At 43.6% G+C, this 57,671-nt stretch carries 39 protein-coding genes and 3 pseudogenes (2 of these 42 running past the window's edge); 36 read left to right on the forward strand and 6 right to left on the reverse strand.

Annotated features, from left to right (window positions below; translation table 11 throughout):
- From JCM16418_RS01370 to JCM16418_RS01470, 25 genes and pseudogenes are all read left to right on the forward strand, one after another.
- Positions 1-3, forward strand: partial view of a GH36-type glycosyl hydrolase domain-containing protein gene (locus JCM16418_RS01370; protein WP_036645408.1) — the end only. It extends 3,342 nt beyond the left edge of the window; the window shows 3 of its 3,345 coding nt (coding positions 3,343-3,345); its start codon lies off the left edge, out of view; the stop codon is at positions 1-3.
- A 401-nt stretch (positions 4-404) separates the two neighbouring features.
- Positions 405-1,127, forward strand: a complete 723-nt coding sequence (locus tag JCM16418_RS01375) for a thioesterase II family protein (RefSeq protein WP_036645410.1) — start codon at positions 405-407, stop codon at positions 1,125-1,127.
- A gap of 73 nt (positions 1,128-1,200) precedes the next feature.
- A pseudogene (locus JCM16418_RS01380) lies at positions 1,201-2,987 on the forward strand (AMP-binding protein).
- A 38-nt stretch (positions 2,988-3,025) separates the two neighbouring features.
- On the forward strand, positions 3,026-3,763 hold the full coding sequence (locus JCM16418_RS23445) for a hypothetical protein (RefSeq protein ID WP_158442399.1): 738 nt from the start codon (positions 3,026-3,028) through the stop codon (positions 3,761-3,763).
- Positions 3,760-4,347, forward strand: a complete 588-nt coding sequence (locus tag JCM16418_RS26200) for a beta-ketoacyl synthase N-terminal-like domain-containing protein (protein WP_052019965.1) — start codon at positions 3,760-3,762, stop codon at positions 4,345-4,347. Before JCM16418_RS23445 ends, JCM16418_RS26200 begins: the two co-directional genes overlap by 4 nt.
- Positions 4,348-4,358: 11 nt before the next feature.
- Positions 4,359-4,924: pseudogene (locus JCM16418_RS26205) on the forward strand (beta-ketoacyl [acyl carrier protein] synthase domain-containing protein); the annotation flags it as partial.
- Between the two features lie 3 nt (positions 4,925-4,927).
- Positions 4,928-7,723: an SDR family NAD(P)-dependent oxidoreductase gene (locus JCM16418_RS25435; protein WP_052019967.1), complete on the forward strand. Its 2,796-nt coding sequence runs from the start codon at positions 4,928-4,930 to the stop codon at positions 7,721-7,723.
- A 63-nt stretch (positions 7,724-7,786) separates the two neighbouring features.
- A complete protein-coding gene (locus JCM16418_RS23465; RefSeq protein WP_052019968.1) occupies positions 7,787-13,066 on the forward strand; it encodes a condensation domain-containing protein in 5,280 nt (1,759 codons plus the stop codon).
- Positions 13,067-13,120: 54 nt separating this feature from the next.
- Positions 13,121-13,978 (forward strand): 3-hydroxyacyl-CoA dehydrogenase family protein, encoded by an 858-nt coding sequence (locus JCM16418_RS01395; RefSeq protein WP_036645412.1) that lies wholly within the window; start codon positions 13,121-13,123, stop codon positions 13,976-13,978.
- Positions 13,979-14,008: 30 nt separating this feature from the next.
- Positions 14,009-14,251, forward strand: coding sequence for an acyl carrier protein (locus tag JCM16418_RS01400; RefSeq protein ID WP_036645414.1), 243 nt, complete (start codon positions 14,009-14,011; stop codon positions 14,249-14,251).
- 16 nt (positions 14,252-14,267) lie between these two features.
- Positions 14,268-15,407, forward strand: coding sequence for an acyl-CoA dehydrogenase family protein (locus tag JCM16418_RS01405; RefSeq protein WP_036645415.1), 1,140 nt, complete (start codon positions 14,268-14,270; stop codon positions 15,405-15,407).
- 19 nt (positions 15,408-15,426) lie between these two features.
- Positions 15,427-16,494, forward strand: a complete 1,068-nt coding sequence (locus tag JCM16418_RS01410) for an HAD-IIIC family phosphatase (RefSeq protein ID WP_052019969.1) — start codon at positions 15,427-15,429, stop codon at positions 16,492-16,494.
- A gap of 24 nt (positions 16,495-16,518) precedes the next feature.
- Positions 16,519-17,778, forward strand: coding sequence for an ACP S-malonyltransferase (gene fabD, locus JCM16418_RS01415; RefSeq protein ID WP_052019970.1), 1,260 nt, complete (start codon positions 16,519-16,521; stop codon positions 17,776-17,778).
- A 13-nt stretch (positions 17,779-17,791) separates the two neighbouring features.
- Positions 17,792-20,983: a non-ribosomal peptide synthetase gene (locus tag JCM16418_RS01420; RefSeq protein ID WP_052019971.1), complete on the forward strand. Its 3,192-nt coding sequence runs from the start codon at positions 17,792-17,794 to the stop codon at positions 20,981-20,983.
- The gene (fabD, locus tag JCM16418_RS01425) at positions 20,976-22,259 is read left to right on the forward strand and encodes an ACP S-malonyltransferase (RefSeq protein WP_052019972.1); all 1,284 of its coding nucleotides are present in this window, start codon (positions 20,976-20,978) and stop codon (positions 22,257-22,259) included. The genes JCM16418_RS01420 and fabD (JCM16418_RS01425) overlap by 8 nt, the downstream gene beginning before the upstream one ends.
- 61 nt (positions 22,260-22,320) lie before the next feature.
- Entirely contained in the window at positions 22,321-27,186 is a 4,866-nt protein-coding gene (locus JCM16418_RS01430; RefSeq protein ID WP_052019973.1) for a type I polyketide synthase, read from the forward strand.
- Positions 27,187-27,189: 3 nt separating this feature from the next.
- Positions 27,190-32,025 (forward strand): SDR family NAD(P)-dependent oxidoreductase, encoded by a 4,836-nt coding sequence (locus tag JCM16418_RS01435; RefSeq protein WP_036645417.1) that lies wholly within the window; start codon positions 27,190-27,192, stop codon positions 32,023-32,025.
- Positions 32,022-32,915: an MBL fold metallo-hydrolase gene (locus JCM16418_RS23470; RefSeq protein ID WP_052019974.1), complete on the forward strand. Its 894-nt coding sequence runs from the start codon at positions 32,022-32,024 to the stop codon at positions 32,913-32,915. The genes JCM16418_RS01435 and JCM16418_RS23470 overlap by 4 nt, the downstream gene beginning before the upstream one ends.
- A complete protein-coding gene (locus JCM16418_RS01445; RefSeq protein WP_052019975.1) occupies positions 32,912-33,643 on the forward strand; it encodes a 4'-phosphopantetheinyl transferase family protein in 732 nt (243 codons plus the stop codon). The genes JCM16418_RS23470 and JCM16418_RS01445 overlap by 4 nt, the downstream gene beginning before the upstream one ends.
- A gap of 205 nt (positions 33,644-33,848) precedes the next feature.
- Positions 33,849-34,517 carry a hypothetical protein gene (locus JCM16418_RS01450; RefSeq protein ID WP_036645419.1) on the forward strand — a complete coding sequence of 223 codons (669 nt, stop codon included), beginning with the start codon at positions 33,849-33,851 and terminating at the stop codon, positions 34,515-34,517.
- A gap of 29 nt (positions 34,518-34,546) precedes the next feature.
- Complete coding sequence (locus JCM16418_RS01455) at positions 34,547-36,319, forward strand: MFS transporter (protein ID WP_242403675.1); 1,773 nt, start codon at positions 34,547-34,549, stop codon at positions 36,317-36,319.
- A gap of 282 nt (positions 36,320-36,601) precedes the next feature.
- Entirely contained in the window at positions 36,602-37,426 is an 825-nt protein-coding gene (locus JCM16418_RS01460) for a polyprenyl synthetase family protein (protein WP_052019976.1), read from the forward strand.
- A 230-nt stretch (positions 37,427-37,656) separates the two neighbouring features.
- Positions 37,657-37,821 carry a competence pheromone ComX gene (gene comX / locus JCM16418_RS24835; protein WP_156327200.1) on the forward strand — a complete coding sequence of 55 codons (165 nt, stop codon included), beginning with the start codon at positions 37,657-37,659 and terminating at the stop codon, positions 37,819-37,821.
- An 86-nt stretch (positions 37,822-37,907) separates the two neighbouring features.
- Positions 37,908-40,250, forward strand: a complete 2,343-nt coding sequence (locus JCM16418_RS01465) for a sensor histidine kinase (RefSeq protein ID WP_036645422.1) — start codon at positions 37,908-37,910, stop codon at positions 40,248-40,250.
- Entirely contained in the window at positions 40,228-40,887 is a 660-nt protein-coding gene (locus tag JCM16418_RS01470; RefSeq protein WP_036645424.1) for a response regulator transcription factor, read from the forward strand. Before JCM16418_RS01465 ends, JCM16418_RS01470 begins: the two co-directional genes overlap by 23 nt.
- Before the next feature lie 54 nt (positions 40,888-40,941).
- Here JCM16418_RS01470 and JCM16418_RS01475 read toward each other — a convergent pair whose 3' ends face one another.
- The 3 genes from JCM16418_RS01475 to JCM16418_RS01485 all read right to left on the reverse strand — a co-directional run bounded on the left by JCM16418_RS01475 (position 40,942) and on the right by JCM16418_RS01485 (position 44,146).
- Positions 40,942-41,814, reverse strand: a complete 873-nt coding sequence (locus JCM16418_RS01475; RefSeq protein ID WP_036645426.1) for a carbohydrate ABC transporter permease — start codon at positions 41,812-41,814, stop codon at positions 40,942-40,944.
- 33 nt (positions 41,815-41,847) lie between these two features.
- Positions 41,848-42,651 (reverse strand): carbohydrate ABC transporter permease, encoded by an 804-nt coding sequence (locus JCM16418_RS01480; protein ID WP_242403676.1) that lies wholly within the window; start codon positions 42,649-42,651, stop codon positions 41,848-41,850.
- A gap of 166 nt (positions 42,652-42,817) precedes the next feature.
- Positions 42,818-44,146 carry an ABC transporter substrate-binding protein gene (locus JCM16418_RS01485; protein ID WP_036645430.1) on the reverse strand — a complete coding sequence of 443 codons (1,329 nt, stop codon included), beginning with the start codon at positions 44,144-44,146 and terminating at the stop codon, positions 42,818-42,820.
- Positions 44,147-44,718: 572 nt separating this feature from the next.
- On the opposite strand from JCM16418_RS01485, the gene JCM16418_RS01490 reads away from it, so the two are divergent.
- The 7 genes from JCM16418_RS01490 (at position 44,719) to JCM16418_RS01510 (ending at position 49,160) form a co-directional block, all read left to right on the forward strand.
- Positions 44,719-45,291 carry an ABC transporter ATP-binding protein gene (locus JCM16418_RS01490; protein WP_052019977.1) on the forward strand — a complete coding sequence of 191 codons (573 nt, stop codon included), beginning with the start codon at positions 44,719-44,721 and terminating at the stop codon, positions 45,289-45,291.
- Positions 45,288-45,521 carry a hypothetical protein gene (locus tag JCM16418_RS23475; RefSeq protein WP_052019978.1) on the forward strand — a complete coding sequence of 78 codons (234 nt, stop codon included), beginning with the start codon at positions 45,288-45,290 and terminating at the stop codon, positions 45,519-45,521. Before JCM16418_RS01490 ends, JCM16418_RS23475 begins: the two co-directional genes overlap by 4 nt.
- Positions 45,522-45,538: 17 nt before the next feature.
- Entirely contained in the window at positions 45,539-46,312 is a 774-nt protein-coding gene (locus JCM16418_RS01495; RefSeq protein WP_036645432.1) for an ABC transporter substrate-binding protein, read from the forward strand.
- Positions 46,313-46,419: 107 nt separating this feature from the next.
- Entirely contained in the window at positions 46,420-46,563 is a 144-nt protein-coding gene (locus JCM16418_RS24840; protein WP_156327201.1) for a hypothetical protein, read from the forward strand.
- Positions 46,564-46,591: 28 nt separating this feature from the next.
- Positions 46,592-47,338 (forward strand): ABC transporter permease, encoded by a 747-nt coding sequence (locus tag JCM16418_RS01500; RefSeq protein ID WP_036645434.1) that lies wholly within the window; start codon positions 46,592-46,594, stop codon positions 47,336-47,338.
- A 25-nt stretch (positions 47,339-47,363) separates the two neighbouring features.
- A complete protein-coding gene (locus tag JCM16418_RS23480) occupies positions 47,364-47,825 on the forward strand; it encodes an OsmC family protein (RefSeq protein WP_052019979.1) in 462 nt (153 codons plus the stop codon).
- A gap of 135 nt (positions 47,826-47,960) precedes the next feature.
- Entirely contained in the window at positions 47,961-49,160 is a 1,200-nt protein-coding gene (locus tag JCM16418_RS01510; RefSeq protein ID WP_036645436.1) for an acyl-CoA dehydrogenase family protein, read from the forward strand.
- Positions 49,161-49,258: 98 nt separating this feature from the next.
- On the opposite strand, the gene JCM16418_RS01515 is transcribed toward JCM16418_RS01510, so the two are convergent.
- The gene (locus JCM16418_RS01515) at positions 49,259-50,401 is read right to left on the reverse strand and encodes a copper amine oxidase N-terminal domain-containing protein (RefSeq protein WP_036645438.1); all 1,143 of its coding nucleotides are present in this window, start codon (positions 50,399-50,401) and stop codon (positions 49,259-49,261) included.
- Between the two features lie 206 nt (positions 50,402-50,607).
- Here JCM16418_RS01515 and JCM16418_RS01520 point away from each other — a divergent pair, with 206 nt between their 5' ends.
- Positions 50,608-52,563, forward strand: coding sequence for a stalk domain-containing protein (locus JCM16418_RS01520; protein ID WP_148298731.1), 1,956 nt, complete (start codon positions 50,608-50,610; stop codon positions 52,561-52,563).
- 182 nt (positions 52,564-52,745) lie between these two features.
- On the opposite strand, the gene JCM16418_RS01525 is transcribed toward JCM16418_RS01520, so the two are convergent.
- On the reverse strand, positions 52,746-53,180 hold the full coding sequence (locus tag JCM16418_RS01525) for a MarR family winged helix-turn-helix transcriptional regulator (RefSeq protein ID WP_036645442.1): 435 nt from the start codon (positions 53,178-53,180) through the stop codon (positions 52,746-52,748).
- 143 nt (positions 53,181-53,323) lie between these two features.
- Here JCM16418_RS01525 and JCM16418_RS01530 point away from each other — a divergent pair.
- From JCM16418_RS01530 to JCM16418_RS01540, 3 genes and pseudogenes are all read left to right on the forward strand, one after another.
- Positions 53,324-54,780: pseudogene (locus JCM16418_RS01530) on the forward strand (MFS transporter).
- A gap of 275 nt (positions 54,781-55,055) precedes the next feature.
- On the forward strand, positions 55,056-55,406 hold the full coding sequence (locus JCM16418_RS01535) for a DUF805 domain-containing protein (protein ID WP_242403697.1): 351 nt from the start codon (positions 55,056-55,058) through the stop codon (positions 55,404-55,406).
- A gap of 194 nt (positions 55,407-55,600) precedes the next feature.
- On the forward strand, positions 55,601-57,454 hold the full coding sequence (locus JCM16418_RS01540) for a UbiD family decarboxylase (protein ID WP_036646075.1): 1,854 nt from the start codon (positions 55,601-55,603) through the stop codon (positions 57,452-57,454).
- A gap of 123 nt (positions 57,455-57,577) precedes the next feature.
- Here JCM16418_RS01540 and kduD read toward each other — a convergent pair whose 3' ends face one another.
- Positions 57,578-57,671 carry the end of a 2-dehydro-3-deoxy-D-gluconate 5-dehydrogenase KduD gene (gene kduD, locus JCM16418_RS01545; RefSeq protein WP_036645443.1) on the reverse strand. 659 nt of this gene lie beyond the right edge of the window, so 94 of the gene's 753 nt are visible here — the last part of the coding sequence; its start codon lies off the right edge, out of view — the gene reads right to left on this strand; the stop codon is at positions 57,578-57,580.

The following is a 57,671-nucleotide window of genomic DNA, read 5'->3' on the forward strand; positions in this document are numbered from 1 at the left end:
TAAGAATACCAATATGACAAAAAGCTCCTTTGTAACTTGAAGACCACTGAAAAACCTGTGATTTAAGAAATAATAATATGAGCTTAAATAGATAAAGGCGAATTCCACTCCATTCTGAGTGAGGATTCGCCTTTATTTTATATATTTTCTTCTGTAGGAGCGATAGCGACCGCCTTTGTCTCCGGATTTCATCCGCTAACAGCGGCCGGAAGTCCAAATGTTTCCCGTAGTGAAATCTGCTCCGAAGAAAGATACCACCCCCGCAACGAACGCAATATTACCGTAATGAAGTTGGCGGAAGCCGTAACCGAAAAGAGGGTTATCCGCAGTTAGTTGTTCGGTGTAAAAAAACAGGGGATACTTTATGATTTTAATAACGAGAAAGAACGAAAGGGGGAGCGCAAGTGAAACCGGTAAAGCTGATTTGTATTCCTTACGCTGGAGGAACGTCCTCTTCTTATATAAGGTGGGCGAAGTATTTACATCCTGGCATTGAAATGATCAATGTGGAGCTGGCGGGAAGAGGGAAACGGTTCGGTGAGCCGTTATATTCAGCTTTTGAAGAGGCTGTGAATGATGTCTTCCTTCAAATAAAAAGGCATATTGAACCGGATGTGGATTATGCGCTGTTTGGCCACAGTATGGGTAGCTGGATTTCATATGAACTATATTACAAGCTGCTAGAGGAAGGATATCCGTTGCCTTTTCATCTATTCTTCTCGGGAAGACGTGCACCGCACTTGGTCAAGAAACCCGATGGTTATTGGAAGCTGCCTGAATCAGAAATGGTAGAACTGCTGCTGCGATATGGTGGAGTGAGCCGCGAATTTATGGAGGATCCGCAGCTACTGGAGCTTATCATGCCGATGGTTCGAGCTGATTTCCGAATTACTGAAGAATATGTATATCAGGATAAAAATATAAAACTTGGATGTGGCGTATCGGTATTTACAGGCCGGAACGATGTCGATATTCCCATTTCTGACATGTACGGCTGGCGAGACCTGTCAGCACAGAGCTGTCAGGTGTACGAATTCGCGGGCAATCATTTCTTCATACATGAATACGCGCAGGAGGTCGTTACGGCGATCCATAAGATTTTGCTAAAAAATATGATGGTATGTTAGAAGGGAGGGCTCCTCAATCATGGAAAGTTTAGTTGAATTACTGCTGAACAATAGAACATTAAGTGGAAAAGGAATGAAGCTGGTTCGGAGCAGACAGGAAGAAAGGTTTGTATCTTATGAAGAGCTCTACGACCGTGCCTTGAAGGTGCTATATCGTCTTCAGTTCTCTGGACTAGCGCAGGGGGATGAGCTGATTCTGCAAATTGATGATGAGGAGCATTTCCTGTACATATTTTGGGCATGTATCGCAGGTGGCATTATTCCTGTTCCAGTGAGCACGGGAGGAAATGATGAGCATCGTCTTAAACTGTATAAAATACATGAAAACTTAGCTAATCCATATCTAGCCATTGAACAACGATGGATGACAAAGCTAGAGGAGAATGAAACGCCAGGGTATAGCCTTTCAGTTTTGGAAACTCGGAGTCTCTATGTTGAGGACTTAGTTGAAGGACTGGATTATCATCTTCCGTATGGAAAACTAGCATCACCAAATCGAGCAGATATGGCATTTATTCAGTTTTCCTCAGGCTCAACAGGCACCCCTAAAGGGTCATGCTGACTCATGATAATCTGTTATGTAATACGGAAGCGATCGCCAATAGGCTTGCCGTAACTCAGCAGGATATTTTCTATAGCTGGATGCCATTAACTCATGATATGGGAATGATTGCATTCCATCTCACCCCGTTTTTATCACAAATCAACCACTCGATTATGTCTACGAATGCACTCATTAAAAGCCCAGCACTATGGATGATCAAAGCTCAAGAGCATGGTGCCACGGTTCTTGGATCGCCTAATTTCGGTTACAAGCTGCTGTTGACCGCATATAAGCCCAAAGTAGCTGAAGGATGGGATCTATCTAAGATCCGGGTCATCCTAAATGGGGCAGAGCCCATCTCGATTGAATTATGTCACAGGTTCGTACAAGAAATGGGAGCCTATGGACTACCCAATACCGCTATATTAAATGCCTATGGCCTTGCGGAAGGTAGTGTGGGTGTCAGCATCAAGAATCCAGATGAGCCGCTTCATGGCATCTGTATTGACCGAAGAATAGTGGGCATAGGTGAACAAATTCAAGAAATAACGGACGAATCACAGCATGCTGTTGTGTTCGCTGAGGTTGGATATCCAATTGATTACGTATCCATTCGTATAAGTAACGAGAAGTCTGAGAAGCTGCCTGAGCGAGTGATAGGCCAGATCCAGATTAAAGGAAGAAGTGTTACGTCCGGTTATTACAGAAATGAAGCCGCGACGAAAAAGGCAGTTCTTCAGGATGGGTGGCTGGATACAGGGGACCTTGGATTTATGAGTGAAGGTAGACTATATGTTACGGGTAGAATGAAGGACATTATTTTTGTGAATGGGAAGAATTATTATCCTCATGATATTGAACGGATTAGTGAGGGCGTAGAGGGCGTTGAGCTTGGCAAGGTTGCTGTCGTCGGTTTGCATAATCGCGAGGAGCAAAGGGAGGACATTGTTGTTTTTGTGCAATATAAGCGGAAGGTCGAGCAATTTGCCGAGATCGTTGTTCAATTAAAGAAAGTCATTAATTTGAAAATTGGGATAGAGCCTGCATTGGTCCTTCCTATAAGAAGCATTCCGAAGACGACAAGCGGGAAGGTCCAACGTTATCAATTAGCTGAAATGCTAGTTAACGGTGAGTTCGATACCTTAATTGCTGAGGTTAATAGCCATGTGGCTAAGCAGACTTCAAGCATTCAGATCGCCGGACCTCGTAATGAAATCGAGCAAGCCTTACTTAAGCTATGGTGTGAATTATTGAATACTGAACGTATTGGAATCCATGACAATTTCTTTGAAATCGGCGGTTCTTCGAGCTGCTAATTCAAATGGTGGATGAGGTTGAACAGCTTTTCCCAGGCATGATTGAAATTACCGATCCGTTTGCCATGCCTACGATTGCTCAGATTGCAAGCTATATCGCTTCTACCCGTCAGGAGACAAGGCTACAGCCGATCACTCTTCCAAAGGCTTATGTGCTTCATCAATCAAGCCTTCAGGCAAAGTCCTCGAATGTTCGTCTAGAATACATCTTTAAGGCTGAAGAACTGAGCCGTTTACACGCGCTCGCACGTCAGCTCGATGTGAATCTGATGAGCGTGGGTGCAACAGCCTTCGCCTATATGCTCTTCTTGATTGGAGCTCCGTCCAACCTTCCACTGTGTCTACATTTACAGAATGATGGGGTACATGAGTATACCTTCAAGTTTGAGAAGGTTAGTGACTTCGCGGAGTATATCGGGCAGGTCAACCAATCTATTAAAACGGATAGTGTATTTCATACCCTAGACCAGCTTCGTCAGCAGCCCGTAACGTTGCAAGAACAAGAACGATTACCCCTCTTCTGTGATGCTAGTCTGTTGTTAGTTCGTAAAGATTGGTTACAGCTTTTCGATCTAGTGGTGCTTGCTGAAGAGAAGGAACAGTATTTCAAGATAATGCTTGAATTTAATCATCATCGGTTGCAGCGTACGGCAATGGAGGAATGGTGGAGTAATTTAATCCGGTTCATGCAGTTCCTGCTTCAACAGGCTAACGGAGAAGAAAAGCATTTAAATGAACAGGTAACGAGCAGCGGTGGAACGGGGGGAAGTCAATGAAACCGATGAATATTGATGTACATCAATTTAAGTTCAATGAACAAGCTCCTGAAATATCTTCCGAAGAAGGAAATGAAGCGGGAGGGCAGGAGGTAGCGATTATTGGGATTTCAGTGCGGCTACCCGGCTCGGATAACTGGAGACAGTTTTGGGACCATATCGAGGCAGGAGTGGATTCAACCAATTCCTTTCCAGAGCAGCGGCGGGCTTTCACAGATGAGTTTCTGCAATGGACAGGTAAGCGTGCGGAAGATCAATCGTATATGCCAGGCGCATATTTGGAGCATATTGATCAATTTGATGCAAAATTCTTCCGTATGCTGCCTACTGAAGCCAGTCTAACCAGCCCTGATCAAAGGCTTTTACTGGAGTCAGCATGGGAAGCTCTTGAGGATGCCGGATATGGTGGAACGAAGCTTAGCGGCAGTACGACAGGAGTGTATATCGGATATGTTGGGGATTTGGGGGGCTACAATTATCGTCAAATGATCGATGAATGGGTAGACCCACAGCATAAACCAGCTTCAATTGCTGCAATTTGTCTGGGATTATCGCAAGTCGGATATCCTATTTTCTTGATCTGAAAGGGCCGGCATTGATTATCGATACGGCTTGCTCCTCCTCACTGGTGGCGGTGCATACGGCATGTCAGGCGCTGAGAAAAGGGGATTGTGAGCTTGCGATTGCTGGAGGAATACGCCTAAACTTACTCCCTCTGGACCATGCAGAGGACAAAGTAGGCATGGAGTCTTCGGATGGAAAAACACGCACATTTGATGTTCAGTCGGATGGTGCAGCTATGGGAGAAGGTGTCGTAACGGTTCTGCTTAAGCCTGTAGCTCAAGCATTGCAGGACAGAGATCACATCTATGCAGTGATTAAAGGGTCTGCCGTTAATCAGGATGGTCGTTCTATTGGGATTACAGCCCCAAACATGCAGGCACAAGCAGATCTATATATCCAAGCATGGCAGGATGCAAACATTGATCCACTTACGATATCGTATATTGAGGCTCACGGAACGGCACAGTCATTGGAGATCCGATTGAGATTGAGGGGTTAAAGAAAGCTTTTGGACGGATTACGGGCAAGAAGCAGTTCTGCGCGATCGGGTCGCTAAAATCGAATACGGGTCACTCCTATCAGACTGCAGGCATCGCAGGAATGGTGAAGGCTGCACTTGCGCTTAAGCAAGGCATCATTCCTCCAACGCTTCATTTCAACGGTCCAAATAAGAAGATTCGATTTACAGACTCTCCAGTGTACGTAAACACCACTCCGCGAAAATGGAATCTTGGTCATTCGCCGCACAGATGCGGTGTAAGCTCCTTCGGTTTTAGTGGTACGAATTGTCATCTCATATTGGAGGAAGCACCCATTCGTATTACTACGGGTGAAGTGCCTGAGGTTAGAACGGAGCCATATCTACTAACTCTGTCGGCAGGCAGTGAGAGCGGGCTGCATCGGCTCATCCACGAATATGAAGATTATTTACAGGGTAATCCCTCGCTTACGTTGGAGGAATTATGTTACACCGCTAATACCGGCAGGGGACATTACCGCTTCCGTCTTGCGCTTCTGGTCCATGAGCTATCAGAGCTGAAAAGCCTTCTAAGCACTTTAGGGAGGAATGGGATTCAGGGAGATGATATTCATGTGTTCTGCAAGAATGAAGATGGACTTATTCCGTATGGAGCAGAAGCTAATCTTACTGAACAAGCAGAGAAACTGGTAGAGGAGCTAACCTTCTTAAGTCATTCAAAACATGCGGAATGGAGTAGATTATGCCAGCTGTATGTAAATGGAGCTTCAATCGATTTTGACCAGTTGTATAAAAGACACAGTATTCATCGGGTTCCGCTTCCAACGTATCCTTTCGAGCGGGATGTCCATTGGCTGAACGATCCGGCCATACGCCAACGTACGAGGTTGCAAACGGCATTTCCAATGGAAAGTAAGACAGGTGACAACAAAGATGAAGCAGCGGGTGGGCAAGGTAGTGAGCCGCTTAGCAATCAGCTCTACTACAAGATTAATTGGGAGACGATGCCGAAGACAAAGCGTGATTCTTCGCAGCTGATGGGTAAAGTACTCGTGTTATCCAACGGAAATCCGATGGCGGAACTCATTATAGAAAGACTGCGCAATAAGGGAGAATCTGTAGTTATAGCAAGGTTTGGTCATCACTTTGAGCAGACAGGAGCAGATAGCTGCATCGTGAACGGTAGTGAAGATGATTTCGATCAGCTGCTGCATTGGATAGGAGCAGGTGAGATCAGCCGTGTGATTCATATGGCCAGTCCTTCTAACTTGATAGGAGAAAGATCAAATCTTTCATGGGAGCAATTCGAACAAAGCCAAGCCCAGGGGACTTACAGCTTGCTTTTCCTCGTACGTTCACTAATCCATGCAGGGTGTCAGCAGCGGATAGATATTTCTTTGATTGCAGACCATGTACATCACGTCAATGGTGATGAACCGGGACTGAACCCTGAGGCAGGCGCATTGTTTGGACTTGGTAAAGTGGTACATACGGAATACGATAACCTGCGATGCCGGGCCATTGATATGGATGCAGCAACAGGGCCTGATGATATTTTAGAAGAGCTATATTTGGAAAGAGAGTACTATAATGTTGCATTTCGATCAGGAAACAAGTACATGGAGCGCTTCTCCAAGGCAGAGTTGTCTGATTATGCTGAAATGCCGGTGAAGGTTAAGGATGAAGGAGCTTATATCATTACAGGGGGAACGGGTGCGCTAGGACTTGAGGCTGCTAAGTATTTAGTAGAGCGTGGAGCAGCACATATTGCTCTCGTAAGCCGGGCACCGCTTCCTGTTCGTGAGGATTGGAATAGCCTACTTGAAGGGGAGGATCACAATCTAACCGCCAAGTTGAGAGGGGTTATGGAATTAGAGGCTAAAGGGGCAGTTGTCTCCTGTTATTCAGCGAATGTCTCTGACATTCATGCCATGAATGTAGTCATGCAGGATATACGAAGCCAGTATGGCTTGATTTATGGAATTGTTCATAGCGCGGGGGTTGCCGGAGATGGCTTCTTAATCAATAAGTCGCTTGATGTCTTTAACGAAGTATATTTACCCAAAGTGTACGGAACATGGATTCTAGATCATCTTACGCAAGGAGATCCGCTTGATTTCTTCATTCTCTACTCATCAGGAGCTTCATTGATCGGTGAAGCGGGTCAAGGAGATTATTGTGCCGCCAATTCCTATTTGGATGCTTTTGCAGCTTATCGAAGTGCAAGAGGGCAGCGGACTCAGACAATCAATTGGGTGAAATGGAGAGACATTGGTCTAGCTGTAAACAAGGGATCGAATCACGATGGACTTTACAAGCTACTAGCAACTGAAATAGCTATGAAGGCATTGGATGAAATCCTTCACCGCGACATTACACAGATTATGGTTGGACAAATGAATTTGGAAAGCCAGTACCTCAGTATGATGGAGCTTTTCCCGTTCAAGCTTGCACCCGAAATTGAGGCTGTGGTTAAGAGGTCTGTGAGCGAGCAGTCCAGGATACTTGAATCCAATGGTAGCGAGAAGAACATATCTGTGACCATCCAAATGTCAGGACGTGAAGGCTCAAGTTATTCGGAAGTGGAAATGACACTCGCCACGGTATATCAGGAGGTGCTTGGGTTCAAGGAAATTAATGTGTTTGATAATTTCTTTGAGCTTGGAGGGAATTCCATCATGCTGAACCTGATGTACGCAAGGCTGCAAAAATTATATCCGGGCCAGCTAAAGCTGACAGATCTGTTTACGTATACCTCAATCTCACGGCTTGCTGAATATTTGACCAATAACAATAATTCATCTAACAGAGTGTTGTCAAAATCAAATGAAGATGAAAAACCAGATATCTCTAAGTTGCTTGATGAGATGCAAAGTGGTAAATGGAGCATCGATCAAATGATGGAATTCATGAAGTAGCAGGATGGATGACGCATGATGCAAGGAAAGGATCATCCATAAATCAAGAACAGGTGGTGAGTCATGGAAAAGGTAATGAAGTCGATCTTGGAGCATACAGCCAGCGGAAGGATGGATAAACAGGCAGCTTTAGAGGTGCTGGAGCTTCTTCGTAGCAAAGGTCAGGAGCCAGAAGAACCCATTGCTATTATTGGAGTGGCGTCCCGATTACCAGGATCAGATGACTCCGAGCAATTCTGGAATCTCATCCAAAGCGGTACCGATGCCATCCGTCAGTTTCCGGATGAGCGGGCGGTAGACATACGGGATTATCTAAGGTTTAAAGGCACGCCGGATGAACACATTGCTTTTGGTGAGGGTGCATTTCTCGAGGATATTGATAAGTTCGATTACCCCTTCTTCCGATTGTCGCCCAAAGAGGCAAGTCTTATGGACCCCAATCAACGATTGTTTATGCAGGTGGGATATCATGCGCTGGAGGATGCCGGTTATGGAGGGGATCGCTTAACGGGATCGCGTACGGGTGTATACACAGGATTCTCCGACACCATTAAGGATAAATATCAGCAAATGATTGTCGACGTTGATCCTGCTTCTGTTCCCATTTCTATAGCAGCTAATCTTGCCGCGATGATTCCGACTAGGTTGTCCTACTTGCTAGATTTGAAGGGGCCAACGGTTCTAATCGACACGGCATGTTCTTCCGGGCTTGTGACCGTACATATGGCGTGTCAAGGCATCCGGCAAGGCGATTGTGACATGGCTGTTGCTGGAGCTGTAAAAATCCACACTGTTCCGATCGTTACGGATGTGTTTACGACAGGGGTGGAATCCTCGGATTATCGAACACGGACATTCGATGAACATGCTGATGGTGCTGGGATCGGCGAAGGCTGCGTTGCGGTTGTCCTAAAATCACTAAAACAAGCCGTTCAGGATGGGGACCAGATTTATGCAGTTATCAAAGGGAGTGCACTAAATCAAGATGGGACATCGATGGGCATTACAGCTCCTAATCCAGAGGCTCAGACCGATGTCATCACGCGTGCTTGGGAGAAGGCAGGGGTTGATCCTGAATCGATCTCCTATATTGAAACACATGGCACAGGCACTGAGCTTGGCGATGTTCTAGAGATGGAAGGACTGAAGAATGCCTTTGCTCGCTTCACGGATAAAAAGAACTTCTGCGCCATTGGCTCTGTGAAACCAAATATCGGACATTTGTATGAATGCGCCGGTATGGCTAATTTGCTCAAGGCTGTTCTTGCATTGAAATATAAGGAGCTTCCGCCAACGATTCATTTCGGGCAGCCCAATCGCAAAATCGACTTTATTGATTCGCCGATTTATATCAATGCGAAGCTTCGAGAGTGGAAGAGTCAAGAGAAGCGGCGCTGCGGAGTGAGCTCTTTCGGATTTAGCGGTACGAATTGCCATTTGATTCTGGAAGAGGCGCCAACACAGCGTGAAGAGAGAATGCCAAAACCAGTACCAGAAAACATTCAACCCTTTGTCCTGACTCTATCCGCAAAAACGAAGTCAGCTCTAAATGAATTGACATTAAAGTATGTGGAATGGCTGTCAGTTGAGGGAGAAATAGATCTACATGACCTTTGCTTTACAGCAAACAACGGAAGAGGACATTTCGAACATCGCTTGGCCTTTGTGTTTAAGGATGCAGTGGAGCTTAAACAGCAGCTAGAGATTTTTAGATCATTGAAGGGATCTTGGCAATTTGACCGACTACCGAAGGGGGTCCAATATGGAGCCCACCGAATCTCGGGTCAACAGCAATTGAACACCCAGCAGTCTGGTGATTTGACTGAAGGTGAACGTAGACAGAAGTCGGCTGAAGCTAATACTCAGCTCCATGAATGGCTTAAGCAGCAAGATTGGACAACTGAACATGCTGAGAAATTGGGAAATGACTATGTAAGCGGAGCCCGGATTAATTGGGAATTACTCTATTCATCCCCAAAGGTTCAGAACTACTCGTTGCCATTATATCCCTTTGAGGGTCATCGTTGCTGGCTGGATATACCGAAGGTGATTTCCCAGCCGAGCTATAGCGCAAGGGATGCGATGCATTATCAATTGGGCTGGGTAGCTGCTCCTAAGCTTGAGTCCATCGGCTCACTCATTTCAATAGAATCCCAAGCAGTACTCATTCTAAAAAGCGCCCAAGATCTGGGGTGGGGTAAGCGAATCTCGGATGGTTTCAGGGATAAAGGTTATCCTGTGATTGAAGTACAGCTAGGTAGCTCTACTGCTTTTATCCATCATGGTCAGCATGTGGATATGCAAGGTTGCCAGGAGGATTTTGATCAATTATTCACTGATCTGAAGGGACGTTATCACCTTGAACATATCGTCTACGTTGGTGCAAATGCTCCGCTAGAGACGAAGGGTGAGCAGGGAGAAGCTTCAACAGATGAGATATATCTATTCCGCGCTGTTAAAGCACTGCAATCAGACTACAGCGAACGCTCGCTGAAGCTATCACTCCTTACCAATCAAGCATTCGTTGTTGACGATAAGGAAGTATCCATTCATGCGGAGCGTGCAGTCATGACTGGTCTTGGCAAAGCCATTGCCAAGGAGAACCCTGATTGGCTATGTAAAGCTATGGACACAGATGATGATGCAGATGTAGAAGCAGTATTGGAAGAATTATTACATGTTGATAAGGAATATCAGATTGCTATTAGGCAAGGACAACGGTATGCGCTAGAATTGCAGCCGATGGATCCAAGTAGACTCAAAGACGATCCTTTAGTGATTAGGGAAGGCGGCATCTATATCATCACTGGAGGTCTAGGTGATATCGGACTGGAGATGGCTAAGTATCTGGCTTCACGTCAGAACGTTAATCTCGCGTTGATTAGTCGAACTGCTTTTCCAAATCGCGAACAATGGCCGCAAATTCTAGAAGAAGGAACCGACACTCATGATCTTCGCAGCAGAATTGAAGAGGTCATGGCAATCGAGGCGCTTGGCTCTAAGGTGTATTGTTATGCAGGTGATGTATCTGATGTGGTAGCGATGGAGCAAATCATAACCGCGATTAGAGACCAGGATAAATCGAATGCAGGTATATGTGGTGTCATACATGCCGCGGGCGTGCCGGGAAATCAAATGCTGAATGAACAGCAGGAAACAGAGTTTAAACGTGTATTATCTCCGAAAGTAGAAGGAACGATGGTACTGGATCAATTACTTCATGGTGAGGCATTAGATTTCTTTATTCTTTGTTCATCACTAGCAACTTTTTTCCCAGCACCAGGTCAAGGAGATTACATCGCGGCGAATACTTACTTGGATGCTTATGCAGCGATGAAGAGTAAGCAGGGCACTAGAACCATTACGATCAATTGGTCCACTTGGAAGGAACGTGGCATGGCTGTCAAAGCCGGTTTTGCTGTTGATACCTTGATGAGAGCACTTCGGACGGAAGAGGCGATGAGCCAGTTTGATCTAATCGTTAACAAGGACGTCAGTCAAGTGCTGATCGGCTCGCTTGATTTCGATTCTAGATTGATCCGGCTGCTGCCTGAAATGCCATATCGTATGCATGATTCTATTATTTACGAATTGGAGTTAGGGACAAAGAGCCGAGCTAACATTACAGCACAAGCAGGAATGCTATGTTCGACAACAGCAGCAGGTTCATCCATGGGTACGAATTCACGAGCATCTAATGGCGTAGCCCGTGTTGTGCAGCTATCAGGTAGAGAGAATGGAATATACAGCGATGCAGAGCGAATTACAGCTCAGGTATGGGCAGAAACACTTGGCATCTATGATATGAATGTGTACCACAATTACTACGAAATGGGAGGCGATTCAGTACTTGGTATTCGTATCGTAAACACGTTAAATAAACAGCTTCAAATCCGATTGCATCCAGGCGACTTACTAACACGGCTAACGGTTGAACAATTTGGTGCTTTTTTGGAATCCATGATTACCCCCGAATCTAGCAATACCATGGGCATTCCTATTGCATCCATTCAAGAGAGTTATCCGTTATCTTCTGCACAAAATCGAATGTTTGTGGTCGATCGGTTGGAAGGGGCAAGTATCGTTTATAATCATCCACGCTTTCTGTACTTAAAAGGTGAACTCGATGTGCAGCGGTTTACGGATGCCGTTCATACGCTTGTGATGCGACATGAGGCGTTCCGCACTACCTTTGAGCTCACGGACACTGGACCCATGCAGCGGATTGAGCGAGATTCCACATTCTCTATTCCATATTCGGAGGGTACAGAAGCGGAATTACCATACAAGATTTCGGCATTTATTCGTCCCTTTGATTTAAGCCGTACACCGCTACTACGTATTGAGCTCGTCAAGCTAACGCATAACAAGCATTTTCTTCTATTTGATATGCATCATATGATCTGCGATGGGGTGTCGCTGGACACGTTTCTTGCAGAGCTATCGCTTCTATACGCTGGGAAGCTACTACCTTCCTTATCCATTCAGTATAAGGATTACGCAGTCTGGCAGAACAATAGGCTTGCCGAAGATGCGTATCAAAGAGAAAAAACTTTTTGGAGTAAGGAATTTGAAGATGGTGTTCCTATTCTGCAATTGCTCACGGATTATCCACGAATTAGTAGGAAGAGCACAGAAGGGGAGCAACTATCGTTTATGGTGGAAGCTGCTGTTGTAAAGGAGCTTGAACAGGTGGCTTCAGATTTGGGAGCTTCATTATATATGGTTCTACTCGCAGCCTTCCATGTTCTGCTCTATAAATACTCAGGACAAGAGGATATTGTAATCGGTTCAGCTGTAATGGGGCGCTCTCATGCAGATGTACAGTCGGTTTTCGGCGTGTTTATCAATATGTTACCTCTGCGAAACCATGTGGAGCCTTCTTCAACCGTTGGGCAATTTATCGGAAAGGTACGAGATCATACAATAAGAGCCTTTGATCATCAGGATCTGCCTTTTGAAATCATCGTCGAACAGACCTCTACCCATCGGGACCTTAGCCGTCATCCGATGTTCGATGTCTCGTTTATATTGCAAAATACCGGATCCAAACGAATGGACATGGACGGGGTGGATGTATCAGAATACCCGCACCATGCCGGTGTATCTAAACTGGATGTAGCGCTTGAAGGTATTTTGCAAGAGGAAGGAATGCTCTTTCATTTGGAATATAGCAGTGCTCTCTTCAAACAACACACGATGGAGCAGTGGGCTGACGATTATGCAGAGCTATTAAGATCTTTACCATCTGTCCTATCCTCGTCGATCCAACAGCTTGAATTAGAAAGTGAAAGACAAGGAAACTTTTTCGGTACTGAAACCGAGCTGGAGTTTGAATTTTGACCAAGCGGCGGCCAATGAGCCACATGCAGAAAATAATAAAGGAGAGTAGATGAAATGATTAAAGTCGTAGGTGTCATCGGTGCAGGAGTCATGGGCATCGGGGTATCACAGAGTTTGGCACAAGGCGGTTTTCAGGTCAAGATGATCGATGTCTCTGAGGCTGCATTAACGAAAGCCAAGGAGGAAATTTATAACAATGTAAGAATGCAGGCATTTTTTGATAAAACGCTTGCCCCTGATGCTCCTGAAAAAGTATTAGAGTCTATCGAATTTTCTACGGATTATGATCTGCTGCATGATGCTGATTTTGTTGTCGAGAATGCGACTGAGAAATGGGAGATTAAGAAGGAGATTTATCCTAAGCTAGATGCAATTTGCCCAGAGCACTGTGTGTTCGCAGTGAATACCTCCTGTATTTCAATTACTCGAATCGGAGCATTGACGAAGCGTGCAGATCGTATTCTTGGAATGCACTTTATGAACCCCGTACCACTGAAACCTATGGTTGAAGCGATAAGGGGACACTACACCACTGAAGAAACCATACAAACCGCAAGGGATCTGCTGCATGCCATGAACAAGGAATGCATCGTCGTCAATGACATGCCAGGCTTTGTATCCAACCGGGTACTGATGCTCACAATTAATGAAGCAATCTTTCTCATTCAGGATCAGGTGTCTACAGCTGAAGATGTGGATACGTTATTCAAGACTTGCTTCGGTCACAAGAGTGGTCCGCTGGAGACGGGTGATCTTATCGGGCTGGACACGATCCTGTATTCCATTGAGGCTTTGTATGAAGCGTATAACGATAGTAAATATCGTCCGTGTCCATTGCTGAAGAAAATGGTGGATGCGGGTTACCTCGGAAGAAAAAGCGGCAAAGGATTTTACGAATATCAGGTTTCCTAATTTAAATTATAAATAAAGGTGGAATATGAAATGGAAGAGACAAAAGTAAAAGTGAAGGCATTTTTATCCCGATTTTTCAGAAAAAGCGAGATTGCTGATGATGATGATATTTTCGCACTAGGCTTTGTAAATTCATTATTTGCAATGCAGCTCGTGATGTTTTTAGAAAAGGAATTTTCGCTACGTATTCAGCCAGCTGATCTGGATTTTAAAAACTTCCGTTCGATAAATTCTATCGTTGAATTGGTAGAGCGCCTTAAACAACCAGCATAAGAAGGGGGATTAGGAGATGAGCAGCGGCAGCGCAATACAGCAGTTGGCAGGCAGAGAGGCATTTAGATCCTTTGCTGAACGGTATATCGTGCATGAGGCGGATCGTTGGGACAGTGAAGAAGCCATTCCTCAATCAATCATTCAGCAAATGGGAGCGGAAGGATATCTAGGCGCAGTCATTTCGAAGGAATTTGGCGGACTTGAACTGGATATGAAGTCGCTGGGAGCACTTAGTGAGGAAATGGGAAGAGCCTGTTCTTCGGTCCGAAGCCTGCTAACGGTGCATGGAATGGCAAGTATAGCGGTTGAGCGCTTCGGTACCGCGGAGCAGAGACAGAAGTGGCTCCCATTGCTGGCTTCCGGTCAAACGATAGGTGCTTTTGGATTAAGTGAAGCAGGAGCTGGTACAGATACTAAAGCGATCACGACCACAGCAACGATCACGGAAGAAGGATACGTGCTTGAAGGCGGCAAGAAATGGATTACCTTTGGCCAAATCGCTGATTTATTTCTCATTTTCGCAAAATTAGATGGGGAGCCAACGGCATTCCTTGTTCCACGGACCACCCCGGGACTCTCGATTGATCACCTCAAGGGGATCTTTGGTACAACAGCCTCGATGATCGCGGAGCTTCGGATGGAGAACTGTCTAATTCCACATGAAGCAATCCTTGGAAGTAAAGGATTGGGTGTTCCGTATATCGCTATGAGTTGTTTGGATTATGGTCGATATACGATTGCTTGGGGATGTGTAGGTATTTTGCAGGCATGCCTTGATGCTTGTCTAAGCTATACGAGCAAGCGGGAAACATTTGGTACGCTGCTGAAGAATCAACAGCTCATTCAGAAGATGATTACGGAGATGACCGTCAACACCAAAGCCGCGCGTTTGCTATGCGAAGATGCGGGTCGATTGAAGGATGAGGGCGACTCGCAAGGTCTTTTGGCGACATGGGCAGCTAAATATTTTGCATCGATCTCCGCAACCAAAGCTGCCAATGAAGCAGTCCAGATTCATGGTGCGAATGGCTGTAGCCGTGATTATCCGGTACAGCGTTACTTACGCGATGCGAAGGTCATGGAAATTATCGAAGGCACCACACAAATGCATGAATTAGTCATTTCATCTGATGCATACAGTCTCAGCGATTTTTGAAGAGAAGGGAAGAGGAGCCATGACAGTCAATCTTAATTCGGTAATTCAAACAGAGCAGATAGCCAAAATCAAATGCTTGGTCTGGGATCTGGATCATACGCTCTGGAACGGGGTTCTCCTTGAAGATGGAGAGGTTAGTCTCAAAGAAGGTGTGGCAGATATCGTTAAGGAGCTTGATCGTAGAGGCATTCTTCAATCGATAGCGAGCAAAAATGATTATCAGCATGCGATGGAGCGTCTGCGTACATTTGGATTGGATGAATATTTTCTGTATCCGCAAATCCATTGGAGTGCGAAATCCATTTCCATTGAAAGCATAGTGAAATCTCTGAATATCGGAATGGATACGATCGCTTTTATTGATGATCAACCGTTCGAAAGGGATGAAGTCAAGCAAGCGCTGCCGACGATCCGATGTTATGATGCTGCGAATATTGCGGAGCTGTTAGATGATGCTGACTTTAACCCTGAGTTTGTCACGGATGATTCGAAGCAAAGACGTTTCATGTACCGCAGCGATCAAGTACGCAAAGAGCTGGAGGAGCAGTATGAGGGGCCGCAGGAGGAATTTCTAGCCTCCCTTCAGATGAAGTTTACCATTGCACCTGTTGGACCTGGTGATCTACAGCGTGCTGAGGAGCTGACTGTACGAACGCATCAGCTCAATACAACGGGATATACGTACTCTTATGAAGAATTAGATGCGCTGCGTCAATCTCCAAATCACAAGCTCTTGATCGCAGGTCTGGATGATATATACGGAAGCTACGGCAAAATAGGCCTGCTTCTACTTGAATGTAGTGAGAAGGTATGGACGCTGCAGCTCTTGCTGATGTCGTGCAGAGTCATGTCTCGTGGTGTTGGTTCCATCATGCTGAATCATGTGATTCGAATGGCGAAGGAAGCGGGCGTTGTTCTTCAAGCGAAGTTAGTACCTAATGATCGAAATCGGATGATGAGCATTACGTATCATTTTGCTGGATTTCAAGAAGTGGAACGGACAGGTGAAATGGTTCTGTTCGAGCATCAAATGGAAGCTATTCCATCCACTCCAGATTATGTAGATGTGCAGGTTCAGTCATTGTAATGATTCGAATATGAAAGGAGGTTCATGCTACATGGAAAAGATAGCTTTTCTATTTCCCGGTCAGGATCTCATTACATCGGAATGGGTCAGAGCTTATTTGATCGATTCACGATTGCAAAACAGACGTTTGAGGAAGCAGGAGATATTCTAGGATATGATCTGGCGAGTCTGTGCTTCTCAGGCAGCATGTCTGATCTCAATCAGCCATCTCGTATGCAGCCGGCTCTATTGACGGCAAGCGTAGCCGCTTATCGTGTGTTTATGCAGGAAATTGGCGTAACTCCAGATTTTTGTGCAGGTCATAGCTTAGGGGAGTATTCCGCACTGACATGTGCCGGAGCGATTCGTTTCTCGGATGCTGTGCGCCTTGCTGAGGTGCGTGGAACCTTAGCGCAGAAGTATGCAGATGAATGTGATGGTGCGATGAGTATCATTGACCAAGTATCGGCTTCGCAGCTTGAGGCGTGGTGTAATGAACTGGGGAAGCAAGGATCTGTAGCGTCAGTGAGCTGCTACAATGCTGAATTACAAGCGGCCATTTCAGGTTCGAGCGCGGGTGTTTATGCAATTGAAGACCTGGTTCTGGAAAATGGGGGTAACGTTACACCTTTAATGATGAGCGCACCTTTTCATTCACAATGGATGGAGCCGGTTGTGGCACAATTTAGATCGACGTTGTCGGAAATCAGATACCAACATTTCAAAATGCCAGTCATTTCAAACGTAAGTGCCAAACCCTATCGAGGAAAAGATTCGATTGCTGGCCTGCTCGCGAGTCAACTTCTGCGTCCTGTTCAATGGCAGGCAACGCTAAAGTATCTCAAACGGATGGGTGTTACCATGGCGATTGAGCTGGGCCCGAAAAATGTCTTGTCCGCACTGGTGAAGCTAGAAACCCCGGCTACTCGGACATATAGCTTTGATCAGGTCGCTGATCGGAATGAGTTATTCACAATGTTTGGCAGTAAGCCTGAATATACTAAGCATCGCTTGACGCTTCTGAATCGCATGCTCGCTGCTGCTGTTTCGCAACCGAATACGAATGAGAATCAAGAGTTGTTTCGTAGCGGAGTGGTTGAGCCGTACCAACGTATTGAGGAAATGGCTGAGCAAACGGAGCGGGACGGCATTCCCCCAAGTATGGAGCAGATCGAGGATGCATTCGGTATGTTACATACGATATTACGGACGAAGGGACTGTCTGAGATCGAGGTAGAGGACATCGTATATCGGATTAAAGAAGAGACGAGTCATCCTTATTTGCAGATTGCAGCAATGGTATAAAGGAGGCAAAGCGATGAAGGATCAATCGGGTGTACTTTCTGAACACACTGCTGAGTCACATATTGGAAGCAAGTATAACGAGGAAAGGGCGTATTGGCTTAAGGAGCTGAGTGGACCCATCACCATGGGTGGAGTACCTTCGGAAGTTTCTGAGAACCTTGATGAAGTAGGAAAAGCCCATCGTAAACAATTGCTCTTTACGTTACCAGAGTCTTTAAGTACACGTCTGCTCCAAGTAAGTGGGAATTCAGATTTTGCTACATATGTCGTGCTGGCAGCGGCACTGGTATATATATTATTCCGTTATTCAGGTAAAAAAGATTTCATACTCGGTATGCCTCCATTCCGCAATGAACCGAGTGAACGTCCGCTTGCAGCCATACGAGCTCGTATTGACGGCAAGATGAGCTTTAAAGAACTGCTTAGCTCTATCAAACATTCCTGCTTGGGAGCGAAAAAGTATAAGAATGTGTCCATGAATACACTTCTTCCACAATTAGATGTTGAACGGTTATCCGATAGCTTGCCATTGTTTCGTTCAATGGCTGCCTTTCGGGGAGTGCATGAATGGAATGAATCCTCCCAAACATCATGCGATTTCATTTTTTCGAACTCAGGCTCTAGTATTCAGTTCGAAATTCTTTATCATTGTGGCCTATATCAGGAAGAAGCTGTGGAAAGACTTGCGGCTCATTTCATTCAGGTTCTAGAACAAACTCTCTATCAGCCAGACATCCCGCTGCATGCTATCCAAATGCTGACGCGAGAAGAGCTTGAGTTGATGCAGGCACAGAATCATACAGCAGTAGAGTACGATACAAATCGTACTCTGGATCAGCTGTTTGAAGAACAGGTACAAGAGACACCGGACGCAATAGCAATCATATTTGACAGACAGCCGATGAGCTACAGCGAGATCAACCAACGTTCGAATCAAATCGCATGGATGCTACTCGAGAAGGGAGTGTCTCCTGGTGATCGAGTCGGATTGATGGTTAGACGCGGGTTCAATATGGTTACAGGCATTATTGCTGTGTTAAAAGCGGGTGCTTCATATGTACCAATGGACCCTGATTTCCCGTCTGAACGAATTCGTTACATGCTTGAGGACAGTCAATCACGGCTGTTGTTGACAGAATCGGATTGCCTACACAATTTTGGTGAACAAGACTCTGAAAATGAACAGATTCGTTTGGATCAAATTCATTGGAGTACCTACTCTACAATTACCCCTCCTTGTCTTCATCGCTCCGAAGATTTGGCTTATCTCATCTATACGTCAGGATCAACAGGTCAGCCGAAAGGTGTAATGATTGAGCATCAATCGGTTCACAATTTTGCAGTGGGGATGAAGCGAGAATTAGGGCTTACTCATGGGAAACGAATTTTGAATCTAACGACCATTTCGTTTGATATCTTCGTGCTTGAGACACTAGTCCCTCTAATCTGTGGTATGACGGTCGTAATTGCTCCTGAAAAGGCACAAAAGGATCCATTACTCTTAAGTGGTCTTATCGAGGATACTGGGGTAGAAATGCTTCAAATGACACCGTCGCGGTTACAACTTTTTCTTGCCAGCGGACTTGGTCTATCTTGCTTTGAGCAGCTAACGGATATCATGATCGGAGGAGAGGATTTCCCTCAGATGTTAGCGGATAGGCTAGCTGCACTGACGAAGGCACGGATCTACAATATGTATGGTCCTACCGAAACAACGGTATGGTCAGCGATTGAGCGCATTTATAAAGGAACTGCGGTGTCACTAGGCAATCCGATTGCGAACACACAATTATATATCGTCGACGAATTCCATTCGCTACAGCCGGCTGGCATTGAAGGTGAATTATGTATTGGTGGTGACGGCTTAGCTAGAGGGTACTGGGGTCGAGAAGGATTGACTATGGACAAATTCGTTCCCAATCCATTTGATCCAGGTACCTTGATGTATAACACAGGTGATTTAGCCCGTAGGTTATCGGATGGGCGTATCATTTTTCTAGGAAGAAAGGACTTCCAAGTGAAAATTCGTGGTTATCGAATCGAGCTTGGAGAGATTGAACAGGTGTTATCTAAGATGGAAGGAATACATAGCTGCGCGGTAGCCGTTAGCCGAAACGGATCAGGCGATCCTGTTCTTACCGCTTACTACAGCGGAGATGCGGAACAGAGTAGCTATGCGCTACGCTCTTGGCTATCTGCAACACTTCCCGATTATATGATTCCAGGACAATTTATGTACCTAGAAGAGATGCCAATGACACTGAATGGCAAGCTGGATAGGGGGCGCCTTCCTTCACCAGACTCGTTAAAGGGACTACTTCATATTTCGGCAGACGAACGTCCGCAGACAGAAGTGGAGGAAGCCATCCGCCAAATCTGGACTGATATTCTCAAACGGGAAGAGATCAGCATATACGATAACTTTTTTGAAATAGGCGGAAATTCAACTCTAATCGTCATGGTATATGCCAAACTTGAACAGCTATATCCTGCGACTGTACAGGTAGCTGACTTATTCACGTATCCAACCATTGCTACTCTAGCAGAATGCATCACCCGTAGCTCCTTATCGCAGGAAGAATATGTTGTTCCTTCCTTTATATTAGGTCAAGAGTATCTACATCGATTGGGTGAAGAAGCTGAGACTGACGTGCTGGAGGTGAGCGTTCCGCAGCAGTTTTACAGTGAAGCTATCCATGCGGCGGAAAGTCGAAACGCAGACCTTTTTGATCTTACGGCAATGGCGTTTATCTATTCGCTGGCAGAAGCTGCAGATTGCGGAGATCTCTCCATTTCATATCTGAGGCAGGGAGAGAGGGGAATACACCCGCTTTACGTGGACTTCTTAAAAATTGAAACGATGGAAGAGCTTCTCGGCACAGTTAGAGAGCAGCGACTTTATATGAAGCAGCAGTCTGGCTTCTTGCCATCAAAGCAGGGTACCCGCGAAGGGGTGGAAGGTGAAGGTCTCAATCGCCCCATTAGGGCTGCATTTGTTGAGGGAACAGATCGAAAGCTAGAAGCATCTGAGCTTACAGATCTACATTTGAGTGTGGAATTGGTACCTGGAGGTATTCGTCTGGTCTACGAATTCAATAGCAGAACGTTACGGCAGTCTGGGGTAGAGAATATCGCGGAGAAATTTATCTCGTGTTACCAGCAAATTATAAATCTGTTATCAGGAAAGGAAGAATTATATGCGTAAAATTGCGCTTTTATTTCCGGGGCAGGGCTCGCAAAAGAGCGGGATGGGTAAAAATTGGTTTGATCAGTTTGCTGTTGCTAAACAAACATTTGAAGAGGCTGATGAGGCAATTGGATTTAAGCTTTCAGAGCTTTGCTTCTCTGGTCCAGCAGCCGAGCTGAAAATGACGGAAATCGCTCAGCCAGCGATCTTGGCGACAAGTATGGCTGCGTATCGTGTGTTTCAGCAAGAGTATGGTTTAGCGCCTACTTATTTAGCCGGGCACAGCCTTGGCGAATTTACCGCACTGGCTGCTTCTGGAAGTATTCGTTTTGCAGATGCCATCCAACTTGTAAATAAGCGTGGAATATTCATGCAGCAGGCGGTCGAGCAAGGAGCAGGGACAATGGCAGCCGTGGGCGGCATCGAGCCGAGTATCATCGCAACTTGGTGCACGGAGTTATCCGATGAAACAAACAGTGTAGTGATTTCTAACTTCAACGCTCCGGATCAAATTGTTGTATCTGGACATAAATCTGCCGTGGATGCACTAGGCAAATTAGCGGAAAGAGAAGGGGCAAGGTTTACACCACTGAATGTCAGCGCTCCTTTTCACAGTCCGATTATGCGTCCGGCTGCGGCGCTCTTGGCGCTAGAGCTTGATAAATATCAATATGAAGAACCAAAGATCCCGGTTATTTCTAATGTGACGGCGCGTCCCTACGACAACAAGGACCAGATCATCCCTTTACTTACTGAGCAAATGACGGGTGCTGTTCAGTGGATTGATACGATGAATTACTTGAAATTACAGGGAATTACGGATGTAATCGAGTTAGGACCACAAGCGGTATTAAAGAAATTAGCAGTGAAGAATGCTCCTCAGTTGAAGGCATACAGTTTAGATCTGGATGAAGATGCGAAGCAATTACAATCCGATTTGGTAGCGCTGGCTCCTGCTGCTCCGCGAGCTTTCGTACCTCGTTGTTTGGGAATTGCCGTATGTCTGAAGAACGATAACTTTAACGAAGCTGAGTATCGTAGTGGAGTAGTGGCTCCCTATAAGGAATTACAGGATTTAGCGCAGCAGATCGAGCAATCGGGAGAAGCTCCCAAGCAATCACAGCTGGTGACAGCGGCTGGATTACTGAAGCAAATCATGATGACAAAGCGTACGCCAACAGCAGAGCAGAATCGGCGCTGGAAGCAGCTTATGAATGACACGGGTGCTCAGGAATGGCTAGTTCCGTGGTTGTCTGCTCAGTCGGATGAGCTTGAAATGGAACATTCCATTTAATCAATGAACATGTTGAGATTCCGGATGGAGGGTCTCAGGATGAGATGAAAGGAGGTAGACCATGAGCTTTAAGCATATTGGTGCAAACCCGAAGAATCACAATATTTCATCTAACAACGTATTGAGTATTAATCGTGTATCGAAGCATGAAATAGCAGTCATCGGAATTAGCGGTATGTTTGCAGGTGCTGAGGATGTAAATCAATACTGGGAGCTGCTAAGCAGTGGAACCGATTGTAACCGTGAATTCCCGATTGAACGTCGTGCTGATGTTGAAGAATATATGGAATTTTTACGAAACCATGGATTCTCTCAGGAGGGTCTGGAATACAGTATTGGCGGATTTATGCCGGAAATCGACAAATTTGATCCTAGTTTCTTTCATTTATCACCAAGAGAAGCGGCTCTGATGGAACCAAAGCAGAAAATGATGCTGCAAACAATGTGGTCTGCTGTGGAAGATGCGGGGTATGGCGGGGATCAAATAAACGGTAGCCGAACCGGTGTATTTTTAGGCGATAGCAATGATTTCTATGATGGCTACCGGCAGCATCTATTGCTGCAAAATGTAGATGACTATGGTCATTCCGTTACCAGCAACATTCATTCTGTCATGGCAAGCCGAATTGCATATCTGCTTGATTTGAAGGGTCCTGCAATCATGATCGACACGGCTTGCTCCTCAGCGCTAGTCGCCATACATATGGCATGTCAGTCAATCCGTAATCAGGAATGTGATATGGCACTCGCCGGAGGAATTAACATTCTTCTAACTCCCTACAGGGGAGAGAAACGGTGGGAGATTGGTATCCAAGCAGCTGATGGTCGAGCTAAGACATTCGATGATCGTTCAGACGGAACAGGTTCTGGGGAAGGGGCAGGAGCCGTCCTGTTGAAGCCACTTTATAGGGCGCTACAAGACAACGATACGATCTACGCTGTCATTAAGGGTAGCGCTATGAATCAGGATGGTACTTCTGCAGGTCTTACGACACCTAACGCCGCTGCTCAGGAGCAGTTAATCATTCAGGCTTGGCAAGATGCAGATGTAGATCCCGAGACCATCTCATATATTGAAGCTCATGGTACTGGAACCAAGCTGGGTGATCCGATTGAAATTAGTGGAATTACACGTGCCTTTTCTAAATTTACGACGAAAAAACAGTTTTGTGCCGTTGGTTCAGTGAAGCCCAACATTGGGCATCTGGATAACTGTGCCGGAATTGCGGGCTTTATCAAATGCTTGATGGCCTTAAAGCACAAGGAGCTTCCGCCATCCATACAATTTGAGACACCTAATCGAAAGATATCTTTTGTCGATTCTCCCGTATATGTGAACGACACACTACAACCTTGGATATCTGGGGGAGGGCCACGGCGCTGTGGGATTAGCGCATTTGGCCTTAGTGGTACAAATTGTCATCTTGTTCTGGAGGAGGCACCGGATCGGACTGATCAATATTTTAGCCTTAATGAGAATAGGGAATTCGTTTCTCCGGGGCTATTCACCGTCTCCGCGCAAAGTGAAGAAGGAATTGGGGAACTACTTAAGCGATACGAATCGGTGATTCATTCAATAGGCAGTACTCAACCGGACTTGATGAACTACGAAAATTATTGCTATACCGCTACAACGGGACGGGGTCACTATACTCATCGTTTAGCGATCTTAACAGACGGGATAGAAGGACTCTTATGCAGAATTAGAAGTTTGATAGATGGGACGCTGATTACAGATGAGCAGAAGGGCATCTATTACGGTGTTCATAAGAAGGTATCTGATGTGAAACGTTCACGTCAAGTTGGCGAAATGACGGACCGAGCCAAAGCTGAATTGGATGCGGAATCAGATTCGAAAATTCAGCAAGCTCTTCTTGAGCCGAATGAGAGAGAACCTTTACAAGCTATTGCTCAGCTATACATTCTAGGGGCAACGGTGAAGTGGGAACTGTTATTTAATAGTCACAAATATAGACGTGTTCAACTACCAACATACCCTTTTCGCAAAATACGTAGCTGGAATAGCAAGGTGCAAAGCCAGAAGGCGATCTCCGCACCCGTTAATGAGATGCAGAGGGATGGCCTAAACCATGCCGTGAATCACAAGAACTTGCATCCGGTTCTTCACCAGCTAGTCGCTGAAACACCTGAGCTTACCATCTTCTCCACAGATTTTGATGTGAATGATCACTGGGTGCTGAATGAGCACAAGGTTCTAGGAAATTACGTCGTTCCCGGTACGACCTATTTAGAAATGGCAAGGGAAATTGGTTATCGGCTGCTAAAGAGCCATTTACTTTTGCTTAGTGGAGTGACCTTTCTTAGTCCTCTCATGGTGAAGCCAGGCGAAAAGGTGCATGCACAGATTGTGGCTAAGAATGAAGCAGGAGGGATTTCCTTTTCCATTATCAGTCGTACCGATCAGAATGCAGACTGGGTTACCCATGCGGAAGGGAGTATCAAGGCACTCTCTCCTCAGAAGATGGATTCAGAGCAGGAAGTGCTGTCACTTGAGGCAATTAAGCTTCGCTCCATGACGGAAAGAGTGATTGATTACGACGATCTTCAAACTGGAGCGATTGATACCGGTCCTCGTTGGAATAATGTCGAGCGGATATTTATCGGTGAGAATGAGGCGCTTCTTAAGCTCATGCTACCGGATCCGTATTTGACAGATCTCGATGTTTATACGCTTCATCCTGCACTTATGGATTGTGCAGCCAATGCGGCTAATGTCGCTTTTGGTGGTGGCACATACCTTCCATATATGTATAAATCCTTTAGCGTATCAGGTCCAACGCCAGCTGTATTTTACAGCTATGTCATTAAAAAGTCGGAGCAGCATGGCGGGGAAACCGAGACATTTGATATTACCATGGCGGACGAAGCTGGCAAGGTGTTTGTACGCATTCATGATTACACGATTAAAAGAGTCGATGATAAGCGGGGTCTAGCTGTTTCTTCGGCAGAATGCTATCAGCCGCGCTGGGTACCTGCTCCGATAGCTTTAGCGAATGAACCACAAGTAACCGGAACGGTACTTCTATGGATGGATGATCAGGGCATTGGATCTTCACTATCTGAATTACTTCGATCCAAAGGCAGACATGTCATTGAACTTTTTGAAGGGGAGCAATACGAACAAATCAGTGATGACTCTTATTCTTTATCCTTGAGTGAGGAGCATTTCATTCAGATGTGGGAAGACGTCAGAGAAGCGGGAGTCACTCATTTCATTTATTTGGGAGCCTTATCTGGCCCAGATCATGCTAAAGAGCGAACGGAGCTTGCGCTCCAGATGGAACGTGGCGTGCATGGTTTATTTCATCTCGCTAGATCTTTTGCTGCAGCCAAATGGAAGCTTCCTCTAGAATGGCTTGTCGTGACATCAGGAGCTGTTGTTGTCGACGGCAAAGAAAGAGTCATTCGTCCACATCATGCTGCAATGGCTGGCTTAGGAAAAGTTCTGAATCAGGAATTCCCTAATCTGCAAGTTAGATTTATGGATATGGACGAAGTGCTTCCAGAAGTAAGTATAGAGCAAGAATTATATGGTCTTCTGGAAGAGCGTGATTTCCATGTAGCTTACCGTGATGGGATTCGCTATACGCTGGAGATTGCTCCGCTGAAACAGAACTTGCGCGCAGATCATGAGGTTGTTGTGAAGGCTGGCGGTACGTACTTGATTACAGGTGGAACAGGTGGCATTGGATTAGAACTGGCAAGCTACTTGTCCTCACTAGCACCTGTTAACCTGATTCTGATCAACCGTTCACTTGTCCCAGAGCGACAAGAATGGCAACCAATCGTGGATGCAGGTACAGATCATAAGATGTCAGCTCGGATTACACGGCTTCAAGCGATTGAAAACAATGGCAGTCAGCTTCATTGTTACCGTGCCGATGTGTCCGATGAAGCTGAAATGATCTCCGTGCTGGAGGAAGTAAGCAGAGACTACGGACCCATCCATGGTGTCATTCATGCTGCAGGTGTTGCTGGGGACGGCATGATATTACGCAAAGAGTCTGCGGTATTTACCAATGTTCTAGCACCTAAGATTCAAGGAGCCTGGCTTCTAGATAAGTATGTAAATTCAGAGCATCTCGACTTTTTCGTCTTGCTCTCATCCGTAACAGCAATCACTGGAGGCCTTGGACAGGGAGATTATACAGCAGCCAATAGCTATCTGGATGCATTCGCACATCATCGTCGTTTGGAGGGTAAGCCAGCATTGTCCATCAATTGGCCTGCTTGGAAAGAAACGGGAATGGCAGTGAATTACGGTGTGCATGATGCGCCCGCCGTGTGGAAATCTCTTGCTACTCACAAGGCCCTTCAGTATTTCGATCTATTGTTACACAGTGGAGTACCTCAGGCTATAGCCGGGGAGCTCGACATGGAAACGACGGCTAATCTGATTGACCAGCTTCCTTTCCGATTTACCAGCAAGGTGGAAAGTGGGATCAGACGTAAGCGGGCTATAACTGATCCGCTTCAGTATACGAATCAGAGTGCACAGGCTGTATTAACATTAACGGGTAAATCAGAGACTGACATATCTCCACTGGAGCAGCAGGTAGCTCAAATTTGGGCCACGGTGCTCGGCCTCGAGGAACTGGATGTTTACGAAAGCTTTTATGATATGGGTGGGGATTCGATTCTCGCAGCCCAGCTATACCGCAAATTGGATCAGCATTTTCCTCAGACAGTGGATATTTCAGATATTTTCAGTTATCCGAGTGTGATTGAAATGGCCGAGTACTTAGATTCTTTACAGCAAAAGGAGATCTCACGGAATAACGTTGTCCCACAAGCAAATGCAGGGCAAGAAATCGATGCGGATGATGAAGTAGATGCTCTTCTTGCGAGAGTCATCAGCGGGGAAATTACGCCGGAGGAAGCAAGTAAATTGGTATCGGAGGGTTAGCATATGCAAATGGTCAAGCAATTTATATTGGAGAAAACAGCAAACAAGCAGTTGTCTCAGCAGGATGCCAAAGCGATGCTCAAGGAGATTACTACCTTCTCGGCACGCAAAGAGCATGAAGATATAGCCATCATTGGCATGGCAGGAAAGTTTCCTGGTGCTGGGAGCATCGAGGAATTCTGGGACAACTTGCAACAGGAGAAAACGGTAATTGGTGATTTTCCTGACAGCCGGGCTTATGAGTGGATCGAAGCGCTGAGAAACGATAGTGTCATGGATTTCATGATTGGAAAGTCTCTTCCTGAAGGAACGGATGTAGAGGATATGGTTGGGGGTGTCGGAGGATTCCTGAAAGAGATTGACAAATTTGATGCACCGTTCTTCAAAATTTCCGCTCGTGAAGCTAAATATATTGATCCTGCGCATCGAATGTTCCTTGAAACGGCATATGAGGCCATTGAAGACGCTGGATACGGTGGAGATCGTATTTATGGAACACAAACAGGCGTATTTGTAGGAAAAGATCATGCGACCTTGCCCATGTATCGATTGATGACCGAACCGGACCCTATGCATCTTACTGGATCATGGCCGGGCCTGCTGTCCAGCCGATTATCGTATCTATTTAATTTGAAAGGTCCAAGTGTTGTGTATGATACTGCATGTTCTGCGGGGCTCGTTGCTTTGCATCACGCCTGTCAGTCACTACGAAACAAAGAATGTGAGATGGCAGTGATTGGTGGAGTACAGGTGCAGTACATGGCGATGAAAGAAGACAGTGGACCCATGGATTTAGGTATGGTTGAATCAGATAGCAGTCTTGTATGTACGTTCGACAAAGATGCCAACGGAACGGTTTGGAGCGAAGGCGTTATTTCAGTCATACTCAAGCCATTATCGAAGGCGTTGGCTGATCGTGACCCGATCCATGCTGTTATTAAAGGAAGTGCAATTAATAACGACGGAGCGTCTAACGGTATTACAGCTCCCAATGCGAAGGCCCAAGAGGAAGTGATCATGCAGGCTTGGAAGGATGCAGAAGTTGCGGCAGATACGATTCAATATGTTGAAGCCCACGGTACGGGAACGTCGCTCGGGGATCCGATTGAAATTAAAGGACTCACGAATGCATTCCGTCAATTCACCGATCGGAAGCAGTTCTGTGGAATTGGTTCAGTGAAGACAAACATTGGGCATAGCGTAGCAGCTTCTGGACTTGCAGCTTTGGTAAAAGTAGTGATGAGCATGAAGCACAAGCAGATTCCAGCAACGATTAATTTTCATGAGCCGAATCCGTATATCAATTTCCCAGAATCGCCGCTTTATGTGAACGATGTGTTATCAGATTGGAATAAGGGTGACAATCCTCGCCGGGCGGGAATTAGCTCATTTGGCTTCAGTGGTACCAATGCGCATGTCATTCTGGAAGAAGCACCTGAGGTTGATCGTCAGGAACTTCCTTCCACAATAGCTGAAAGCATCGGGATTCTCACCATTTCAGGTAAGAATGAGCAGGTACTCAAAGATTACGTTAAGCGATATCAAGATTTCTTCGCACGTAATCCCGAAGTAGATCTAGGTAACGCCTGCTTTACTTCAAATACAGGCAGAGGACATTATACACATCGGATTGCACTGATGGCCAGCTCGGTTGCAGAGCTTCAGCAACAATTAAAGCTTTTGGTTGATGAAGGACTGCACTCAAGAGAAGAGGAGGGGATCTATTACGCTCTTCATCAAATCGTCTCCGAGAACCAAAGCACATTAGAGACAGGTGCGATCACAGCAGCAGAGCTGAAGCGCCTCTCAACAGCAACACGTTCACGACTTGAACAATCCGTATCCTCGTTTAATGAGGATCCCATACTCGCGGCAGACTTATGCCGTAACTATGTTAAAGGGGCTGATCCTCATTGGGAAGAAGCGCATAGAAATCAACATCGATCCAGAGTTCAAATCCCAGGTTACCCACTGGAAAGAATACGGACATGGGCAGCGCCAAAAGTATTTGAGCAGCATGAGGTATCACAAAGCAAGAAAGCCCGCCTACATCCACTTCTGGACCGGCAGCTTGTGGATTCGCTTGATCAGAGCATTTTTGAGAGTGATTTAAGTATCGAAACGCATTGGATGCTCAAGGAGCATCAGTTCATGGGTACTTCAATTATACCTGGTGTAACGTATGTAGAGTGGGGAAGAGAAGCATGTTCTTCAGTACTAGGAACGTCACGCCTTGAACTAAGAGATATTTATTTTATGACACCACTGGTGATTACAGGGGATGAAGTTAAAAAAGTACAGGCGATCGTGAAAAAGGAACAGGGATATGTGAAGTTTATTATTGCTAGTAAGTCTGGGATGGATGAAGATCAGTGGGTCATCCATTCGGAAGGTAAAGCTTATCCTATAGAAGCATCTACTGACCGCGTAATAGATATGAACGAAATACGTGCCAGAATGACCATCGATAAGCCAATTGGAGCATTTAATCCAGAGGCCAAAAGCTTTTATCTCGGCTATCATTGGGATAATCTCGTTGAGGCACAGACGAATGAAGACGAAAGTGAAGTGCTCTTGAAGCTGAGGCTGAGAGATGAGTATGTAGGAGAAATGGAGCAATTTCATTTCCATCCATCCATTCTTGATAATGCCGTAAATCCAATGATTAAATTTCTCGATGATGTATATCTTCCATTTGCCTTCAAGCAGTTCGATATCTACGGTCGGATGCCGGAGACGTTATATAGCTATTTCCGCAAGAAAGGCGGAGATACCAAAAGTAAAGCAACGATATCCTACGATATTACGCTTACGGGCACAGACGGACGGATTATTGCAGAGATTCAAGACTATTCGATCAAACGAATGGGAGCCATGGAACAGATGAAGTTCCGAATGGAGAATCAAGGGAATAATCATCTTCATCAGACACGCTGGGTATCCGATCCACTTCCAGAAGAGAAAGAGACTTCTACGCACTCTAGTATACTCGTACTCAAGGACAGGAATGGTCGGACAGATGAACTGATAGAGAGATTTAAGGATTCTAATATAGAAGTGATTGAAGTGGAGACCGGAGAATCCTTCCGCGAAATCTCGAGTCATCATTATGTTATTTCGGATCAAGGTGCTGACTATGAGCAGTTGATTACTGCGGTACGCAGCATTCCTTTTACCCAAATCATTCATGCGTTTACGTTAACCGATGGGGCGCCATTAGCATCTGCTGGCGAGCTATCTGAGCATTTGAATAGTGGCGTATACAGTTTATTCCACCTCACAAGAGCACTTCTCGCGGGGAAAATAGGTCGAGCGCTGGATCTCGTACTCCTCACAGAATATATGGATGAAGTTACGGGGAATGAGGCGAGAATTGAACCACATAACGCTGCGCTTATGGGACTTGGGAAAGTGCTTCGTGATGAATATGGAACCATTGCAGCTCGGAGCATTGATGTCGATAATGTGACTTCACTAGATCTTATACGGAGCGAAATCAATACAGCAACGGAAGTTAGCGCGGTGATTTATCGTGAAGGAACACGGTATGTGCAGGAGTTTAGTCGACTTAGCTTCGAAGATTTTGAAGAGGCTCCGGTGGAGCTGAAGGAGGATGGTATCTACCTCATTACAGGAGGTACCGGAGGTCTGGGATTAGAAATGGCAAAGTATTTGGCTGGAAAGAAGCGAGTAAGGATCGCCCTCATCAACCGAACCGAGCTTCCGCCTAGAGAACAGTGGGAAGCCTTGGTGTCCGAAGGAAATTCTAAGCTAGCCGTCAAGCTGCAGCATATTCTTGCTGTTGAGCAAATGGGCTCAGAAGTGATATGTCTGGCTGTTGACGTTGCTGATCCTGTGCAAATGAAGCAAGCCATCGATGGCATTCATGAACAATATGGACGTATTAACGGAATCATTCATGCCGCAGGAGTTGCAGGCGATGGCTTTATTATTATGAAAGAGGTACAGACCTTTACGAATGTTCTGCGTCCGAAATTGGAAGGAACATGGGTACTAGATCAGTTGACTACAGAAGATCAACCCGACTTCTTTATCTCCTTCTCTTCCATCGCTTCTCTCTTGGGTGGGCCAGGTCAAGGTGATTATACGGCAGCTAACAGCTACCTTGATGCCTTTACGGCTTATCGTAATCGCAAAGGATTACGTACCATCTCAATTAATTGGCCAACTTGGAAAGAAACAGGGATGGCAGTGGAATATGGTATGGCACATGAAGAAGGCTTGTTTCTACCGATTACGACAGCTCATGCCATTGAGATCATGGAGGGTGTTCTGAGTTTCAAGGTAAGTCGTTTACTGCCAGGTGAAGTAAATTTCCCTGCCATTATTCGCTCAGATGCGACGCTACCTTTCAAAGTATCAAAGGATATTATGGCACAGCTCGATAAGCATTCACGTGCTTTTGTGAACAAAAATACGGCGCAAACGAAGAAGGCATCTCCAAAAGATGTTCAAATTAAAGGTAAGGATTCCTATACCGAGACAGAAACTCGGCTTGCCCAGCTATGGTCAGCTGCATTGGATCTTGAAGAAGTAAACGTATTTGACCAATTTAATGATTTAGGTGGAGATTCGATTCTTTCCATTCAATTGTTTAAGGAAATGAATACCGTTTATCCAGGTATTATGGAAGTTTCGGACATTTTTACGTATTCATCGATTGTAGAACAGGCGAAATATATTGATTCACAACAGCAGCAACCTGAGGCTGTAAATGATGAGCTGTTGATGGGCATGCTTGATGCATTAGCTCAAGGCGAGGCTACCATTGAGGATGGAATGGCGGTGGTAGCTTCAGAAGGGGGGACTCCAGAATGAAGGAACAAGAATCGTTAAAAGTATTCATTTTGGAGTGTGTACGAAACCAATCCTTATCTAAGGAGTCCGCCTTTCTGATCCTTAAATCATTAAGTAATGCTGTAAGCATGGATGAAGTAGACAGTGCGTTGGACGCGTGCATTGGCCAGTCTAAAGAAGTAACGGATGTGCAGAAATACTGGATGCATCTTACGCAGCAACGAAGAAAGTTATCCGCGAAGCGCTCACATCGTCAACTTCAGGGACCTACAGTGGAGGCCATACCCCATGGTCCAATGGGCTCGAATTGTTACCTAGTCGTAAGTGATGGAGAAGGGGTCATTATTGACCCCGGTTCCTCTTTTGATAAAATATGGCCAGTCGTTGAAAAGAGCGGAGCGAAGATCAAGTATATATTTATCACTCACGGACATTTCGATCATATGGGATCGATGGAGGAGCTAAAGGCGGCAACTGGGGCTTCGATCGTACTTCACAGTCAAGATGAGCCCGCATTATCTCAATCGGTATTAAACGGTTCTTTCCTATTTTCGCAAATCCGAACATTCCGTCCCATTGATATCACGGTTGGCGGAGGTGAGACGTTTAAAGTGGGTGGATATGAATATGAGATTGTTCATACACCAGGTCATACGATCGGTAGTATATGTATTCGATTGAATGCTCAGCTATTTTCTGGCGATATGCTATTTAGCCAAAATGATGAGCACGTAGGGCCCATTACAGGTGATGCGTTTGAATTGATGAGATCCTATCAGAAGCTATGCAGTCGGATGAAGGGAGATATACTTGTTTATCCGGGCCACGGCACACCGTTCTGGGTAGATGATAACTTAAAGGCGGCCTACATGGAAACGAAGTTAGAAGTTCAAAGGGAGGGACCTGCATGATGCAGCATTTCTCGTTGAAGCAGGATGTAGAGGTTTACTGCCTTCGCCTTCCAGAAAGGCTGGATTCTCGAATGTTTGAAGAACTGCTTCATTATGTATCCTTGGAGAAAAGACGGCAAATATGTCGCTTTAGGTTTCCAGAGGATGCTCGCAGATCCCTCTTCAGTGATTTAATGATCCGAAGAATTATTCAGGAGAAGCTTCGATTGTCAGGGCATCAGATTAGGTTTGAATTGAACGATTATGGCAAGCCGAGTCTTAAGGACGTACCAGACTTCCAATTCAATCTATCTCATTCTGGAGATTGGATTGTCTGTGCTATATCCTCACAGCCGATCGGGATCGACATTGAGCTGATTCAGCCCATTGAGATCGAGATTGCCAAACGTTTTTTTGCACGAGCTGAATACGATCAGCTAATGAAGCAATGGGAACCAATGAGAGAAGCCTATTTCTATGAGCTGTGGACACTAAAAGAAAGCTATATAAAAGCGATAGGAATGGGTCTATCTCTACCACTTGATGGTTTCAGTGTAGTTCCAATGTCTAAAGATGATATTCAATTCATCGGAGGAGAACAATTACCTGTTCATCATTTTAAGCAATATGATCTAGATCCAGCATACCGTATGGCTGTGTGTGCGCAAAGTTCAGAGCTTCCGGAGCTGCCGACGATGCTGGATTGGAGAGAAGTATACGGTTCGCTAACTGCCGCTTCATGTTCTTAAAGTAGATAATGATTGCATATTAAAAGGGGAGGTCTAGGGTCCAATTGGGCGACAGGCGTCCTCTTTTATTACATAATCAGCATGAATTGTTTAGGCGCTACGGCATCCCGCAATGAATTTGCGTGAAATCGCAGTTTTCTTTTCGATGAAAATTGGAAAAAACAGGAGTAAGGTAAGTTTAAACTCTAAGCAAGGAGACGACCCGATGGATAAACAAACCGTTGGAACGGATGAACTGAAATATCAGGTGACCCATGCCCGGATGAGAATGCTTACAACCCTTTTTAAGAATAACGCAAAGCTTACTTACCCAATTCTACAGCATGAGATGATTCCAATCGGCATTAGACAAGATACGGGTCAACCGGTGAAGGTCCCCTATCTGTTTGTGCGATTGTTAGATAGTAACCCCTCAAATACGCTCCGTACCGTATTGAACAGAGGGGGGTACGATATGGCGATCCGAGAGGAATCGGGTATGGTAACTCAATTTTTATGTTTTTATACGGGACCTCCATCCTGTTACAGACTTTATTGGTATGACGAGAGGGGAGAAATGAGTTCCAAGACCTTTATTCGAAAAACACCTTGGAATCAATTATTTCCTGAACTCAAAGAAACTGGGGAAATTGAGTGCCTTTTAATCGTTGCTACCCATATGAAACTTCTAGATACTCAAAAAGGATCGCGAATTGAGCTCGGTTCCTACGCAGCGAAGCAAATGACACATCTTTGGACAGAACGCACAGCTACAGCAGGGTATACCTTGAAGACCGTAGGACATTTCCATGAGAAAAAGGTGCTCGAGTTAATTGGAGCAGATGTGAATGAACAGCTCATACTGTCATGTCTCGTTAGGTTAGTTGAACATTAATTCAGATCAAAGGGTGGGAGGGTTAGAAAATGAGTCAAGAACAGGTAATGAACGTACAATCGAAAAAAGAAGGTGCTCAAGGAATTAAACTCGTATGGCTCATGTGTATTGGCATATTCTTATGTATGATCGATACGACTATTATGAATATTGCCTTGCCGAGCATTCAACAGAACTTGAACGTATCTTTGGAAAAAATGTCTTGGGTGCTTAATGTGTATACGATGTCCATTGCCGTGCTGGCAATCCCCCTTGGCCGTTTTGCGGAGTTGTTTGGTAGAGGAAAAGTATATGTTGGCGGACTGGTCATTTTTTGTCTAGGCTCCTTAACATGTGCAATGGCAGTTAATGGTGACATGCTAATCGCGTCCCGTTTTATACAAAGTATCGGTGCAGCAATTTTACTGACCAGCAGCTTTACGATTGGAGTATCGGCCATGCCGATTGAGAAACGTGGTGTAGCCTTGTCCATTCTCGGAATTATGCAGGGACTATCAGCGGCAATGGGACCCACCATTGGGGGAATTATTACACAGAATCTCAGCTGGAAATGGATTTTTCTTGTGAATGTGCCTTTTAGTATTGTCGCGCTAGTCTTGGTCATTCGGATGCTGAATCTTCGCAATGAACCAAGAGTCAAAGCACGTATTGATTGGATTGGTCTAGTACTATCTAGTACCGCGATCTTTACATTGACTTTATCCCTAATTAAAGGAGGAACCTGGGGATGGGGCAGTGGGAAGTCGCTTACATGCTATGCAGTTGCAGTGATTTCCTTAATCGTATTTATCCTGATAGAGCGTCGATTACCTTATGCCATGGTGAATTTGAAGCTATTTCGTGATCGCTTCTTCGTTGGATCATCGCTACTCATGATTGTCGGAAATGTATTCCTGATTGGTGTCATGGTCCTGCTGCCGACGTTCCTCACTCGGATGATGGATAAAACGGAGTTTGCCGCTGCGTTAATGGTGACGCCGATCTCGTTTATGATTTTTCTGATGGCACCTATTGCCTCGGCATTGATTCGGATATTTGGTAAAACCGTAGTTATTATTTCTGGATTTGCTTTGATGGGGTTTTCCTACTACCTGCTCAGTCATTTGGGAACTGCATCTTCGGTCTCTGAAATTGTGGTCGCCTGTCTGCTTTTGGGAACAGGTTACGGTCTTATTGTAGGACCTATTACTGTAATGAGTGCATCCAATTTCGAAGGAGAAATGCTCGCTGCCTCGCAAAGTGTTATCCAAATGTTCCGTCAAGTGGGGATGGTGCTAGCCATATCGATCTTCGTAGCTCTTCTAACGTCTAATCTGAAGGATAGTGAAGCCAATAGCTTAAGTTATGCGAAGGCACAGCTTGATGAATTGAAAGTGGATCAAACCGTTAAGCAAAATGTGACGCAACGCGTACAAGAAAGAATCAATGAGCAGAACGTGAGTGTGGATAATACAGGAGGGAAACAGGAGGAGGCGTTTGTAACACCTCAGGAGCGTCAGCGTTTAATTGACCTAAATGTGGAGCAGCAGCTAGCTAAAGTTCCTTCAGGTAAGCGTGAGGCTGCAAAAGCAGCGATCGTTACTGCCGTTACCAAAAAGGTTGATGATAATATCAAGCAAATTACAGACACGCTAACCGCCTACTCTACTAAAATTAAAAGTTATACCGTAAATGCGATGGCTAATAGTTTTGCTAGTCTTTATCACTTCTTTATGCCATTTATTTTCTGCTTCGCATTGTTAGGATTTATATTTGTTGAGAAACGTGTCCCGGTAGTAAGGGAACAGCAAAGTAAGATATAGTATTCGAATCCAATGCCTGAAACATGGCTATCCTAGAAAACACCACTGTGCAAGGGAGTTTCCCCTCCACAGTGGTGTTTTTCTGATGTAATGAATGACTTTACAATTAGAATTGATACTCAGACTTAAATTTACATTTTTAATGCAATAGATTTATATGTATTTATTAATATATTTGGTATAATATGTAGAAATATATTATCCTTATTTTACTTTATTTGGTTGGATGGAACTTGGTGCAGTCATACATAACGACTTTAATGGGCAGGGTGGTTATGGTCAATGCAAAGTTATGCGGAGAAGATTGAGGAACAGCTTTACGAATTAGTTAGAAACCATTTTAAGACAGACCTTGCCTTCTATGCCTTACAGTTCCTTGAGCATAAATGCAAGGAGAAGCATTTATTTGGAGGCTTAACCGTACTTCACTACAGGATGTTTGGCGGTCAATCCGAGCATATCTATAGGGTGGCAGCAGCTATGGAGCTTGCGATTCTATCCCTAGATATCTTTGATGATTTACAGGACGAGGATCAGCCAAATATCATATGGAGACAGTGCCCACAAGCGATTGCAATGAATGCAGCCCTTGGGTTCGTTCTTCTAGCCCGTCAATCATTGATGAGTAGTGAGCTCGATAAGGAGCGGCTCCTTCAAGTAGAAGCATGCTGGGACCGATCTCTGCTGACAGCTGTGAATGGGCAGACGACAGACTTGCTTAACCGAATTGCGACAGAAGAGGAATACTACCAGATGATTCGAGAGAAGTCATCATCACTTGTTGTGATGGCCTGCATGACGGGCACGCTACTTTCAACGGGGTATTGGAACGAAACCGTGGAGAAATATGCATGCGAATTGGGCTTTGCCTCACAATTAAAGAATGATATTCGAGATTTGGTGAATTGGGATTCTAAAAATGACTTTTTGCAGCGGAAACGGACGCTACTCACCCTATACCTTATGAAATATGCCCCCCTAATCAGGAATGGATTCGTCATTATTTTGAGAGCAATATTGATATTGGTGACCCGATGCACCGTAAAGAAGAAATTGAAGAACTCATTCAATCCACAGGAACATTTCTGTATTCTAAAGTACAAATGAAGCTGTATTACTATGAGTTTCTATCCACGATTGAGCAGCTTGATGTAGAGCCCATGTGGCATCATCAGATCCGCGAGTTTATTGGATAATAGAACGCAAGTACCGCTTGCGGCGTGCGCAGAAGTTTTGCGTGGATTACGTGCATCATTATCGTTTTAAGGTGCGTTTCCTTTTGATATATTGAAATCAAGAAGTAGAATTTCAATTCCAAATTTAAGGGGATGCGGCTCATGTTAAAAGAAATCGTTCAATTGTTGATGAAGGATCTTAATCAAGCGGAAATGTTCAAGAATGGAAAATTACAATTTGCAGGTATTTCCCCAATGGAGCATCGTGCGTTGCAGGATGTACTTAATAGCAAGGGGAATTTTCAATTGGTATTATGGGGATCGTGACTAGCAATTAATGGAGGTTATTTTTTCTGAAGACCTTAAAAAATTATAGATACTTTATCGCTCTAGTTTTATTGTCAGGGATTTTAATGGTTCATCTTACTCTTTCATCTTTAGACTATCGAGAGATCGGAATTAAGTTAAATGTTGATAGTAAAGGACAGTATATTGTTAAAAGCCTGTCTCCATCAGGTGTTGCTTCCAACTATTTTCATGTGAAGGAGAATGATCAGCTTCTAAGTGTGAATGGTGAAGCACCTGACCTATACCCCGAAGTACATTCTAACCGAAGTATATTAGGAGCGAATGAAGCATCATTCCTTCGCCATCATCCCGATGGAACGAGTGAAACCTATAATATACATATTTCCGAAGCACCGCTCACCTTTTCTTGGATTGGAGATTTAGCGGTGCCCGGAGCCACTTTAAGCATATTTTTTATTTTGGCTTTTTTCTTGTATTCACGGAAGAAGGACGATGCTGTAACCAAGCTACTCATTGCATACTTTCTAGCTATTGGGTTTACGGATTATAGCGCTGTAGCATCCGCTTCAGGAGATCTCATAGGTGGTTTTCTACTTCAAAATGGGTTGGCCATTGTACCCGTACTTTTTTTGCATTTTATCTATGTCTATTTAGCTAAATATAACATCCAGTTTTTGAGTAAAAGAACGCTATTATTTTTTTATGGAATTTGGAGCTTTATAGTTTTAGAGTGGACGATATATAATTTCACCTCATTCTCTAATGAAATATACTATTACATTGAATTTAATAGTAGTGTGATTTTCTTTCTGGCAAGCAGTCTGTATACAATTTACAAGTTGTTTGCAACACTGCGTAGGTATAGGGATACTCCAGTAAAGTCTATTATAAAATTGATTTTAACAGGTCAAGTCGTAGCCTATACGCCTATCATTCTGCTAACGTTCTTACCTGCTATTTTTAATGTACATATTATCGCCTCTAAGTACACCACGGCATTTCTGTTGATTCTGCCCTTTATTTATTTCTATATTATTATGGCTGAACGGTTTCTAGATATTGAGATTGCACTTACGAAATTCAAATACTATTCACTAATTACGTTTATTCCTGCGATCTTCTTTCTGCTCGTCTTCATGGCAATTTTCCATAATGAACAAGGAATAGGAATCCGCTGGATTCAGATGTTTCTTGTATTCTACTTTGGCTTTGTTACGTTCTTATACATCAAAGAAAAGATGGACATTCGTATCAAACCGAGGCTGTTTAAACAGTTGTATGATTTCCAGTCTAGTCTGGATCGCTTTTCCAAAAATATTTCAAAGGTCATGAAACGTTCTGACTTGGAGATGTATCTTCATCAAGAGATTAGGCGCACATTACCGGTAAAAAGGGCAGAAGTGATTGTTCTTCACCACGACCATGAAGGCTGGCGCTTGCTGAAAGAGGGAAGGGAGTCCCAAGTGGACGATCGGGTTATCGAGATGCTCTTAAACCCATCAGAAGCGTATGTATTAGGCGAACAAGTCTATGTTCCGCAGGGACTATGCTATGTAATTGGGCAAAACGGATCCAATAGCTATGTGCTATGGGTTGATAATAAAGAGAACTTCTTAAAGTTTAATTCGGAAGAACTAAATTGGCTCCGTGTGATGGCTAATTACTCGAGCATCGTATATGAAAATTTATTTTTAATTGAAAGGTTGGTTCATGACTTGGAGGCCGATATGCAAAAACATCAAAGTTCTTCTCCGTGGATGCTACGGTTGTTGTTTGGTTTATCCGAGAATGAGCGCCGCAAGCTGGCTTCAGATCTGCATGATTCAGCATTGCAGGAGCAGTTAAATTGGTATCGTAGGCTTGAGGTCATTTTGGCTGATTACGATTTGAAGGATGATCTCCGTGAAAAGCTATTTGATATTAAAGAAGGCCTGCTGGATGTGATCCATCAGATTCGAGAAACATGCAACGAACTAAGACCACCACTACTTAAGGAATTGGGCATAGCCGACTCATTGAATCATTTATTCGAATATGCACAATTAAGAAATAATTACGCGATCGATTTCCTGTACGAACCGATCCGGAGTCCGTTATCTGATGAGCAGACACTCGCACTATACCGAATTGTGCAAGAGCTACTCCGCAATGCAGGTAAGCATGCGAACGCATCTCGAATTGTGATCGAGCTGTGTGAGCAAAACGGCGGTATTGATTTCAAGTATCAGGATAATGGAAAAGGGATGCAAATCGAAGATATCGTTGAGTCATTTGAGCATATGGGATTATCCGGAATTAGGGAACGTGTGGTCAGTATGGAGGGGCATGTGGAATTCGAGTCCGTTATAGGTGAAGGATTCAAGGTTAATATTCATTTTCCTTTAGAGTTACCTGAAATATCGGCAAACAGAGGAGGAAGCAATAATGATTCGTATCTTACTGGTTGATGATCATCCTTCTGTTGGTGAAGGGACCAAAACGATGCTAGAGCAGGACCCTGAGACCGAAGTGACCGTGCTCGTTTCACCTGTTGAGGCACTTGAGGTGCTGAAGCACGAAACATTTGATGTTTGTCTCTTTGATCTCAATATGCCCGTTTTTAGTGGCATTGAATTGACGAAACGAATATTGAGTATATATCCAGATACGAAAATCCTCATTTATACAGGTTATGAAATCAGTTCGCACTTTAATTTACTTGTTGAGTCAGGTGCCTGTGGTTTTATTAGCAAAACCTCTACTCGTGAGCAGCTCAATAACGCCATACGCTGTGCTTTGCGTGAGGAATCCGTGATTCCGGTAGCTTTGTTAAAGCAATTGCGTAGAACCGAAGTTAGGCTATCCCAGTTAAAAAGCGATAAGGCTCATGATGATGTATCAATTAATGAAAAAGAGCAAGAAATCTTGCAAGAAGTAGCTTTAGGGAAAAGTAACAAGGATATTGCAGGTCGATTATTTATTAGCCAAAGAACGGTTGAATATAATTTGACAAGAATATTCCAAAAGCTGAAAGTGAGTTCAAGATCTGAAGCGATTGTTGAGGCGAGTCGGCTGGGTCTTGTTCATTTACAGGAATTTGAGTAAAGCATATAAAAAACACTCCTTTGTAGGGAGTGTTTTTATATGGATCGATTTGGTTTAACCTTTAATTGCTCCTTCAGTTAATCCCTTTTCAATAAATTTAGAGATAAACAGATATACGATCAATATAGGTATAACCGTAAGCGTTACAGCTGTTGCCATCAGTCCGAAATCTGTTCCGTATTGTGAGCTGATTTGACTCAATAGCGCAACAATAGGCCGGACGCTCTCTTTATTAACAAAAATTAATGCAGAGAATAAATCATTGTATGACCACAAGAACACGAATATACTTACCGATGCAAATGCAGGTCTAGATACGGGGAAAAAGATCTTTACGAACATTTGCCATCTGTTACACCCGTCAATAAACGCTGCTTCTTCTAGTTCCTTAGCGATAGTAGACATATAACCAGCAATAACTAATGTTGCAAAAGTTAAGTTACCCGCTGTATGTGGTAATATCAGTCCCCAATAGGTATTAACTAAGCTTGTCTTAATGAGAATTTCATAAACTGGAACAACTGTCGCAAAAGCAGGAATAAGTAGAGTTGCATAAAGAAGTGAGAAGATAGGACGCTTAGCTTTAAATGTGAATCTGGCCAATACATAGGCGGCTAATCCGCCAAACAATAACACGAGTAAAACGGTTCCTCCCGACATGATCAAGCTATTGATGTAACTCTTACCTAAGTTTATTCGATCAAATGCTGTCGTATAGTTAACTAATACAGGTTTCAAGGATAACGAGAATGAAGAATTGATTACATCATTAGAAACCTTAAACGAGTTATTAACAACCCAGAATAATGGATAGATCGTTGTTAAAGACCACGCAGTTAACGCAATATACATGAGGGTGGTACCTAGACTAAAACGGCTTGATTTCATTTGCCGAATTTTATGTTCCTTGCTAATGGCTGGTTGCATAAAATTACACCCCTAATAACGCTTCTATTCAGCTTAGTATGTGATCTCGTCACTTTTCAACAAACGGTTGGCAAGTAAAGCCAATATAACACCAAGAACAACCATATAAATAGCAATGGTCGAACCGTAACCGAAGTTCTGATCCACCAACGCTTTTTTGTAAATATAGGTTCCAAGTACATCGGTATTGTTCTGTGCTCTTGAGATTACCCAAACAAATTCAAATACCTTTAAGGTACCCGTAATCGCTAGTGTAATTACAACCTTAATGTCACTTAAAATCAGAGGGATTGTAAGCTTGGTCATTTTCTTGAAACCGTTAATTCCCTCAATCTTGCCTGCATCATAATAATCAGCAGGGATTTTTGACATCGCAGTTAAAAATAATACAAAATAAAAGCCAACGTAATGCCATACTGTAGGAACTGCGATGGCTTTGAGGGCCGTACTTTCGCTCAGCCACAGTACTTTCTCTAATCCCAAGCCCGTCAAAATTCCGTTTAATAGTCCAAAATTATAATTGTAAAATAGAACGAAAAGTAATGAAATCGCTGTACCGGAAATAACGACAGGGAAGAAAAATACGGAACGGAAAAATCTCTGGAATTTACTAATATTATCTACCATAGTTGCTAGTATTAAGGAAATTCCTACCTGGAATATAAGTACATAAAGCATAAGTTCTAATGTGTGAAGTGTTGCCGCGCCAAGTAATTTATCGGAAACTAATCGTTCATAGTTGTCCCATCCAATAAATTTTTTGTCGAAGAATCCCTTTGTACGATAAAAGCTGAGGTACAAACTTTTAAAGAACGGATAATATAAAAAGATGGACATTAAGGCCGCCATAGGGAACAAAAATATTAAGATATACTTTCGATCGCCCTTCATAGTTATCACCTTTGATATTTATTTTCTCTAGCATCCAATTAAAAGATTACGCCGCCTAAATAATTAGGGCGGCGTTCTTTATTTAACATCGTACTGATATTAAATGTAACAATTACTTTGTTCCAGCATCTTCAGTAGCTTTTGCTTCTTTAAGCACATCTGCTGGCTGTTTCTTGCCAGTGACAATAGATTGAACACCTGCACGTAGTGCACTAAAAGTTTCTGGAGTAACTACGTTATCAATTGGTTTGTTAATGGATGTTGCACTTGCAACCATCGCAAAACCATCTGTAGCGGCTTGAGTAGTACCTTTGATTTCAACACCAGCAGCAGCAGAAGTACCACCGTTAGAATTTGCAATCTTCTCAATAGTTTCAGGTGAAGTTAAGCTCTTAAGCAATTCAATCGCAGCATCTTTCTTATCTGGATTGTCATAGGTTGCTTTAGAAATATAGAATCCGCTTCCAAAGCCGCCGATAACATCTTTACCCGTACCTAAACCACCTGGCATTACTGGAAAAGGCATCACGGTTGTATTGTCTACTACTTCTTTGTTCTTCCAGTTACCAATGGCCCATGAGCCTTCGATCACCATTGCAGCTTTACCTTGATCATAGTAGTTAGAAGCCATACTCAGATCAATAGTTGCAGCATCTTTAGGGAATGCTTTAAGATCATAAAGCTCTTTCATAGCTGCGTAGCCTTTCTCCCAGTTTGGATCAATTCCATTAGCTAAACCACTGTTGTGGCCTTTAGAACCTGCAGCAGAAAGCATGAAATATTCAATTAGATAGTGGGATTGGTCGAACGGAGCAGCCAATGGAATAATACCTTTAGCTGATAAGGTTTTAACAGCTTTTGTTAGTTTATCCCAGTCTGTAGGAAGCTCAAGGTTATTGTCTTTAAAAATCTTCTTGTTTACGAAGAGACCTTCATAGTAACCGGTTAATGGAATAGAATAGATTTTTCCATCATCTCTAGTCATATTTTCAAGCGCAGCAGGAGCAAAGCCCGCTTTCCAATCTGGATTAGCATCCAGGACTTCATTCAATGGAACGACTTTACCTGCATCAATGAAACCTTTAGCATCAGCGCCTGTGAAGTAGAACAGGATGTCAGGCTCATTGCCAGAAGTCATATCAGTGTTAACTTTTGTTCTGAAACCGTCATCATTTGCAGACATCGTGTCGTTTTCAACTTTTACATTAGGATTCTTTGATGTGAATCCGTCAATAGCAGCTTGGAAAGATTCGCGAGCTGCATCTGTGCCTCCAAAAGTAGAGAATACGCGGAGTGATACATCTTTTTTAGGCTCTTCTTTCGGAGTTTCTGTTGTATTAGGCGTTTCTGTTCCAGTCTTTTCCTCTGTCTTACTACAAGCAGCCAAAAACATGGTGAATACTAACATCATACTTAAAAGCAATAACGATGATCTTTTCACTTTTATATCCCCCTTAAAAATGGTTTTCCAAGAAGTATAAATGCTCAAGCTGTCTATACAATTCTAGATTTTATATACAATAACTGTCAATATAACTAGAGGGATACATTCCTCTAATATATGGTATAAATATACAATATATGATAATAAACAACGAGGTTTTGAAGATCCTATTTTTTTATATGGGATCTTTTTATTTTAATGATTACGCGATCAAGTAGGTCCATTGTTGATTTGTCGATTGTAGATTTTGTCGCAACGAATTATCAAGCACTGGGTAGCTTTGCATTTTTAATGACATGGCGGAATTGGATTTTCATAATCAGTCTCATAAACGTTCATATGATAATATTGAAAAATAGGAAAATTTGAGAATACATAAAATAGGAAGAAATAGATTAACGGAAAGCATCCTTTAAACTACTTAATTAGGTGGAAGAGGGGGCTTTTTCTATATCGGAATAAAGTTTAGTAGAGCAGGCTATTTAATATATTTTCACTTGACGATAACAACCAACTAGTGCTAATTTATAATATAATTCATATCGGCATACTCGTAATTAAAAGGGGGAATGATTTTTCCGACACTTACAGGTAATTCTATGTTAGAAATCAATCATGTCACGGTGTCTTATGATGATCAACGAAGCATCATTAACGATATTCATCTAACTGTAAACCAAGGCGAATTCATTAGTATTATCGGCAAGAGTGGTTGCGGCAAAAGCTCGCTGCTCAACGTAATTGCTGGGTACATTCAGCCTAAGCAAGGGAGTATTTCAATACATGGCCGAGAAGTGAACAAGCCGGGACCAGATCGTGGGTTTGTATTTCAGGATTTGGCGTTATTCCCTTGGCTAAGCGTATTGGACAATGTTGCATTTGGTCTACGCATGGCTGGAATCAATAAGAAAGAAAGACTAGAACGCAGTGAGGAAGCCATTCAGATGGTTGGACTTACTGGGTCTGAGCATAAGAGCATTTCAGATCTATCAGGCGGGATGAAACAGCGTGTAGCCATTGCCCGTACATTGGTGACTAAACCGAATATTCTTCTGATGGATGAGCCTTCAGTGCTCTGGATGAACAGACAAGGGAATCTCTACAAGAGGAGCTGCTCCGTATTCAGAAAGAAACAGGAATGACCGTTATTTTGGTTACTCACAGTATTGATGAAGCGATTTATTTATCAGATCGGGTTGCGGTATTCGATGATAACGGACAAATACACAATGTGATTAATATAGGCCTCGGAAGACCAAGAATTCCGGAAATTCGGGTGTCATCTTATTTTAATGAATATAAGAAGCAATTGATGAAGGATTTAAGATATGATTTTCAAATTTACGATGAGTCTCAAGGCTCCGGGATATAAAAAAGGGGAATATACAGATGAAAAAACGAGCAGGTTACACGAAATGGTTGAGCATGGTAGGCAGTCTGATGTTGGCAACAGTGCTTACCGCTGGATGCGGAAGCAAGGCTACCGAAGAACCAGCAGATCAAGGTAAAGATGGAGCGCAAACCAAGCAGGTGCAAGAAATTAAAGTTGGTTACGTTAATTTGATTGCTGCTGCACCAGCTATCATTGCCAAAGAGAAGAAACTGCTTGATAAGCAGGGACTGAAGGCAGAGTTCTTTTCGTTTGCAAATGGTCCCGATTTGTATAAAGCTCTATCCTCCGGCAAGTTGGACATAGCTTATGCGGGTATGCCTGCGGCCATCAACTGGAGTTCGCGCGGTGCAGAATTCAAGATCATTGCTAAAGTCGATCAAGGAAAAAATGGATTGTTCACCAAAGAATCTTCAGACATTAAACAAGCTTCAGACCTAAAGGGCAAAAAGCTTGGTAACTTGGTGAAGGGGAGCGGAGTCGATTATTTGATCCGTGCTGTACTTCTCCCAGAAGCTCAGCTTAATGATCAATCCGTAACTTTGGTACAATTGGAAACTGCAAACATGGAGACTGCCGTAACCAATGGAACGATTGATGCAGCTGTTGCTGGCGAGCCATTCCTTACTTTTGCAGAGCTGCGGGGACTTAAAGTTGTGGAAGAGCTTCCTGATCCAGCGTTTGTTGTACTTGGCTCGAATGCATTCTTGAAAGATCATTCTGATGCCGCCAAGAAATTCATTCAAGCCATATCGCTTCGATTGATGATCTGAATGCAAACGGAAACGAAGATGCCGAAATCCTCGCTAAAGCATTTAACGTACCGGAGATTAAAGCGACAGATAAAACGTACACTCCTGCAGAAGTAATCACACAAGCTTTGAAGCGCAATACATTCGAATATAAATTTACCGATGCAGACCTGAAATATTATCAAGAGGTTGCAGACAATAGCTTCAAACTCAAATCGATTGAAAAATCACTTGATGTAAAATCGATTATCGATACAACTTGGATCAAATAACCGAGCCTTCGTAGGCAGGGGGAAAAGCATGAAAAAATTTCATTTTGGCATACTTGCCATCCCTTTTATCATCATTGTGTGGATGTTTGTTGCAAGACAATATCCTCCGATTATATTTCCGGGGCCATGGAGTACATGGTTGGAGTTTAAGAAGCAACTCGTTTCTCCAGATTATTACCACCATATCGGAATCAGTCTCTATCGTTTATTCGCCGGATTTGCAATAGCTGCGGTCTCTGCATTTGTGCTCGGGCTGCTAGCTGGTGTAAGCAAAGCATTTCGGCAATTTTTATCACCTATGGTCATGTTATTTCAAGCAACGCCGCCGATGGCATGGGCGCCTCTCTTAATATTAATGCTAGACTTAGGTAATGCTCCGATGATCGCTGTGATTGTAATTGCTGCATTTTTTCCTATTCTCGTTAATGTTATTCAAGGGATGGAACGTATTAAAATAACACATATCCGTGCAGCCCAGACGCTTGGCGCCAATCGCATGCAGCTGGCTTGGCATGTATATTTACCGGAAGTGATGCCATCTGCGTTTACCGGTCTTGTTGTAGGTTTCGGGATCGCGTGGCGCTCCCTTGTCGCTGCGGAGATGATTGGCGGAAGTGCAGGGATCGGTTGGTTGATCTCCTCCAGTGGACAAATCGGTAATTCACCACTCGTTATGGTAGGGATTATTACGATCGGAATATTAGCGATGTTCTTCGAATTTGTACTTATTTATCCTTTGAAGAAGCGGTTTGCATCATGGGCACTTAAAGCTTAATACAACAGATAAGGAGAATTCCAATATGAAAATTTATTTGCAACGCGTGAAAAATTTCCTGCAGCTTGCACATGCACAAAATCGCACCGTAACCATCGATCAAGGCGTGGAACGCGGGGGCGAGGGTTTGGGTTTTCGTCCGACCGAGCTGTGGCTCATCGGTTTGTCCTCCTGCTCAGTCATGACGCTTCTCCGCCATGCAGAGCAGAACGATTACCCGCTCACGGATGTATCCGTAACGGCTGAAGATCGCTTAGACAGTGATGGAGATATTATCGCTATAGACTTTGCAGTCACCTTCACAGGTGATTTAAGCGAAGACCAGAAAACTACATTGTTACAGCATGTCAAAAGCAACTGTAAGGTTCTGCGCACAGTAGGCTCTCATATTGCAATTAGCTACAGTGAATCCGATCCGAGTTATCGGAGTAAGGCTTCACTTGAAGGTACTAGCTGTACATTAGAGGGCGGAAACTGTTGTACATAAAAACGATTAAGGCAGGTCCGATAGGACCTGTTTTTTCATTACTTTTTAAAGGAGTGAACATCAGTACCTGGCTTGGACAATTCCAGGCGAAGCATTATACAATAAAAGTACAAAGTAGCAGGGGAGAGAAGTAGCATGAATTCAATTCAAACCGATCCGTTTGTACGAAATGTACGTGAATCTTTTATTGCTGCTAGATCGGATACACTTGCAGCTTTATTCGCTGGGCGCGCTTCATTACATGATCGCGAAGGGTCTTTTCCTTTCGAGAATTTCAAGGATTTGAAAGAATCGGGTTATTTGAAGCTGACCGTTCCACTAGAGTATGGCGGGGAAGAAGCATCCCTCTACGAAATGGTGCTGGCACAGGAACGGCTTGCCAAGGGTGATGGTTCGACTACGCTGGCCGTAGGCTGGCATGTCAGTCAGATTATGCAGCTGCGCATCAGGAAATCTTGGCCTGAGCAGCTGTTTGCTGACTTTTGCGAAAAGGTCGTGACAGAAGGTGCGATGATTAATGAGTTTGCAAGCGAGCCATCAACAGGTAGCCCAAGTCGTGGTGGGAGGCCGAAGACGTTTGCAGTAAAGAGTGATGGCGGATGGCTACTGACAGGGAGGAAGACGTTCAGTTCACTCATACCTATACTTGATCAATTTACAGTGACCGCATTTATAGAAGAAGAGAATAAAATTGGCAAGTTTTTCGTTCGCAAGGGTCCCGGTGTGAGTATTGAGGAGACGTGGAATACACTAGGCATGCGTGCGACAGGAAGTCACGATCTCCTCCTCGACCAAGTATTTGTTCCAGCAGCGGAAAGAGTGGATGTTCAGGAATCGGAAAATTGCACAGGTGAGGGAATGTCGGATCATGGAGGAGCGCTTCTCCATATTCCCGCCTGCTATATTGGGATTGCTGGGGCTGCACGTGATTATGCAATACAGTTTGCAGCGTCCTACAGACCAAACAGCTTACCAGGTCCAATCTCGGAACTGCCTCATATCGAGCAAAAAATTGGAGAGATCGAGTCAGAGCTCATTACGGCTCGAACATTATTATATAGTGTTGCCGACCGGTGGGATCGTCTTCCGGATGAGAGACCTACGATGAAGCCGGAGCTTGGTCTTGCGAAGACGGTTGCTACCAATTCGGCATTACGGATCGTTGATCTGGCGATGCGTATCGTAGGCGGTGCAAGTATGTCTCGAAGTCTACCACTCGAGCGGATGTACCGTGACGTACGCGCAGGTCTTCATAATCCTCCCATGGATGATTCCGTAATCAAGATGCTTGCACAGCGTGCAGTGAAGTCTGCTTTAGAGGCTAGTGAAGAATAATAACGGAATTATAGCTTGGTATTGCATAGATATCAATAAAAAACGGCGCGCATCCAATTAAATGGGATACGCGCCGCTTTGTAAATTCATTATGGAATTTATTTAGATACCAATGTGTAAGTCACTGTTTTAACTTTCTCTGTTAGAATGGGAGTATAATTAAATGTAAGAATATTTCCTGCACGTTTCGTAAGTACAAGCATTCTTGGCAATACATACATATCTTTAGCGTCGATATTATTCCAGTCCTTCTGATCCTCTGGACTAATGAGCTGTAGGCTTAGATTAGTACTCTGGCTATAGTTGGTATTAATCGCGAACAGCTGTATTGTGTCGACGGACCTGACTAACATTAAGTCTTCCGCAGCATACTCCACTTTAAAAAAACCTGTCTGTCCAGTGATTTTCTCCAGTTCGTATAGCTGACCGAGACTTCCATTCTGTTTAATGTATTGAACGCTTTGGCCATCTGTCATGAAAAGCTGTGTTGTTTTCAGTAGAGGTGCATGCTGATAGGAAGAAGTAACATAGTGATAATCCATCTGTTTCACAATTTTTTTGTTCTGAATAAGTAGCTGATAGCCATTAGAGAAATCATTAAACATCGCATAATGATCATCTTTTAAAAATAATAAGTCAGAACCACTTCCCGCCTCTTTGAGCTCCAACTGCTGGGTATATGGAGATTCTTTCAGCGGGATATTTCCAATTTTATCTGGTTTTCCTGTTGACGTGGAGAGATAATATACTTCTCCATTTTTTTGTGAAACCCAGTAGGATCGCCCCTTCACAGAGGCAGTAACAAATCTAGGAATATCCACAATATCCAATTGGCCACTGCTGCTGTTGTAACCTATTCTACCTCCAGATGCATGTACAGCAGATACCAAAGGAACGTAGATAGAGCCGTTAACCATGCGTGGTGTCTTCGATAAGGGTAACGACGTACCGTTAACTTTTACGAGTGTAGCACCCAGTGTGAAGATAACTTCACGATCTGGACGAATGAGATTGGCGGATTTAGCCTTCTGATTCCATGACAACGTATATCCCATTGCCGCTGCTAGTGACTTCAATGGAACAAAGGTTGTACTTTCGACAATGATCTGACTTGAACCCATTCCTGTATCTTTATAATTGAGCGCTATTTTACTTTCCTTTGCAGCAGATACCGAGCCGGTGCCTACGGTGAGCACTGCTGCGAGAATTCCAAGCATGAGCTTCCATTTTTTCATATCCATTGTACTCCTCCTTTGGGGCTCTTTTTAATATATAAATAGACGTAATAAGTAGCGAAATGTTTCTTTCGCAGTTGTTATATGAACATATAAGCCCGTATAGCAGAGGTGGAGTTGTAATGTTAGGGAGGAAATATATTATATTTTGTCGAATTTAATTGAGATATTGAAAAATACCCAGTCAGAGAGAGGTTATACAGTTGAGAAAGATGTTGTATCTTATTTTAACAATCGGTTTGTTATTTGGCATTGTATCGAATAACGGAATAGCCGAGAAAGCATTTGCCGCCGAGAGCTTTCCGCAAATTAAGGACATGGTGGGGAAAAATACTTTTTTGATGGACGATGGCTCGATGTGGTCATTAATTGATGGAAGTCGGAAGATTCATACTCCGGGAAATATGGCTGCAGTTATTGGTAATGAGCACGGGGGGCTAGGTATAAATTCAGATGGTAAATTAATTCAATGGGATATTGGCAATGCTCCACATATCGTGGAAGGTCAAACAGGAGTTAAGCAGGTTACAAACTATTATTGGCTCAAGACAGATGGAACGGTCTGGACGAGTACAGGTAAAGAAAAGAAAAATCTTACTAATATTGCATTAATCGCCTGTGAGGATAAAACATTTGCAGCCTTATCGAAGAACGGGGATGTATTATTTGAAGATCCTTATAAACCAGGAGTCTTTAAAAAGCTAGGTGCGATCACAGATGCTTCTTCGGTTACATCCATAACGGTATACGACAATTCGCGCGTAGCATTGCTGTATGACAGTGGTAAAGTTGTTGTATATGAAACCTTTAATTTTGATGATCATGGTGTAATCATTCCCGTTACGGTCGCGGATGATGCTGTTCACATTACTTACACTGAGGGTAACCCCACACCAGCCTTAGTCGTTACTCGTAAGGACGGAACGGTTTGGACTACAGGGAATTATAAAGATCGTTGGAAGTTAGCTAATCAAGTATCAGGGCTAAGCCAAATTGTGAAAACAGCAGTAGCTACAGATACTGAACACTTCTATGCGATGCATAGCGATGGTAGCTGGGTGTTATTCAGCGAGGGAGATACGAAGCAAGTAGATGCTCCAAGAATCAAGGATTTGGCCGTATCCATATCAAATCAAAAATCATTCGTCGGTGACAGCCTAAAAGTTGATATACAAGAGACTTACACGAACGGAGCGAAGATTAAAGTCCCCATCAATCAGGCGAATATAACGATGGATAAGCCGTATTTACTTTCTCTACAGCCGAGCGGAAATCTTAAAGTGCTTGCTGTTGGACAGACACAAGTAACGGTGACTTCAAGTGGACTATCGAAAACTTTAAAGGTATCGGGAAGTCATCGTACTAATTTGAAATATGCTAAACAGGTGAATGGAGTTATTTTCGTTCCTGCTAAATCTGTAATAGAAGCATTAGGTGGAATTGTGTCGGTGTCAGATGGAGGATTCAACGTAAAGTTTGGCGAAACGACGATGAACTTTAGAGCGGGCGATCTGAATGCTACATTAAATGGGAATGCGATTCAATTAAAAGCAGCACCAATAGCGGATAAGAATGGAATGCTCATTCCTTCAGCATTGTTGACGGATGCCCTAGGTGCTAGCACTCAATGGGAAACGAAGTGGAAACAGGCTGTAATCTCAATCGGTGATGCGCGAATGACGATTGTATCTACGGATACAGCAGCGCTAATTAAAAAAGCAGTGCAAGGTAGTCTAATCCAATATATCGGAAAAACATACTGGGTTAACTATTTCGAGCAATGGGATCGCTTCTCAAAAGTAACCGTAACAGATATCATGCCAAACGATGCTGGTGAGTTTATTGTCATATTTAAAACGTCATCAGGCCAAACACGTAAGAGTTATTCGATGTCTTCATCCAGCGTCATGCAAATATTTAGTGGTGATTCGGATTTTTTGAACTATGATCCCTACAAGAAATATAACTGGTCCTCTTCGATCTGGAACCAGATCAAAGCTGGAAAAGTTTCTCTAGGTATGACAAAGGAGCAGGTTCAATTCTCTTGGGGGGGACCGGCTGCCAAGAGTATCACACAAACGAATGGTGTAAAGATTGAGACATGGGTATATTCAAACTTCGACACCGTCGCTTTTGTGAACGGTAAAGTGAATTTTATTATTTACTAATGTTAAAAAATCCCCTATCCATATAATGGATAGGGGATTTTCATATTCTACTGAGGACAGATGCGGAGTCGCAACTTATATAAAATCTGCAGATTTATTTGGTAATACGGCTTGCTGTTCATAAACGTAATCAAAATACGCATAATAGAGCAGTGAACTTCAAAGGAATGCACATTATTATGCTAATCTTCTGGCTGCTCAGGACTTTCCACACTTATTTTGTGCAAAAGGGAGATCAGCAGATCCTCTTCTTCTGAACTTATATGACAAGTAAGTTTTTTATTGTGATCATCTAGTATAGATTGAAGCATAGGATAAAATTCCTGAGCTTTCAACGTTGGGTATAGGAGCTGAGAGCGACGGTCATCCGGGTCCGGTTTACGCTCAATATAACCCGATTGTTCCAACTGTTTAATAGACCGGGCAGTGGTGGCCTTATCAAATTTCAACTGTTGAGTGAGCTGATCCTGAGTAATACCTGGATTGTGCAGGACAACCTTTAGAAAGCTGTGTTGACCACCGCTACCGATGCCATATGGAGCTAGCTGCTTTGCCAGCCTTTTTTGATTCTGTCGATGGATGTAGGAGATAAGCTTGCCAATAGGTTCTTTCTTCAAAGGGGTACCTCTTTCAATATTAAATATGTACTGATGATTTTATATCAAACTTGTTGCGCATGCAACTAATATGAGTTACACTAATGCTACTATTTAGTTGCGCACGCAACCAATCAGTCTTATTTTCCATCAGGGGGTTATTTATGAGTACAATGCCTAAAACTTATCAGGAGGATGCAGGCATTCAAAAGAAGCGCTGGATCATTCTTATTGTTCTAAACTTATTTACATTTATGTCTACGCTGGATGGAAGCATCGTTAATATTGCACTACCGGTTCTTTCCAAACAGCTGGGTCTGCCAATTGCTCAGATCGAGTGGGTGACCACGGGTTATCTAATGGCTATTTGCGCATTCATTCTTTTCTTCGGAAAACTTGGAGATATTGCCGGAAAAATTAAGATTTTTAAAATTGGTACGATTATATTTATCATTGGATCACTGTTATGTGGGTTCAGCACGTCACTGCCGTTTCTGATTTTCTCAAGAGTTATTCAGGCTGTTGGAGCTCGATGACAATGGCAAATAGCCAAGGGATTCTTACCGATATCTTCCCTGCAAATGAACGCGGTAAGGCGCTCGGATTGATCGGAACTTTCGTTTCACTAGGCAGCATTGCCGGCCCAAGCATTGGTGGTATTCTCGTTTCCTCTTTGGGTTGGGAGTATATATTTTGGGTCAATGTGCCCATCGGATTGATTGCAATTATTATGGGTTGGAAGGTACTCCCAGATGATCTGATTCGGGTAAAAGCAAAAATTGATATGCCAGGAAGCTCCTTGTTCGCGGCATTTATTATTACACTATTCGCAGGTCTACTGCTGGGACAGCAGTCTGGCTACAATAATGTGTGGATTATCATTTCACTTATTGTTGCGGCTGCTTCGCTGCTCCTTTTCCTACGAATACAGTCTCATCGTTCAGATCCGTTACTTGAGCTATCTTTGTTTAAGAACCCTCTATTCACGGTCAGTATTATTTGTGGTTTTCTCGTCTTTACGGCAAACTTTTGTTTCAATATTATTGCACCGTTCTATGCACAGAATATGTTGAATTTATCTCCATACGCTGCCGGATTTCTGCTCATGCTGCTTCCGATTTGTATGGTCGTTGTCGCTCCTATTAGTGGGGCTTTATCGGATAAAATTGGCTCAGAGTTACTAACTTTCGCTGGATTGATCGTGATGGTTATTGCTCAATTCGGACTCACTTGGCTGCATGAGGGAAGTTCTCTCATTGTTGTGGGTACTTGGATTGCAATGCTAGGTATCGGTAGTGGACTCTTCCAATCACCGAATAATTCACTTATCATGTCCCAGGTTCCTCGTACCCAGCTTGGTTCTGCGGGGAGTGTGAATTCACTGGTTCGGAATGTAGGGATGGTCGTAGGTATTACCGTCGCAACGACGACATTATTTCATGTAATGAGTAGCAAAGCAGGCCACCGCGTGACTGGGCTGATTCCAGGACGTCCCGATGTATTCTTAAGCGGGATGCATGTGGTATTTACGACCTCAGCTTGCATATGTCTTGTAGCTGCTCTACTTACAGGATGGCGGATGTTTAAATCGTATTCAGCTAAGCGGGTGCAGAGATGGTAGAGATGATACCAAAAATCACGCAATTTTTGGTTTAAGCAGGGTTTTGAGTTTGTCAGAAGTACGGTATGGATGACTTATAACTAGACATTACGAGTTTCGCAAATAAACACCTGAGCCTGGGTGTTTATTTTTTTGGGAAAAAGTAGTGCAAAAGCCTAATAAAATGTTTTATTTTGTAGATATAGAACAAATAAGGAAAATTTATGTATTTGTTTAAAAAATCTTAATGAGGTGGAATGGTAATGAGTTAATTTTTAAAAGCTTCAAAAAATTATATCGGGTTTTCTGGGAGGGCAAGACGTAAGGAATACTGGATGTTTAATCTTTTTTATGGAATATTCTACATATTAGCGACAGTAATTGATTATTTTGCAGGCACAGCTCCAATTTTTATTTTGCTCCTTGCTCTGGGATTGTTATTACCAGCTCTAGCAGTTACAGTCAGACGGCTTCATGATATAGGTAAAAGTGGATGGTGGTATTTCATATCATGGGTTCCTCTAGCTGGTGGTATTATCTTACTTGTATTTTTGTGCCTAGACAGTGTAGGAGACAATCAATATGGACCTAATCCTAAATATCCAGATCCAAATAGCTATAACCCTAATGTGAATAATACGTTTTAATACATACGATTATGTTTCTCGGTATTTGCCGAACGAATGAGACGTAGGAAGTTGAAGAGAAACCACGACCGAATGCGGTTGTGGTTTTTCTGTTTGTCATTTCAGTGTATGATGAAGGAAGAGATTGTTGTACGTTTGGAATTTCGGATAAGTTATATTCAAGGTGAACTTACTTGGAGATTGGAGCTAATACATTGTATCGAAATTTAGAAGAATGCATCATAGACTTAGAAAAGCATGGACATTTAATTCGTATCAAGGAAGAAGTTGATCCTTATCTTGAAATGGCGGCGATTCATATGAAAGTATATGAAGCTGATGGGCCTGCATTGTTATTTGAAAATGTAAAAGGTTCGAAGTTTCCAGCCGTTTCGAATCTGTTCGGTAATATAGAGCGTAGCAAATTTATTTTCCGTAAAACATGGGATCGCACGCAGAGTGTTATTGCTTTACGCGATGACCCGATGAAGGCGCTAAAGCAACCTTTTAAACATATGGATAACGGGTTTGCAGCTTTAAATGCATTACCACTGAAAAAGCGTGGAAATCGGATACCAAGTGATTTTCAGGAAATCCAAATTTCAGATCTTCCGCTTATTCAACATTGGCCGATGGATGGTGGTGCTTTTATCACCCTACCTCAAGTGTACTCTGAAGATCCTGAGAAACCAGGCATCATGAATTCAAATCTTGGCATGTACCGAATTCAGCTCAGTGGAAATGAATACGAAATGAATAAAGAAATTGGACTTCATTATCAGATTCACCGGGGGATTGGAGTTCATCAGGATAAAGCGAATAAACAAGGTATTCCTCTGAAAGTAAGCTGTTTTGTGGGAGGGCCTCCTGCACATACGTTATCAGCCATCATGCCTTTGCCCGAAGGACTTAGCGAAGTGATTTTTGCTGGTTTGTTATCGGGACGTCGTTACCGCTATAGCTATTTGGATGGCTTCTGTATTAGTAATGATGCTGATTTTGTGATTACTGGAGAAATTCATCAAGGGGAGACCAAACCAGAGGGTCCCTTTGGCGATCATTTAGGCTACTATAGTCTGACGCATCCATTCCCTGTAATGAAGGTTCATAAAGTGTATGCTAAACCGAATGCGATTTGGCCATTTACCGTCGTGGGTCGCCCACCACAGGAAGATACCTCATTCGGTGAACTTATTCATGAGTTAACAGGGGATGCCATTAAACAAGAGATTCCGGGTGTAAAAGAAGTTCATGCTGTAGATGCGGCAGGTGTTCATCCGTTGTTGTTTGCCATTGGTAGTGAACGGTATACACCGTATCAACAAGTGAAGCAACCGACTGAGCTACTTACGTTAGCCAATCGTATTTTAGGCACAGGGCAACTAAGTCTTGCTAAGTATCTATTTATCACGGCAGAAGAGAATCAACCGATTGATTCTCATAAAGAAGCAGACTTTATTATGTATATCCTCGAGCGGATGGATCTGCGCAGGGACATTCATTTTTATACGAATACGACGATTGATACGCTAGATTATTCTGGTACGGGACTAAATAGTGGTAGTAAAGTGGTTCTGGCAGCCTATGGGGATAAGAAGAGGGAATTGTGTAAAGAGGTTCCTAGCGTTCTGAATGAAATTCGTGGCTTCGAAAATGCACGTTTAATCATGCCGGGTGTTGTGGCCATACAAGGAAGTACATTTACAGATTATGCTCATGCGAAGCTTGAACTGCAAGGTTTCTGTGAAGCGATTGCGGATAAGGGAGCTAATCCTTCCTGTCCGCTGATCATCTTATGTGATGATAGTTCATTCTTGAGTTCAACGATCAACAATTTCTTATGGGCTACGTTTACCCGAAGTAATCCCTCCCATGATATATATGGCGTAAATAGTTCATATGAGAACAAGCATTGGGGCTGTGATCAAATGATTATTGATGCCCGAATCAAACCTCATCAAGCACCGCCATTAATACCAGATCCTATAGTAGAGAAGAACATCGAGCGTTTATTTGTTAAAGGCGGAAGTTTGAGTGGATTGAAAATAAAAGGAAGTCTAGAAGGATAATAAGGCGAAGCAGAACCGCGGAAAAAAAGGGGTTTTTATTAATAGAAAAGAAAAAAGCCTGAATATTCAGGCTTTTTTCTTTTCTATTGGATAATTTGAATCGTAATATTGCACAGGGCTTCTCTATCTAGCCATCCAACCGCCATCCACACACAAAATGTGTCCATTCATATAATCGGATGCCGAAGAAGCGAGGAAAATAGCAGGACCCTTCAGA

Origin of the sequence: Paenibacillus pini JCM 16418, from assembly GCF_000576305.1 — a bacterium.
Lineage (GTDB): Bacteria > Bacillota > Bacilli > Paenibacillales > Paenibacillaceae > Paenibacillus_AQ > Paenibacillus_AQ pini.

Excerpts from the sequence above, each read along its gene's own strand:
- JCM16418_RS23445 (WP_158442399.1), top strand. The coding sequence starts at position 3,026 with ATGATTGAAATTACCGATCCGTTTGCCATGCCTACGATTGCTCAGATT.
- JCM16418_RS26200 (WP_052019965.1), top strand. The coding sequence starts at position 3,760 with ATGAAACCGATGAATATTGATGTACATCAATTTAAGTTCAATGAACAA.
- JCM16418_RS25435 (WP_052019967.1), top strand. The coding sequence starts at position 4,928 with ATGGTGAAGGCTGCACTTGCGCTTAAGCAAGGCATCATTCCTCCAACG.
- JCM16418_RS23465 (WP_052019968.1), top strand. The coding sequence starts at position 7,787 with ATGGAAAAGGTAATGAAGTCGATCTTGGAGCATACAGCCAGCGGAAGG.
- JCM16418_RS01395 (WP_036645412.1), top strand. The coding sequence starts at position 13,121 with ATGATTAAAGTCGTAGGTGTCATCGGTGCAGGAGTCATGGGCATCGGG.
- JCM16418_RS01400 (WP_036645414.1), top strand. The coding sequence starts at position 14,009 with ATGGAAGAGACAAAAGTAAAAGTGAAGGCATTTTTATCCCGATTTTTC.
- JCM16418_RS01405 (WP_036645415.1), top strand. The coding sequence starts at position 14,268 with ATGAGCAGCGGCAGCGCAATACAGCAGTTGGCAGGCAGAGAGGCATTT.
- JCM16418_RS01410 (WP_052019969.1), top strand. The coding sequence starts at position 15,427 with ATGACAGTCAATCTTAATTCGGTAATTCAAACAGAGCAGATAGCCAAA.
- fabD (WP_052019970.1), top strand. The coding sequence starts at position 16,519 with ATGCTACATGGAAAAGATAGCTTTTCTATTTCCCGGTCAGGATCTCAT.
- JCM16418_RS01420 (WP_052019971.1), top strand. The coding sequence starts at position 17,792 with ATGAAGGATCAATCGGGTGTACTTTCTGAACACACTGCTGAGTCACAT.
- fabD (WP_052019972.1), top strand. The coding sequence starts at position 20,976 with ATGCGTAAAATTGCGCTTTTATTTCCGGGGCAGGGCTCGCAAAAGAGC.
- JCM16418_RS01430 (WP_052019973.1), top strand. The coding sequence starts at position 22,321 with ATGAGCTTTAAGCATATTGGTGCAAACCCGAAGAATCACAATATTTCA.
- JCM16418_RS01435 (WP_036645417.1), top strand. The coding sequence starts at position 27,190 with ATGCAAATGGTCAAGCAATTTATATTGGAGAAAACAGCAAACAAGCAG.
- JCM16418_RS23470 (WP_052019974.1), top strand. The coding sequence starts at position 32,022 with ATGAAGGAACAAGAATCGTTAAAAGTATTCATTTTGGAGTGTGTACGA.
- JCM16418_RS01445 (WP_052019975.1), top strand. The coding sequence starts at position 32,912 with ATGATGCAGCATTTCTCGTTGAAGCAGGATGTAGAGGTTTACTGCCTT.
- JCM16418_RS01450 (WP_036645419.1), top strand. The coding sequence starts at position 33,849 with ATGGATAAACAAACCGTTGGAACGGATGAACTGAAATATCAGGTGACC.
- JCM16418_RS01455 (WP_242403675.1), top strand. The coding sequence starts at position 34,547 with ATGAGTCAAGAACAGGTAATGAACGTACAATCGAAAAAAGAAGGTGCT.
- JCM16418_RS01460 (WP_052019976.1), top strand. The coding sequence starts at position 36,602 with ATGCAAAGTTATGCGGAGAAGATTGAGGAACAGCTTTACGAATTAGTT.
- comX (WP_156327200.1), top strand. The coding sequence starts at position 37,657 with ATGTTAAAAGAAATCGTTCAATTGTTGATGAAGGATCTTAATCAAGCG.
- JCM16418_RS01465 (WP_036645422.1), top strand. The coding sequence starts at position 37,908 with ATGGTTCATCTTACTCTTTCATCTTTAGACTATCGAGAGATCGGAATT.
- JCM16418_RS01470 (WP_036645424.1), top strand. The coding sequence starts at position 40,228 with ATGATTCGTATCTTACTGGTTGATGATCATCCTTCTGTTGGTGAAGGG.
- JCM16418_RS01475 (WP_036645426.1), bottom strand. The coding sequence starts at position 41,814 with ATGCAACCAGCCATTAGCAAGGAACATAAAATTCGGCAAATGAAATCA.
- JCM16418_RS01480 (WP_242403676.1), bottom strand. The coding sequence starts at position 42,651 with ATGTCCATCTTTTTATATTATCCGTTCTTTAAAAGTTTGTACCTCAGC.
- JCM16418_RS01490 (WP_052019977.1), top strand. The coding sequence starts at position 44,719 with ATGATTTTTCCGACACTTACAGGTAATTCTATGTTAGAAATCAATCAT.
- JCM16418_RS23475 (WP_052019978.1), top strand. The coding sequence starts at position 45,288 with ATGACCGTTATTTTGGTTACTCACAGTATTGATGAAGCGATTTATTTA.
- JCM16418_RS01495 (WP_036645432.1), top strand. The coding sequence starts at position 45,539 with ATGAAAAAACGAGCAGGTTACACGAAATGGTTGAGCATGGTAGGCAGT.
- JCM16418_RS01500 (WP_036645434.1), top strand. The coding sequence starts at position 46,592 with ATGAAAAAATTTCATTTTGGCATACTTGCCATCCCTTTTATCATCATT.
- JCM16418_RS23480 (WP_052019979.1), top strand. The coding sequence starts at position 47,364 with ATGAAAATTTATTTGCAACGCGTGAAAAATTTCCTGCAGCTTGCACAT.
- JCM16418_RS01510 (WP_036645436.1), top strand. The coding sequence starts at position 47,961 with ATGAATTCAATTCAAACCGATCCGTTTGTACGAAATGTACGTGAATCT.
- JCM16418_RS01515 (WP_036645438.1), bottom strand. The coding sequence starts at position 50,401 with ATGGATATGAAAAAATGGAAGCTCATGCTTGGAATTCTCGCAGCAGTG.
- JCM16418_RS01520 (WP_148298731.1), top strand. The coding sequence starts at position 50,608 with ATGTTGTATCTTATTTTAACAATCGGTTTGTTATTTGGCATTGTATCG.